The following is a 46601-nucleotide window of genomic DNA, read 5'->3' as shown; positions in this document are numbered from 1 at the left end:
ATGGTAGTTAGGGGCTGTCCCCTTGTGAGAGTAGGACGTTGCCGGGCATACAAATAAAAAACACCTTAAAGGTGTTTTTTTGTTTTATTTAGGTTTTCGTAAAAGAACACCCGAAGGATGTACAAGAAATAGGTAGTAGTAAAAGGAATGTTTAAGAAGTAAGAGGGTGTTGAGGAACAAGGAGATCGAGGAAACAAAGGAGCGAGGCTCGGAATGTGCGATGCACATGAGAACAGAGCGAGAGCAGTAGACGAAGAGATCCGCCGTTTATCGGCGCCCGAAAATAGCGTGCCGATGGTAGTTAGGGGCGCCCCTTGTGAGAGTAGGACGTTGCCGGGCAAATTAAAGAAAAAACCGCTAAGGTGTTTTTTATTTTTATCTAGGTATTAATAAAAAGAACATTCAAAGGATGTACATGAACCATTATGAATACACTAATCGAACTCTTGGTTGATCAATTTTGCTTAAGGTCAATTCCAGAAAAAGCTTAGAAGTGGCGGCAATATTAATAAGATAATCGAAAACAATATTAGAAATAGTGATATTTTATTTGGAAGCTTTTCACGGCCCTTTCCTTTATACCAGCCACTAAATTGTAATTTATTACGATATAGAACAAAGAGAAGAATCAAAACAGCAATAGAACCTATCCAAGCAAAGCGTTCTATAACTGGACCAAAAGATAAATATGAATTTAAAAGTATGTGGCTTGAAAAGGTACCAATGATAGCAAAGATAAGGATAATTCTAATTAACTCTAGTATAAACCTCACAAACGACCTCCAAAACTATTAATTTGTAATTGAATAAACGAACACTTCTTTTCCCCATTTATGAATGGTTTTCTCAACGATCATACCTATTCGTTCGCATACACGTGTAGAGGGAAGGTTGTTAATATCCGGTAATGATATTATTTTGTTTAGCTCAAGTTCTTTAAATCCATATTCTTTACATGCTCGTGCAGCTTCAGTAGCAAAGCCATTGCCCCAGGCATGTCTTGCAAACAAGTAACCAATCTCCATTTCAATCTTTCCATCGACTTCTTGGGGGACAATGCCGCATTGTCCAAGAAAGTTCCCAGCTTTTCGATCTTCAACGATCCACAGTCCTACACCATAATTTGAATAATTTTTAAGAGTCCAATCAATCCATTCTAAAGTTGCATTCTCATCCTTTGTGGAAGGATAATATTTCATCGCAATTGGATCAGAGAAAATTTCCTGTAGCAAAGGGACATCATTACGGTTCATTTCTCGTAAAATTAGACGATCCGTTGTTAAAATGACTTCATTCATTTAGCACACTCCTAACTATCTATTTATTAAAGAAACTTTCCCTTACATATATGTTTCGGCATAGAATCCGACAACTATTGAGGGTTTTCCGACAACTCCGAGTGGAATCCGACAACTATTTGGGATTTAAAGGGTATTTGTACGCTATATCAACAACATTCAGAGACAAATAAACAACTCTGAGCGGATATCAACACATCCATCTAATATCAACAACTTCAACCTTCCCCCAAGTTAAAGTAATCCGACACCCCATGTTGATTCATACTACATAAATAATCCTAAATTATGTAAATAAATTATCTAGTTTGAGTCTATTCTAAAAAGGCTAACATATCTAGATAGAGAGTTTATCTATTTGGAGGTGCTCATATGCTGGAAAATAGTGTTATGATGGTTGTCATTATTTTAGCAATTAATATTGTATATGTCTCTTTTTTTACGATTCGGATGATCTTGACGTTAAAGGGTCGGAGGTATGCAGCAGCTTTTATTAGTATGATTGAGGTTGTTATTTATGTGATTGGATTAGGGTTGGTACTAGATAATTTAAATCAGATTCAAAATTTAGTCGCATATGCGGTTGGATATGGAATTGGTGTGATTGTAGGGATGAAGATTGAAGAGAAGCTGGCTCTTGGCTATATTACAGTGAATGTGATTACAAAAGAGTATGATCGTGATTTGCCGAAGCAGTTAAGAGAAAAAGGCTATGGTGTAACGAGCTGGGCAGCAAATGGGTTAGAAGGAGATCGGATGGCACTGCAAATTTTGACACCTCGCAAATATGAGTTAAAATTGTATCAAACGATTAAGGAGCTTGATGAAAAAGCATTTATCATTGCCTATGAACCGAAAACGATTTATGGGGGCTTCTGGGTGAAGTCTGTGAAGAAAGGGAAGTTATTTTCATGAGTAAGAAGAAAGTGTTTATTGTTGAAGAGAATGAAACGATTGGTGAGTGCCTCGATCGCATTGAACAAGCAGGATATCGTCCTGTACGGAGAATGGAAAAGCCGATCTTTCAAGAGATTAAAAGTGGGAAAACTACTGGATATGAACCTGTTCATCAGCAAATTCAGTTTGAAGCGGTTCTTAAAACAGAGTAAAACACGAACATTAATTGTCTGACTTTTTCAATCGTTCGATGTTTTCGTTGACACCACCTTAAGCCAGTTGTTAAGATAAATGTGACAGAAATTCTAACGAAATATCCCTCGTATAATAATGGGAATACGGCCCATAAGTTTCTACCCGATTACCGTAAATGATCGGACTATGAGGGAAAGTGAACATGGACTGGCGAATGATAAAAGGTCTTTATTGACTTCTTTATAAAGACGTTTAGATGCCTGTGCAGATTGCTTTCTCTCTAAGACGAGAACATCTGTGCGGGTATTTTTATTTTTACTAATCAATGAAAGAGTATCTTAATAAAAACTGGCTCAATTGGAGGAGAAGGATGAAAGCAGAAGTTGCTGTAATTATGGGAAGCAAGTCTGATTGGGAAACAATGAAGCATACGTGTGAAGTACTAGATGAACTAGAAGTAATATATGAGAAGAAAGTTGTTTCCGCACATCGCACTCCGGATTTAATGTTTGAATATACCGAAGCTGCTAGAGAGCGTGGAATAAAAGTTATTGTAGCAGGAGCTGGTGGGGCTGCTCACCTGCCTGGAATGGTGGCAGCGAAGACGACGTTGCCTGTGATTGGTGTTCCTGTCCAATCAAAAGCATTAAACGGAATGGATTCGTTGCTATCAATCGTACAAATGCCAGGAGGAGTTCCAGTAGCGACAGTTGCGATCGGTAAGGCTGGTGCTACAAATGCAGGACTATTAGCAGCACAAATTCTTGGTACAGAAAATAAAGAGATTGTGAGACAACTAGAAGTCCGCAGGGAAAGAACCAAAATTGACGCAATAGAAAGTAGTGATGAACTTGTCTAATAACGTAATCATGCCTGGTCAAACAATTGGGATCATCGGAGGCGGACAGCTTGGCAAGATGATGGCATTAGAAGCGAAGGCTCAAGGCTTTCGAATTGCGGTACTCGATCCAACTGAGGACTCACCTTGTGGGCAAATGGCAGATATTGAAATCGTTGCTGCGTTTGACGATATGGCTGCGATTAAACAATTAGCAGAAGTGAGTGATGTCATCACATATGAATTTGAAAACATAAGTGCAGAAGCACTGCAATGGCTATGTGACCATGCCTATGTGCCACAAGGAAAAGAGATGCTAGCAATTACTCAAGATCGAATTAAAGAGAAACGTGCAATTACACAAACAGGTGCAATCGTTGCACCATATCGTGAAATTTATAATGATAGAGACTTACTTGAAAGTTTAAAAGCAATTGAAATGCCTGCTGTACTAAAAACAGCTCGTGGAGGATATGATGGCAAAGGTCAGCATGTCATTCGCCAAACGACTGATATTCAAGAGGCTGCGAAACTACTTAAGAATGGACCATGTGTTCTTGAGCAATTCATTTCTTTTGAAAAAGAAATCTCTGTCATCATCTTTAGAAGCCCAGCTGGAGAAGTTGAAGTATTGCCAATTGCAGAGAATATTCACGAGCATAATATTCTTCACAAAACGATTGTTCCAGCTCGCATTACAGATGAAGCAGAACAAAAGGCGATTGCAGCAGCAAAGCATCTTGCAGAAGAACTACAACTCGTTGGTACGCTTGCTGTTGAAATGTTTCTAGCAAAGGGAGAAAAGATTTATATCAATGAATTGGCACCTCGACCTCATAATTCAGGTCACTTCTCAATTGAAGCATGTGTCACCTCTCAATTCGAACAACATATAAGAGCGGTGTGTAACTGGCCTTTAGGAGAAACGGAACTATTAAAACCAGCTGTTATGGTCAATATATTAGGAGAGCATCAAGAAGCCTTGCTTCAGAGATTGCCGAGCCTACGAGATTGGAAAATTCATTTATATGGCAAGAAGGAACCAAAGTTTAGAAGAAAGATGGGACATGTCACTTTATTAAGAAATTCCGTCGATCAGGCGTTAGAAGAAATAAACGACAGTCAGATTTGGGCACAACAAATAGCAGAAGAAATCGGAGGAGCAGCAAAATGATCGAACGTTATACACGCCCGGAAATGGGAGCCATTTGGACAGAACAAAATCGTTTTCAAGCATGGTTAGAGGTTGAAATATTAGCGTGTGAAGCATGGGCTGAGCTTGGAGATATTCCAAAAGAGGATGTTAAAAAGATTAGAGAAAATGCTTCATTTGACATAAAGCGTATTCAAGAAATTGAAGAAGAAACACGCCATGATGTAGTAGCTTTCACACGTGCAGTATCTGAAACATTAGGTGAAGAAAGAAAATGGGTACACTACGGGTTAACGTCAACAGATGTTGTTGATACAGCGTTATCTTACTTAATCAAACAAGCGAATGACATCTTACGTAAAGATCTTGAGAACTTCATTGAGATCCTTCGTCACAAAGCAATTGAACATAAAAACACAGTTATGATGGGACGTACACATGGGGTTCATGCTGAGCCAACAACATTTGGTTTGAAGTTAGCCTTATGGTATGAGGAAATGAAACGTAACCTTGAGCGTTTTAATGATGCTGCTGAAGGAATTGAATTTGGGAAGATTTCGGGAGCGGTAGGAACATATGCGAATATCGAACCATTTGTAGAATCCTATGTATGTGAAAAATTAGGCATCAAACCTGCGCCGATTTCAACACAAACATTGCAACGTGACCGCCATGCACATTATATGGGAACGATTGCACTAATAGCTTCATCCATTGAAAAGTTCGCAACAGAAATTCGTGGATTACAAAAAAGTGAAACACGTGAAGTCGAAGAATTTTTTGCTAAAGGACAAAAAGGATCGTCAGCTATGCCACATAAACGCAACCCGATCGGTTCTGAGAATATGACTGGATTAGCAAGAGTGATTCGAGGATATATGATGACCTCTTATGAGAATGTGTCGTTATGGCATGAGCGTGATATTTCTCATTCATCTGCGGAGCGCATCATCATTCCAGATGCAACGATTGCATTGAATTACATGTTAAACCGTTTTGGCAACATCGTGAAAAACTTAACGGTATTCCCAGACAATATGAAACGCAATATGGATCGAACGTTAGGCCTAATTTATTCACAACGTGTCCTTCTAGCACTAATTGATAAAGGGCTACCACGTGAAGAAGCGTATGATACGGTTCAACCACGAGCAATGGAAGCGTGGGAAAAGCAAGTTCCATTCCGCAGCTTAATTGAAGCAGACGATAAAATTACATCGCTGTTATCGGCGGATGAAATCAACGAGTGCTTCGATTATAACTATCACATTAAGCACGTTAGTACGATCTTTGATCGCTTAGGCTTATAAATGATTGAAGGCAGCTAGTGTAACAGTTGCCTTTCTTATAGATACTTTTATGAATACAGTCTTTAGCAGTGTGAATAAGGCGTTGACTCCCGGTCCGCCCGAGGAAGCGTCCGCCTGAAGGGATAATAGAAGATTATCTCCTAGATTGAAAATTGCTAATATTCACAACGGGGAGTTGGAAGGTACATGCAAAAGGGTGAACTGCTTTACGAAGGAAAAGCGAAACAAATCTTTGCAACGGACAAAGAGAATGTCGTTTGGATTCAATATAAAGATTCAGCAACAGCATTCAACGGGGAGAAGAAAGCAACGATTGAAGGAAAAGGTCGCTTAAATAATGAGATTACGAGTTTGCTGTTTTTAAAACTAGCACAGCGCGGGATCGACTCGCACTTCATAGAAAAGCTGTCTGAAACAGAGCAACTCGTAAAAAAAGTGAACATCATCCCGTTGGAAACCGTTGTTCGAAATGATGCGGCAGGGAGCTTTTCAAAACGCCTTGGCGTCGAAGAAGGAAAAACATTACCTCGACCAATTGTAGAGTTTTACTTAAAAGATGACGCCTTGGGTGATCCGATATTAACGGATGAACATATAGCCGTTTTAGATTTAGCTACGAAAGAGGAAGTAGCGATTTTGAAGGAAAAAGCGTTACAAGTGAACGATGTGTTGTCTCAATATTTCAAAGAGTTAGGTATTCGCTTAGTGGATTTCAAATTAGAGTTTGGAAAAGATGCGTCAGGAGCGATTCTGTTAGCAGATGAAATCTCACCAGATACGTGCAGGTTATGGGATTTAGAAACAAAGCAGCGCTTAGATAAGGATGTTTTTCGTAGAGACCTTGGCAGTTTAACTGATGCTTACGAAATGATTTTAACGAAAATTGGGGGAAATTCAGCATGTACAAAGTAAAAGTATTCGTCACATTAAGAGAAAGTGTTTTAGATCCTCAAGGAACGGTTGTAAAAAGCTCCCTTCATACAATGGGGTATGAAGCAGTTGAAGATGTTAGAATCGGAAAATATTTAGAGCTAACTGTCGAAAAGTCAGAACGTGACATTGAAGACGTAGTAAAGGAAATGTGTGAGCGTTTGCTAGCAAATGTTGTGATTGAAGATTACCGCTTTGAAATTGAGGAGGCTGTTGCTCAGTGAAATTCGCAGTCATAGTGTTCCCTGGCTCCAATTGTGATATTGATATGTATCATGCGATCAAAGCTGCATTAGGTGAAGAAGCTGAGTATGTATGGCATGATGCAGACAACCTAGATGAGTATGATGGTATTTTACTTCCAGGTGGATTTTCGTATGGGGATTACCTTCGCTCTGGTGCAATTGCCCGTTTTAGCAATGTGATGAAGGAAGTTGTGAAGGCAGCCCAAGCAGGAAAGCCAATCCTGGGTGTTTGCAATGGGTTCCAGGTGTTGCTTGAAGCTGGGTTATTACCAGGAGCAATGCGTCGAAATGAAAGCTTGAAATTCATTTGCCGTCCAGTTGAATTGAAGGTTGAAAACAACGAAACGATGTTCACAAGTCAGTATAAGAATGCTGAAGTCATTACAATTCCAATCGCACATGGAGAAGGAAATTATTATTGCGATGAGGAAACATTGCAGCAATTAAAAGAAAACAAGCAAATTGTTTTCACTTACAATGGGGTAAATCCGAACGGAAGCTTGAGTGATATTGCAGGAATTATCAATGATAAAGGCAACGTATTAGGAATGATGCCGCATCCTGAGAGAGCTGTTGAAGAACTATTAGGTGGCGCGGATGGTTTAAAACTTTTTCAATCGATCGTAAAACAATGGAGGGAAGCACATGTCGTTACAGCTTGAACCAAATCCACAACAACTAAAAGATCAAAGAGTCTATGCAGAAATGGGATTATCAGATGAAGAATTTGCGATGATTGAAAAGATTCTTGGACGTCTGCCAAACTACACAGAAATCGGTTTGTTTTCTGTTATGTGGTCAGAGCATTGTAGCTATAAAAATTCAAAACCAGTGCTTCGTAAATTCCCTACGAAGGGTGATCATGTCCTGCAAGGTCCGGGAGAGGGAGCTGGAATCGTCGATATCGGGGATGAGCAGGCGGTCGTATTTAAGATTGAGAGCCACAACCATCCTTCAGCGATTGAGCCATATCAAGGTGCAGCAACAGGAGTAGGGGGCATCATACGTGACGTCTTTTCAATGGGAGCAAGACCAATTGCGCTATTAAACTCATTAAGATTCGGAGAATTAGAGTCTCCTAGAGTTAAATATTTGTTTAAAGAAGTTGTTGCTGGAATCGCAGGCTATGGAAATTGCATTGGGATTCCGACGGTCGGTGGTGAAGTCCAGTTCGACGCTTCTTATGAAGGCAATCCACTTGTGAATGCGATGTGCGTAGGGTTGATTGATCATAAGGATATTAAAAAGGGGCAAGCCCATGGACTCGACAATACAGTGATGTATGTAGGTGCAAAAACAGGTCGTGACGGAATTCATGGTGCAACATTTGCTTCAGAGGAGTTAACGGATGAATCTGAACAAAATCGCCCAGCAGTTCAAGTTGGCGATCCGTTCATGGAAAAGTTACTTCTAGAAGCATGTCTAGAGCTTGTACAATCTGATGCACTTGTTGGTATACAAGACATGGGAGCAGCAGGGTTAACAAGTTCATCCGCAGAAATGGCAAGCAAGGCTGGCATGGGGATTGAGATGAATCTTGATTTTGTACCACAGCGCGAAACAGGAATGACGGCATATGAAATGATGCTTTCAGAATCACAAGAGCGTATGTTGATTGTTGTTAAAAAAGGAAGAGAGCAAGAAATCATCGATCTTTTCTCTAAATATCAATTAGAAGCAGTAACGGTTGGTAGAGTAACCGATGATAAAATGCTTCGCTTGATTCATAAAGGGGAAGTTGTTGCAAACGTACCAACAGATGCGTTGGCAGAGGAAGCGCCAGTTTATCATAAGCCTTCTAAAGAGCCTGCATACTATCGTGAATACCAAGCAATGGACAATGATATTCCTGCTGTTGAAGATTATAAAGAAACGCTTATGACTTTATTGCAACAGCCCACGATTGCGAGCAAAGAATGGGTATACGATCAATACGATTACATGGTTCGAACGAATACAGTCGTAGCACCAGGATCAGATGCAGCGGTTGTGCGCATACGTGACACGAAGAAGGCACTTGCAATGACAACGGATTGCAACGCTCGCTATATGTATTTAGATCCAGAGGTAGGCGGTCAAATCGCAGTGGCAGAAGCAGCGCGTAACGTTGTATGTTCAGGAGCAAGGCCTCTTGCAATTACAGATAACTTAAACTTTGGAAACCCTGAGAAACCAGAGATCTTCTGGCAAATTGATAAGGCTGCAGACGGTATTAGTGCAGCATGTACTGTTTTAAGTACACCAGTTATAGGTGGAAACGTGTCTCTATATAATGAAACGAACGGAACAGCGATTTATCCGACGCCAGTCATTGGGATGGTCGGTCTTGTAGATGATGTGCAACATATTACGACACAAAACTTTAAAGAGAGCGGAGACCTAATCTATGTATTAGGTGATACGAAGCCAGAGTTTGGTGGAAGTGAATTGCAAAAGGTAACGTATGGCAAGATCTTTGGTAAAGCACCTCACATCGACCTTAATCTAGAGAAAAAATATCAAGATCAAGTGCTAAGTGCGATCACAAAGGGACTTGTTCAATCCGCTCATGATGTATCAGAAGGTGGATTAGCAGTGGCAGTAGCAGAAAGCTTATTTGGAAAAACAGGACTTGGGGCTTCCATTGAAGTATCTGAAGACATTGTTACCGCATTATTTAGTGAATCACAATCTCGCTTTGTACTATCGGTAAATGCAGAAAATAAAGAGGTGTTTGAAGCATTAACAGATGCTGTATACATTGGAAAAGTAACAGATGATTCAACACTTACAATCACATCTAAGAATGAGCTTGTTCTCTCAGAAAAAACAGAGGTGCTAAAACAAGCTTGGAAAGGAGCCATCCCATGCTTGCTGAAATAAAAGGGTTGAATGAAGAATGCGGAGTTTTTGGTGTTTGGGGTCATCCAGAAGCGGCACAAATTACGTACTACGGGCTTCATAGCTTACAACACCGAGGTCAAGAGGGTACAGGGATTGTCGTTACAGATGGTGAGAAGCTAAAAGGTGTTAAAGGGGAAGGGCTTGTAACCGAGGTTTTCTCATCTGAAGCCATTCAAGAGCTAGAAGGGAAATCAGCGATCGGGCATGTACGTTATGCAACAGCTGGTGGAGGCGGTTATGAAAATGTACAACCGCTTTTATTCCATTCACAAAGCGGAAGCCTTGCTCTTTGCCACAATGGGAACCTTACAAACGCAACACCTTTAAAGGCGCAGCTAGAAGCTCAAGGAAGTATCTTTCAAACGAGCTCTGATACAGAAGTTTTGGCTCATTTAATTAAGCGTGGAGGGTTCTCTTCATATAAGGATCGTGTGAAGAATGCATTATCAAGCTTAAAAGGAGCTTATGCATTCCTCATTATGACTGAAACGGAAATGATGGTTGCGCTCGATCCAAATGGCATGCGTCCGTTGTCATTAGGAAAGCTTGGAGATGCATATGTTGTTGCGTCAGAAACATGTGCGTTCGATATTGTTGGTGCAGAATTCATTCGTGACGTCTTGCCAGGTGAGCTTCTTATTATTGATGACGAAGGCTTTCGTTCCGAAATTTTTTCTAGATCGTCGAATATATCAATGTGTATGATGGAGTACATTTATTTCTCCAGACCAGATAGCAATATTAGTGGCATTAATGTTCATACAGCAAGGAAGAGTCTTGGGAAACAGCTAGCTATTGAAGTGCCAATTGAAGCGGATGTCGTCACAGGTGTTCCTGATTCAAGTATTTCCGTTGCAATTGGTTATGCAGAGGCTACAGGCATTCCGTACGAGATGGGATTAATTAAAAATAAGTATGTTGGTCGTACTTTTATTCAGCCATCACAATCGTTGCGTGAGCAAGGTGTGAAAATGAAGCTTTCACCAGTTCGAGGAGTTGTCGAAGGGAAACGCGTCATTATGGTAGATGACTCAATTGTGCGTGGAACAACAAGTAAACGGATTGTATCCATGTTGAAAGATGCTGGAGCTACGGAAGTACATGTGCTCATTAGCTCACCGCCAATTATGAACCCATGCTATTACGGAATTGATACATCTACAAGAGAAGAGCTCATTGCTGGCCGTCATTCCGTTGAGGAGATACGTCAAATCATTGGAGCAGATACCCTTCATTATTTATCCGTTGAAGGTACGGTTCAGGCAGTAGGTAGAAAAGATGGTCAGTGCCTAGCATGCTTCACAGGGAATTATCCGACTGAAATTTATCCAAGCACGATTGAATCATTTGAGAAAGTATAAAAGAGACATAAACTATTGCTGTTTTTCTAACGATAGCAGAAAGTATATCTATTTTGTGCGTATTAGGTCCTGAATTGAGTGTAAGGCGAAGATTCCCGAGGGGAAAGCGTGGGAAGTGAATAGCGATAGCGAAGATGAGGTTCACACACTGCCCTCGGAAAGTCAGCCTAAAAGGAATAGATTATCTTTTATTAAGAAGACGTGAATAAGGTGGGAACATTATGACGAATGCGTATAAGCAGGCTGGAGTCGATATCGAAGCAGGATATGAAGCTGTAACTAGAATGAAAAAGCATGTACAAAAAACGCTTCGAAAAGAAGTGATGGGCGGCATCGGTGGATTTGGTGGGATGTTTGATCTATCCCAAATGAACTTAAAAGAGCCTGTTTTAATTTCAGGAACGGATGGTGTCGGTACGAAGCTTATGCTTGCATTTATGATGAATCGTCATGACACAATTGGCATTGATGCGGTTGCAATGTGTGTCAATGATATTGTCGTTCAAGGTGCAGAGCCTTTATACTTCCTAGATTACATTGCATGCGGAAAGGCAGAGCCGGAAAAAATCGAAGCCATTGTAAAGGGAATTGCTGAAGGATGCACACAAGCAGGCTGCGCATTAGTTGGTGGTGAAACGGCAGAAATGCCTGGCATGTATGATATTGAAGAGTATGACCTTGCTGGTTTTTCTGTAGGGGCATGCGAAAAGTCTGAATTGATTACAGGTGAGAGCATCGCTACAGGAGATGTCCTCATTGGGTTAGGTTCTAACGGTATTCATAGCAACGGATATTCACTTGTGCGAAAGATTTTCTTCGAGAAAGCAAAAATGGAGTTAAATGAATATGTCGAAGAGTTAGGAACGACTTTAGGAGAAGAATTGTTGCGTCCGACTAGAATTTACGTGAAGTCCATCCTAGCTGTGAAAGACAACTATGAGTTAAAGGGGCTTGCACATATTACGGGTGGAGGTTTTGTCGAAAATATTCCCCGCATGCTGCCTGAAGGCTTAGGGGCAGAGATCAATGAAGATGCACTTACGATTCCACCGATCTTTAGCTTAATGGAAAGAGTTGGCGAGCTAAAGCGAGAAGAGATGTACAATGTTTTTAATATGGGTACAGGAATGGTCGTTGCAGTTAATGAATCGGATGCACATGAAGTCGTCCGCAGCTTTCAAGAATTAGGAGAGAAGGCTTCAATCATTGGACGTGTGAAAAAGGGCGAAGGCGTTACGATTTTGTAAAAAGTAGTGGAGGAAGATGATGAAGAAAATAGCCGTTTTTGCTTCGGGTAGTGGAACGAATTTTCAAGCAATCATTGATGCGGTAGATTCCAAGGTCATTCCAGCATCAATTGAACTTCTTGTGTGTGACAAACCGAAAGCAGCTTGTATCGAACGTGCTGCTAAGCACCAAATTCCGGTATTCGCTTTTAGTGCAAAGCAATTCGAAAATAAAGAAGCTTATGAATTAGAAATCATCAAATGGCTATTAAAATATGAAGTGGAATTTATCGTTTTGGCTGGATATATGAGATTAATAGGTCATAAGCTGTTGCGAGAGTTTGAAGGGCGAATTGTCAACATCCATCCTTCGCTTCTGCCAGCATACCCTGGAAAAGATGCGATCGGTCAAGCACTTGAAGCCGGTGTTCCTGAGACAGGTGTAACGATCCATTATGTCGATGAGGGGATGGACACTGGGCCAATTATCGCACAGCAAGCGATTCAAATTAGTGAAGTAGAAACGAGAGAATCACTGCAACATAAAATCCATCAAGTTGAGCATCAATTATATCCAAGTGTACTTCGTAAGTTAATGAATCAACCATTTAGTGGAGGAATACGCATATGACGAAACGAGCATTGATTAGTGTATCAGATAAGACGGGTGTAGCAGAATTTGCGAAAAGCCTGCATGAACTAGGATTTCAATTGCTTTCAACAGGTGGGACGAAGAAAGCGTTGGAGGCAAATGGTCTTCCTGTTACAAGTGTAAGCGAGGTTACAGGTTTTCCGGAAATTCTCGAAGGTAGAGTGAAAACGTTAAACCCAATGATTCACGGAGGATTATTGGCGAAGTTTACAGATTCTACTCACAAAGGGCAGCTAGAAGAGCACGGAATCATGCCAATTGAGGTTGTTTGTGTGAATCTTTATCCATTTCAACAAACGATTGCGAAACAAGATGTTACCGTTAATGATGCCATTGAGAACATTGATATTGGTGGACCAGCAATGTTAAGAGCATCTGCTAAAAACCATGATCATGTGACGGTAGTTGTCGATCCTGCTGACTATGCAACAGTTCTTGCGCAGTTAGGTGGTGTCGGTCATGTATGTGAAAAAACAAGAAGGAAGCTTGCTGCAAAAGTATTTCGTCATACAGCAGCCTATGATGCAGTTATTGCTGAGTATATGACTGATTTAGCAGAAGAACAGTCACCAGAATCATACACGGTTACGTATGAATTGAAGCAAAGCCTTCGTTACGGAGAGAACCCGCATCAAAAGGCTGCCTTTTATCGAAAACCTCTTGGTTCTGCTTTTTCGATTGCAAATGCAGTGCAATTGCAAGGGAAAGAGCTTTCTTTTAATAACATTAATGATGCGGAAGCTGCAATGCAAATCATAAAAGAATTTGAAGAGCCTGCAGCAGTTGCTGTGAAACATACGAACCCTTGTGGAGTTGGTGTAGGAACTTCTATTTATCAAGCATTTAATAAAGCGTTTGAAGCGGATCCGATCTCGATCTTTGGCGGAATCATCGTCTTAAATCGTGAGGTTGATGATAAAACTGCAAGTAAGCTGCATGAAATCTTCTTAGAAATCATCATTGCTCCTTCTTTTTCAGAAGAGGCGCTTGAGATTCTTTCTTCAAAGAAGAATTTGCGGTTATTAACCGTTCCGTTTGAGCAGGAGAAAGGGAAAGAGAAGAAGTTGACGTCTGTAGAAGGCGGCCTTCTTGTTCAAGACTTCGATGGGTATGGATTAGAAGATGCAACAGTGACTGTTCCGACGAAACGTGAACCGACTGAAGAAGAGTGGAAAGCATTGAAGCTCGGCTGGAAAGTAGTAAAGCATGTGAAGTCCAATGCGATTGTTGTTTGCAATGATAATATGACCTTAGGTGTCGGTGCAGGGCAAATGAATCGTGTCGGTGCAGCGAACATTGCATTAAATCAAGCAGGAGAAAAAGCCAATGGCTCGGCACTTGCATCAGATGCATTCTTCCCGATGGACGATACGGTTGAAGCTGCAGCCAAAGCAGGTGTCACCGCCATTATTCAACCTGGTGGCTCAATCCGCGATGAAGAATCAATTAAAAAAGCGGATGAATATGGCATTGCTATGGTCTTTACAGGTGTACGTCACTTTAAGCATTAATGGATACAAAGGAGGGTTTTAAAAATGAATGTACTTGTCATAGGTAAAGGCGGACGCGAACACGCGATCAGTTATAAGCTGAAGGAGAGCGCCATGGTAGAAACGGTTTTTGTTGCACCAGGAAATGCCGGTATGGAAGATGTTGCGACATTGGTTTCGATAAACGAAAACGAACAAGAACAATTGATCCAATTTGTGAAGGACAACAATGTTGGTCTTGTAGTAATTGGTCCGGAAGTTCCTTTATTAGCCGGGTTGGCGAATGCATTTAAAGCCGCAGAGATTCCAGTGTTTGGCCCAGAAAAGGCAGCAGCTGAAATTGAAGGCAGCAAATCCTTTGCTAAGCATTTAATGAAAAAGTACAGCATTCCTACAGCGGCATATGAAGTATTTTCTGATGCTGAACAAGCTAAACAATACATTGAAGCAAACGGAGCACCGATTGTGGTCAAAGCGGATGGTTTAGCAGCTGGAAAAGGTGTAATCGTTGCAATGACAATGGAGGAAGCGACAGCTGCTGTTGATGAGATGCTTATTCATGCAAAGTTTGGTGAAGCATCTTCCACAGTTGTAATCGAAGAGTTTTTAGATGGAGAAGAATTCTCTTTAATGGCACTAGTGAACGGGGAAATGGTCATTCCATTAGAGATTGCTCAGGACCATAAGCGCGCGTTTGACGGCGACAAGGGGCCGAATACTGGAGGTATGGGTGCGTATTCCCCTGTACCACATATTGGCCAAGAAGTGGTTGCAGAAGCAATTAAGACTATTTTAGAGCCAACAGCAAAAGCACTTATTCAAGAAAATCGCCATTTCTGTGGTGTGTTATATGCGGGATTAATAAATACAGACAATGGACCAAAAGTAATTGAATTTAATGCACGATTTGGGGATCCAGAAACACAAGTAGTATTACCTCGAATGAAATCTGATTTAGCAAAAGTACTCTTAGAAGTGATAAACGGTAATAAGCCAGAGATTGTATGGGATGAAAACGCAATGCTAGGTGTAGTTGTAGCGGCGAAAGGTTACCCAGATCAATATAAAAAAGATGGTGTGTTAACAGGCTTAGAGCAAGTGAGTGGACATGTTTTTCATGCCGGTACAAAGAAGAATGAGGCTGGGGATTTTGTCACAGACGGTGGCCGTGTTCTGTTAGCTGCTGCAAAAGGGACAACGTTAAAGGAAGCACAGGACGAGGTTTATAGCCAATTAGAAAAATTAACTTCAAATGATGTTTTTTATCGCAACGATATTGGATACCGTGCGCTGCATTTATCAACGCATCAATAATAATAGAAGTAATAATAGGGCAACACATACGTGTAGACAAAGTCTTTTAGACTTTGTCTACATTGGCGTTATTCTTTGAAATGAGATGCGATTTTATCCATCATTTCATTTGTTTCTGGCATTTGGTCATTAGCCATTTCTTTTCCTTTGTTGAATAAGTCTACAATTGGACAGTACCTTACAATCCCTTCTCCTACCTTCATCGCCCCAAGCATTGCCATAACAAGATAAGAGTCTCTCCAAGGGAACTTAACTAGCTTAGCAGTGCTCCAAGCAAGGATGGTAAAGCCGCATGTAATGCGAATCAAAGCACTCATAATTCCGATATTTTGCTTTACTTTCAAAATAGTCACCTTCTTCACAAAAAAGTAATAATTATCTGTAATTCTTTAGTGCGTTAAAAAGTCAAATGTGTTATGATTAGTTGTAATTCACAAAAAATAAAGTGGAAACTCTTGTTCGTTTTAAATAGATGAAACTTAAGAACAAAACTGATGATAAGGAGGGAGTTCATTGTTAGAACAGAGATACCGTTGGAAGAATAAGCACTTGCGTGAGCATGTGGCTGTCATTGATGGAAAGTTAGCTCCAACGATTGTTTTAAAGAATGCAACGTATTTACATACAATCCTTCGTAAATGGATTCATGCGAATATTTGGATATATGGAGATCGCATTGTTTATGTTGGCGATAGTTTGCCATCGAATATACATGAATGTGAAATAGTTGATTGCTCCGGGCAAAAGCTTGTTCCAGGGTATATTGAGCCCCATGCTCATCCTTATCAACTTTATAATCCCCAATCCTTTGCGAATTATGCAGCTCAATTCGGTACAACAACCCTTATTAATGACAATATGGTGTTTGCCTTGCAGTTAGAAAAAAAGAAAGCGTTTTCACTCTTGAAGGATATGCGTAATCTGCCAACAACGATGTATTGGTGGTGTCGCTTTGATGCACAAACGGAGCTGCAAAATGAAGAAACGATCTTTTCACATAGTAATATTAAATCATGGCTAGAACATGATGCTGTATTGCAAGGTGGAGAATTGACAGGTTGGCCGAAGCTTTTATCTGGCGACGACATGATGCTTCATTGGATTCAAGAAGCAAAAAGAATGAGGAAAAAGATAGAAGGGCATTTTCCAGGTGCTTCAGAAAAAACATTGGCAAAATTAATGTTGCTTGGAGCAGATTGTGACCACGAAGCGATGACTGGAAAAGAGGTCTACAATCGCCTGCTGCAAGGATATATGGTTTCCTTGCGCTATTCTTCAATTCGTCCAGACTTGCCTCTACTATTAGATGAAATCCATGAATTGGGCATTGAACATTATGATCAATTTATCTTTACGACAGATGGATCTTCCTCGAACTTTTATGAGCAAGGAATCATGGACATGATGATTCGGATTGCAATTGATAAGAACGTACCAATTGTTGATGCGTATAATATGGCAACAATCAATGTTGCAAAGCACTATAATATTCAACATTTGCACGGGCAGATCGCAACTGGCCGAGTGGCAAATATTAATTTCTTACATGAGGAAAGCAATCCAACTCCACATTCAGTGATTGCTAAAGGGAAATGGATTAAACGCGAAGGTGTCACGAAGTGCATTGAAGGAAAAATTGAATGGTGTGAGCATGGATTTGAACCATTAACGATTGATTGGGATTTAACAATGGATGACATGCAGTTCTCGATGCCTTTTGGAATAAAAATGGAGAACGCAGTTGTTACAAAGCCTTATTCGATAACAATTGATGTTTCGAATGACGAGTTGGATCCAATGCATGATGAGTGCTATTTCATGCTTATCGACCGCAATGGTCGATGGAGAATCAACACGCTATTAAAAGGATTTGCTAGACAATTGGATGGCTTTGTAAGCTCTTTTTCAAATACAGGGGATATTATTCTAATCGGAAAGAATAAGGAAGACATGATGATTGCTTTTAACCGTATGCGAGAGATTGGTGGAGGTATCGTTATTTGTGAGCAAGGAAAGATTGTGCAGGAGATTCCATTGACTTTAAAAGGGGTTATGTCTGATAAACGAGTGGAGGATCTAATGCTTGAAGAAAAAGCTCTACTTCAATATTTAAGAGACAAGGGATACCGTTTTGAGGATCCAATTTATACATTATTATTGTTTTCTTCTACTCATTTACCTTATATTCGCACAACTCAAAGGGGCTTGTATGATGTAATGAATAAAACTGTACTTTTTCCTACAATCATGCGTTAAAATAGAAGAAAATAGTCATTATGATTGTCAATTTGTCCGTGGAAAAAAAGTATAGAGGTGGACGTAGTGAAGAAACTTCTTATTAGCGTATTGTTTTTATTAATTTTCATAATTGGTTGTTCCAATGAGAACGAAACGACTGAAAACAATGATTTACCGGATGATCAAGTGAACCAGAATGAAGACATAAAAAAGGAACAACTCCCATATGCTTTTCCACTAACAGGTATGGGAACAATTGAGGAATCGTTGGATAGATCTTTTGCTGTAATGGTCAATAACCACCCACAGGCGAGACCTCAATCAGGCCTCCATGAAGCCGATCTAGTCTATGAAGTATTGGCTGAAGGTGAAGTCACTCGCTTCTTAGCGATTTACCAGAGTAAAAAACCGGATGAGATAGGACCTATAAGAAGTGCGAGAGACTACTATATCGAGCTTGCAAAAGGATACGATAGTATTTATATTACGCACGGGAATTCCCCCGATGCCAAAGCATTAATGGATGCAGGCTATGTAGATCATCTGAATGGACTTTATTATGACGGAACGCTCTTTAAGCGAGTAAATTTTAGAAAAGCACCTCATAACTCATATATTTCTTATGAAAATATTGTTAAAGGTGCTGAACAAAATCAATATGAACTATCACGTGCTCCTAATGCATTGTCCTTTACAGATGAAGTTGCTGAAGGTGGAAGCAATGCGGAAGAGGTAGCTATACAGTACTTCGAATCACCATTATTTAATAGTGAATTCCACTATGTGAGTGAAACGAAACAATACAAACGGTCTTCGAATGGAGATCAGACCTCTGACTATGAATCAGGAGATCCTGTTTTAGTTGATAATTTATTCATTGTTGAAACTGAACATAAAGTAATTGATAATGAAGGTAGAAGATCAATTGATCTCCAATCAGGTGGAGAAGGCTACCTTGTACAACAAGGGAAGCTGAAGAAAGTACAATGGGAGAATGTAGATGGGAGAATCTTGCCCTATTTAAATGGGGAGCCTTATCCATTCTTACGTGGAACAACTTGGATTAGCATCATACCGACCAACCCTGGACTAGGAAATGCAGTACAATATAAATAATTTTGCTCGTATAAAATGAAAAGGGGAAATTAAACCAATGCAAATTAATAAACTTAAAGGAAAAGAGTTAGACCAATTGTTCAATGCAGTTCTCTCTCTTAATGATCTAGAAGAGTGCTATCGATTCTTTGATGATTTATGCACAGTGAATGAAATCCAATCATTAGCTCAACGTCTCGAAGTAGCAAGAATGCTGCGTGAAGGAAAAACGTATCATAAAATTGAAACAGAAACTGGTGCAAGTACTGCGACAATATCAAGAGTGAAGCGTTGTTTGAATTATGGAAACGATGCATATGAAATGGCGTTGGATCGTATTAAAGAAGATAAAGGTGAAGAATAATATAATAAACGGTTCTAGAGATAAAATATCTGGGCTGAGCAGATAGACAAAGTCGATTTCCGACTTTGTCTATCTATTTTTTGAGGCGTTTTTTATAATGTTCAGTAAAAATGAAGGTCCATGATGGTTCATGAGGGGGCTTTTAATGCCGAGCATACAAGTGTGTGTCAACAGTCTCGGAGCTAGAAGTAAATCCTTCTAGGTCTTTTTTTTGCTGTGGAAACTGGAGATTTTAATTGTAGTCTTATGACTTCAGTGAAGGGTGTGGACATCGCTTTAAATCAAGTGGAGGCAAATGCTATAATGATGTAATGGTAAGAGGTGAATGGGAGGATAAAAGATGTATAATATTCACGAGTGGAAGCATGTGTTTAAACTCGATCCAAATAAATATATTTCAGACGAGCATTTAGAGAAAGTATGCGAGTCTGGTACAGACGCGATTATTATAGGTGGAACGGATGGGGTTACCCTAGAAGGTGTGTTGGATTTAATGACGAGGGTCCGTCGTTATACAGTACCATGTGTACTGGAAATCTCAACAATTGAATCAGTTACACCTGGTTTTGACCTTTATTTCATCCCGTCAGTGTTAAATAGCCCCGATAAAAAATGGGTGACAGGTTTGCATCATGAAGCAGTAAAGGAATACGGTGAGATCATGAATTGGGACGAGATTTTCGTTCAAGGATACTGTATTCTAAATGAAGATTGTAAAGCAGCTAAGCTCACTAATGCTGATACAAATTTAACGACTGATGATGTGAGAGCGTATGCAGTGATGGCAGAAAAGATGCTGTCTCTCCCAATTTTCTACCTTGAATATAGCGGGAAATATGGAGATGTACACCTCGTTGGTGAAGTGAAAGAAGCGTTAGAGAATACAGTGCTGTTTTATGGTGGTGGCATCCATTCGGTTGAACAGGCAAAGGAAATGGCAGAGGTGGCAGACGTCATTGTCATCGGCAACGTAATATATGAGAATCTAAAAGAAGCATTAAAAACGGTTGAGATTTTTGAAAGAAAAAGAAGCCGTTGATTAATAAAGAAGAATTGACTATGATTAAAATAAGAACATGCGTTTGGCGGTGAGTGAGACATGCAATATTTAACGGATAAATTATTAAATGGATTAAATAAAGAACAAAAAGAAGCAGTAAAAGCAACGGATGGCCCACTTTTAATCATGGCTGGTGCAGGAAGTGGAAAAACAAGAGTACTTACACATCGTATCGCCTATTTAATGGTGGAAAAGCGTGTTAGCCCATACAATATCTTGGCGATTACCTTCACAAATAAAGCTGCCCGTGAGATGAGAGAGCGTATAACAAGAATGATGGGTGGGGCGGCTGAAAGTATCTGGATTTCTACGTTCCACTCCATGTGTGTCCGCATTTTGCGGAGAGATATTGATCGAATTGGCTATAACCGTAATTTTACGATTTTAGACTCAACAGATCAGCAGTCGGTCATAAAAAATATATTAAAAGAAAAAAATCTTGATCCGAAAAAATTTGATCCGAGAGCTCTGTTAGGGATGATTAGTTCTGCAAAAAATGAGCTAATTGAGCCGGAAAAATACGAGCAATTAGCGGGTGACTATTTTCAGCAAGTGGCTAGTGATGTTTATAAGGAATATCAAAAACGGCTACGTAAAAACCAAGCGTTGGATTTTGATGACTTAATTATGATCACAATCCAATTGTTTCAAAAAGTACCGGAAGTTTTAGAATACTATCAAAAAAAGTTTCAATACATTCACGTGGATGAATACCAGGATACGAACCGTGCGCAATACATGCTTGTTAAGCTTCTAGCAGACCGTTTAAAGAATATTTGCGTGGTTGGAGATTCGGATCAGTCGATTTACAAATGGAGAGGTGCGGATATTGGCAATATCCTTTCATTTGAAAAAGACTATACTAATGCCAGAGTGATATTGCTTGAACAAAACTATCGTTCAACGAAAACGATTTTAGAAGCAGCAAATGATGTGATTGCCAACAACTCGAATCGTAAAAAGAAAAATCTATGGACTGACAATGATGCAGGGCAAAAAATTCATTATTACCGTGCAGATCGCGAACAAACAGAAGCTCAATTTGTCGTGAGTAAAATGAAAGAATTGAAACAGCAAGGAAATCGAAAGTATGCTGATTTTGCGATACTTTATCGAACAAATGCACAGTCCCGTGTAATGGAGGAAGTATTGTTAAAATCGAATATTGAATACTCCATTGTCGGGGGAATTAAGTTCTATGATCGAAAAGAGATTAAAGACTTGCTTGCATATTTAAGACTTGTCGCAAATCCAGATGATGACATTAGCTTACAAAGGGTAATCAATGTTCCAAAACGTGGCATTGGATCTGGTTCTGTTGATAAAATTGCAAATTTCGCAGCCATGCATGATCTTACAATGATGCAGGCACTGGATTCTGCTGAATTAATCGGCTTAAGCCCGAAAATTACAAAAGGTGTAATTGAATTCCGAGATTTAATTAAAAACTATACCATGATGCAAGAATATCTATCTGTTACAGAGCTTGTGGAAGAGATTTTAGATAAATCAGGCTACCGCGAGATGTTGAAGGCAGAAAAATCGATCGAATCACAAAGTCGATTAGAAAATATCGATGAGTTTTTATCTGTAACTCAAAACTTTGAGGATGCTTCTGAGGATAAGTCACTGGTCGCATTTTTAACCGACTTGGCACTAGTCGCTGACATTGATAAGCTTGAGGAAGATGAAGAACAGAAGGATGCTGTTGTGTTAATGACGCTTCACTCTGCAAAAGGACTTGAATTTCCGGTTGTCTTCTTAATTGGAATGGAGGAGGGAGTATTTCCTCATAGTCGCTCTTTATTAGAAGAAGCCGAAATGGAAGAGGAGCGCCGTTTAGCGTACGTAGGAATTACTCGTGCGGAAGAACAACTCTTTATTACGAATGCGCAAATGCGTACTTTATTTGGTCGTACGAATATGAATCTTCCATCGAGATTTATAAAGGAAATTCCGTCCCATTTAGTTGAAGGCTTGGCTGATGAAACAACAACGGCTAGCAGATTATCTTCTCCATCTCCTCGTCAACCTATGCGACAAGCAGTCGTTCGGCCGAAGGCTACAACAAGTGGCGCTGATGGGGTCTCTTGGCAGGTAGGTGACAAGGCAGTTCATGGAAAATGGGGTGTTGGAACGGTTGTCAGTGTGAAGGGTGAAGCGGACAATACAGAGCTAGATATCGCATTCCCTAAGCCGGTAGGTATTAAAAGATTATTAGCGAAGTTTGCACCTATTCAAAAAGGATGACCCATTTGAAGGTGGAAAGGATGACGTTTGTGGAAGAAGTAGCAAAGAAAGTGAAAGAACTTCATAATCTTTTAAATCAATATGGATATGAATACTATGTACTTGATCAGCCATCAGTTCCTGATGCGGAATATGATCGTCTATTAAGAGACCTGTTTGAATTAGAGCAACAATACCCTGAGTATAAAACAGCAGATTCGCCAACACAGCGTGTAGGCGGAGACATACTTGATATGTTTGAAAAAATCCAACATACTTCTCCAATGTTAAGTTTGGGAAATGCTTTTAATGAACAGGACTTAAGAGACTTTGATCGTCGAGTACGCCAAGCAGTTGGCGATTCAATTTCATATGTATGTGAACTGAAAATAGATGGATTAGCTGTATCGCTACGATATGAAAATGGACTTTTATCAATAGGGGCTACTCGTGGAGATGGAACGGTTGGAGAAAATATTACAGCGAACTTAAAAACAGTTCGTTCCGTCCCATTAAAGCTCCCTGAAGAAGTTTCAATCGAAGTGCGCGGGGAAGCGTTCATGCCAAGAAAATCCTTTATGGCATTAAATGAATTGAAGGAAGAAAAAGGGGAGGAGCCATTTGCTAATCCAAGAAATGCAGCAGCAGGTTCACTTCGTCAGCTAGATCCAAAAATTGCAGCTACAAGGAATTTAGATGTATTTATATATTCAATGGCAAACCCAAGTGGACTAGGCATCACTGCGCATAGTGAGGGACTAGATTATCTTGAAAAGCTCAATTTTAAAACAAATAAAGAACGTGAAAAATGTGCAAACATAGAAGAAGTTATAGCGTATATTGAGAAATGGACAGGAACGCGCCCGAATCTTCCATATGACATCGATGGTATTGTCATTAAAGTTGATTCATTTGATCAACAAGAAGAGATGGGTTACACTGCGAAAAGCCCAAGGTGGGCGATCGCCTATAAATTCCCTGCTGAAGAAGTTGTGACGTTATTAAAGGATATTGAATTAAGTATTGGCAGAACAGGTGTTGTAACACCAACAGCTATCTTAGAGCCTGTTCGTGTCGCTGGTACGACTGTACAACGTGCGTCACTGCATAATGAAGATTTAATTCGTGAGAAAGATATTAAGCTGAATGATCATGTGGTGATTAAAAAAGCAGGCGATATTATCCCGGAGGTCGTCAATGTTTTAGTTGAAAGGCGTACTGGTGAAGAAATTGACTTTGTTATGCCGACGCATTGTCCTGAATGTGAAAGTGAATTGGTACGTTTGGAGGAGGAAGTGGCTCTTCGTTGTATCAATCCGAAATGCCCAGCTCAAATTCGTGAAGGATTGATTCATTTCGTTTCAAGAAATGCAATGAACATTGACGGTCTAGGTGAAAAGGTTATAAGCCAATTATTTACTGAGCGATTAATTGAAGATGTAGCAGATCTATATAAGCTTACATACGATCAATTGATTCAATTGGAGCGCATGGGGGAAAAATCTGTTCAAAATCTTTTAAAAGCAATAGAACAATCAAAAAGCAACTCTCTAGAGAAGCTCCTATTTGGGTTAGGGATTCGTCATGTCGGAGCAAAGGCAGCTAAAACGTTAGCACAAGAATTTGAATCAATCGAGAGGCTTTCAATGGCAACTCGAGATGAACTAACAGCAATTAATGAAATCGGAGAAAAAATGGCAGATTCAGTTGCGACCTTCTTTGAACAAGACGAAGCAAAAGAATTGATTGCAGAATTTATCGAGCTTGGGGTAAATATGCAATATACAGGTCCCAAAAAGGTAGTTGCGAGTGAAGTTGATTCAGTTTTTGCAAATAAGACGATTGTACTAACTGGCAAGCTCACAGTCCTTTCTAGAAATGAAGCAAAAGAGAAGATCGAAGCACTTGGTGGAAAGGTTTCTGGAAGTGTGAGCAAAAAAACAGACTTAGTCATTGCCGGGGAAGATGCGGGTTCAAAGCTGGCAAAGGCAGAAGAACTCGGTATCACAGTTTGGAATGAAGTACAGCTTGTAGAAGAATTATCAAAATAAGGAGTGGATAGCATTGAAAAAAGCGATACTCCTGTCCGTTATATTCCTGTTGATCCTTAGTGGATGTGTGCCGAATTTTAACAAACAGGAAGAGATTGTTCAGGAGAGTGAAGATTCATCAGAAACGGTAATCATTCCGAACTTTAAAATATCGGATAACTATTATAAAACGCTACTTCCATTTGAGCCTAGTGAAGCGAGAGGATTGGTTGTCAATAATGCAAATAATCGCTATGACCTTCATGAATTCGAAACCGGCTTAATGAGGATGGCACAAAATCAATTTAATACAGACGATTACTTCTTTCAGGAAGGAAAGTTTTTAAATCGAAACACAGTTCGATCTTGGCTTAACCGTAAGTATACAGAAGCACAACTGGAAGAACGAGACATGACAGAGGATCAGAATTTAGGATTAAATCCAGTAGATGACGGTCAAGGAGATATCGAAGAGCGGAACGAAAACAATCCACTCTATTTGGCACATATTTTAGAGCATAATTATCATGTAAAAACAGACGATAATACGGTTCGACTAGGTGGAGTGGTGATTGGTCTTGCAATGAATTCCATACACTATTATCAAAAAGAAGCATATGGAGCAAACTATGAGGTGAACATTTCTCGTGCTGAATTAGAGGAAGAAGGAAGAAAGATGGCAGAAGTTATCCTAAGTCGTTTGCGTGAAATGGACGAGTTAAGAGAAGTGCCAATAACGATTGCTTTATTCGAGCAAAAAAGCAAATCTTCTGTTGTTCCTGGGAACTTTTTCAGTTATGCTCATGCTGCAAATGGAAGCAATAATTTAGGGAATTGGCAATCAGTAGATGAGAAATATGTTTTGTTCCCTTCATCTGAAGCTGAGAGCAATCATAGAGATGATGCAACAGCATTTAAAAACTTTAAGCATGATGTTGAAACATATTTTCCAAACTTTAACGGAGTCATTGGTACTGGCTTCTATAATGGCGATCAACTCCAGGAAATCTCCATTAATATCCCGATCCAATTTTATGGAAAAGCTGAGGCTGTTGGATTCACTCAATATACGGCGAGTCTGCTTATGAATTATTTTCCAGATTATATTGCGGTAGAAGTGAGTATAACATCAGTAAATGGACCTGAATCACTGATTGTTCGAAAATCTGGAGAGCACGAGCCGTTCGTTCATATCTATCATTAATAAAAATGATAAGTAGATTTCATTGAAGTTTTTTCAATAATCATGTTAGAATAAACGATGATAATAGTATAGAACAGCTTCCTTTTTTGATAAGTACAAATTGTATGAAAATTCAATTATACTTATAAAAATAAGGGTTTGCTAAATGAATACACAGGAGGCGTATAATATGGTACAACCGTACAAACATGAGCCGTTTATGGATTTCTCAATTGAGAAAAATAGTGAAGACTACAAAAAAGGATTAGAAACAGTTAAAGGTTACCTTGGACAAGACTATGGTTTAGTTATCAATGGTGAGCGCGTAACAACTGATGATAAAATTGTATCATATAACCCAGCTAACAAAGAGGAAGTAATTGGTCGTGTATCAAAAGCTGACCGTGACTTAGCAGAAAAAGCAATGCAAAGTGCTGTAGAAGCATTTAAAACATGGAAAAAAGTAAAGCCTGAAACTCGTGCAGATGTATTATTCAAAGCAGCTGCGATCATCCGTCGCCGCAAATATGAGTTCTCTGCATTATTAACAAAAGAAGCAGGTAAGCCTTGGAGAGAAGCAGATGCAGATACTGCTGAAGCAATCGACTTCCTTGAGTTCTATGCACGTCAAATGCTAGCAATCAAAGATGGTATGCCAGTAAACAGCCGTCCTAACGAGTACAACCGTTATGATTACATCCCATTAGGTGTTGGAATCATCATTTCTCCATGGAACTTCCCATTTGCAATCATGGCTGGTACAACTGTAGCAGCAATTGTAACTGGTAATACAGTTCTATTAAAGCCAGCTTCAACAACTCCAATTGTTGCAGCGAAATTTGTTGAAGTAATGGAAGAAGCAGGTTTACCTAAAGGCGTATTAAACTTTGTTCCTGGTAGCGGAGCTGAAGTTGGCGATTACTTGGTAGACCATAAAGATACACGCTTCATCTCATTTACAGGTTCTCGTGATGTAGGACTACGTATTTATGAGCGCGCTTCTAAGTTAAATGAAGGACAGATTTGGTTAAAACGTGTAATCGCTGAAATGGGCGGTAAAGATACAATCGTTGTTGATAAAGAAGCAGATTTAGAGTTAGCTGCACAATCAATCGTAGCTTCAGCGTTCGGTTTCTCAGGTCAAAAATGTTCTGCATGTTCACGTGCAGTAATCGTAGAAGACGTTTACGATCAAGTATTAAACCGTGCAGTTGAATTAACAAACGAATTAACAATCGGTGATCCAGAAGATTACAGCAACTACATGGCAACTGTAATTGATCAAAGCGCGTTCAATAAAATTATGAGCTACATCGAAATTGGTAAAAATGAAGGTAAATTAATGACTGGTGGAGAAGGAGACGACTCTAAAGGTTACTTCATTAAACCAACAATCTTTGCTGATGTTGCTCCTGAAGCAAGAATCATGAAAGAAGAAATCTTCGGACCAGTTGTTGCATTCACAAAAGCAAAAGATTTTGATCATGCAATTGATATTGCGAACGACACAGAGTATGGATTAACAGGTGCTGTTATTACAAACAACCGCGAGCACATCCAAAAAGCGCGTGAAGATTTCCATGTTGGAAACCTATACTTCAACCGCGGATGTACTGGTGCAATCGTTGGATACCAACCATTTGGCGGATTCAACATGTCTGGTACAGACTCAAAAGCTGGTGGCCCAGACTACCTATTGCTTCATATGCAAGCTAAAACAACATCAGAAATGTACTAAGATAAAAATGAAACAGCCCAGGAACAATCATTCCGGGCTGTTTTTTTGTTATGCGGATGTAAATGGACTTGTTTCAAGATTCGATCATGAAGACAGCTTCTTGCAAGATAAAATCAGATTTGTGCTAGATAAAATTAAACTTATGCTAGATTAAACTCGATTCTTGCTAGATAAAATAAAATACTTGCTAGATAAAACAAACTTTGCACAAAATCTTATCACTACAAACAATAAACTCTCTTACATAAGCCTTTCTCTTTCTGCCACCATTCTCTGTACTATAACAATTTAAAAATTTTCAAACTTTTATAAAAAATATGTTCACTTTCTGGAAAATCTGTTATATAATACATTACATGTAAATTATAATTGTTTTATAACAAAAGGGAGGAATACGAAAATGTCTACTGAAAGAGTGAAGCAGTTAATTCAAAGCTGGAGTATGGATTCACGCTGGGATGGTATTGAGCGCCCATACACTGCGGAAGAGGTTATCCAATTACGAGGATCGATTGATATTGAGCATACACTAGCACGTAGAGGTGCAGAGAAGCTTTGGAAATTAGTGAATGAAGAGAATTTTGTCAATGCATTAGGTGCATTAACTGGTAATCAAGCAGTTCAGCAAGTAAAAGCAGGCTTAAAGGCCATATACTTAAGCGGCTGGCAAGTAGCAGCTGACGCAAATCTTTCAGGACATATGTATCCAGATCAAAGTTTATATCCAGCAAACAGCGTTCCTAGTGTTGTTAAGAGAATCAATCAGGCACTTCAACGTGCAGATCAAATTCATTTCATGGAAGGTGATGAGTCAACAGATTGGTTTGCTCCTATTGTAGCGGATGCGGAAGCGGGATTTGGCGGACAGTTAAATGTGTTTGAATTAATGAAAGGAATGATTGAGTCGGGTGCTGCAGGTGTACACTTTGAGGACCAGCTTTCGTCAGAAAAGAAATGTGGTCACTTAGGTGGTAAAGTTCTTTTGCCAACGCAAACAGCTGTAAAGAATTTAATTTCAGCGCGTCTTGCTGCGGATGTGCTTGGTGTACCAACATTGATCATTGCAAGAACGGATGCCAATGCAGCTGATCTGATTACAAGTGATATTGATCCTTATGATGCTCAATTTATTACTGGGGAAAGAACTGCTGAAGGATTTTACCGTACAAAAGACGGCTTAGACCAAGCCATTGCACGCGGTTTAGCTTATGCACCTTATGCGGATCTTGTCTGGTGTGAAACATCAGAGCCAAACTTAGAAGAAGCTCGTCTATTTGCAGAGGCAATCCATGAAAAATACCCTGGAAAATTATTAGCATACAATTGCTCTCCTTCTTTTAACTGGAAGAAGAAGTTAGATGATGAAACGATTGCAAAGTTCCAAATTGAGTTAGGGAAAATGGGTTATAAGTTCCAATTCGTTACACTTGCAGGGTTCCATTCCCTTAACCATAGTATGTTTGAGCTAGCTCGTGGCTATAAGGACCGCGGAATGGCTGCTTACTCCGAACTGCAAGAAGCGGAGTTTGCAAGTGAGAAGGACGGCTATACAGCAACACGTCACCAACGCGAAGTAGGTACTGGTTACTTTGATCAAGTATCGATGACAATTACTGGTGGCCAATCGTCAACAACAGCTTTAAAGGGTTCAACAGAGGAAGAACAATTTACTTCTTCTAAGTAATACTAGTAACACTCACCTTGTTTGACAATTGCAAGACATTCTCCTATTTATACCTCTCTTCGTCATAGAAGAGAGGATTTTTTTTGCCATTTATACGATAATAAGGGTATGTGTATGAATTCACTTTTTCGGGAAAAAAACATACATAATAAAGAGAACTTCTTAATCAAAGAGTTGATTAGTGGAAGGTGATGAACATGTCAGAAAAAGTAAACGATTATCTGCAGGTAGGAATGTATGGAGATAAGCAGACAAAGCCTGATGAACGAAGAAGGTTTCTAGGTTCACTTCGCGAGCGAGCAATCATTGCGCTCAAACAGCCCCAAGTGAGAAAAAATTCAATTCTGCTCCCTGTTGAGGAAGCGATGAAAAAGCATCCTAAGGCAAAGTTATTATTAAACGGACATATTACGTACTCGTATTTATCAAAATACATCCAATTAGCGAATAAGTATGGGATTGAATATACGATGGTAACGAACAAGGACTATAATTCAGAAGTTGGGTTGCTTCTTGCTTACGACCACGCAATCGACAAAGAAGAGATTTATGTGAAAGACGTTGAAATTTCAAAGCCAATTAAAAAAACGAAAAAAGGGTTTTTAGCAAAATTGAAAAAGGTATTTAACTAATTTACCAAAGAGAATCACATTATAAACATGGTGATTCTCTTTTCATGAGCAGATAATGGAAACTAAAATCGATGAAGTAATAGCACTTCCTTTATGAAGTAAATAAGGTTTTCTTAGATGAAGGTGCGATCGATTTCTGTACATGGTAAAATAACAAATGTATGCACAGACAGTTATTGCTTTAGTGCGTGAAAGTTTGATATGATCAACTGTATATGGATAGAAAGTAGGGGTACAAGAAATGGCAAATATCTCAATTGAACAAGTAAAGCATGTTGCAAATCTTGCAAGATTAGCAATTTCAGATACCGAGGCAGAAGGATTTAAAAAACAATTAGAAGCAATGATTGATTTTGCAGAACAATTAAATGAACTTAATACAGATAATGTGAAGCCTACTTCTCATGTATTGGAAATCACAAATGTGATGCGTGAAGATGAAGCAGTAGAGGGTCTAACACAAGTAGATGTGCTAAAAAATGCACCAGATCAACAAGACGGATATTTTAAAGTTCCGGCAATTATTGAATAGAGGAGGCGCTTTTCATGCATTTATTCGAACATAAAATGTCAGAATTGCACGGTTTATTACATAAAAGAGAATTGAAGGTTTCAGATTTAATTGAAAGCTCTTTTAATAGAATTAATGAAGTCGATGAAAGTGTACAAGCTTTCTTAACTTTAGATGAAGAAAGAGCAATGGCAAAAGCGAAGGAACTTGACGAGCTATTAACCAAGGGGGATAGCGCAGGAGCGCTGTTTGGCATGCCGATCGGAATTAAGGACAATATTGTTACTAAAGGTTTGCGCACAACAAGTGCAAGTAAAATTCTTGAGAACTTTGATCCAATCTATGATGCAACGGTTATGCATAAGTTAAATCGAGAGCAAGCAATCTCAGTTGGGAAATTGAATATGGACGAGTTTGCGATGGGATCTTCAAATGAAAACTCGGGCTACAAGTCTGTCCGCAATCCATGGGATTTAAATCGCGTACCTGGAGGTTCTTCAGGTGGGTCAGCAGCATCGGTTGCAGCTCGTGAAGTTTTATTTTCATTAGGTTCGGATACGGGTGGCTCAATCCGTCAACCAGCTTCATACTGTGGAGTTGTTGGTTTAAAACCTACATATGGTCGAGTATCTCGCTTTGGTTTAATCGCGTTTGCATCCTCGTTAGATCAAATTGGACCAATTACAAAAACTGTGGAAGACAACGCTTACTTACTAAATGTCATCTCTGGGTTTGATTCAATGGACTCAACTTCAGCAAATGTAGCAGTACCGGATTATACAAAAGCGTTGAATAAGGATATTAAAGGCCTGAAAATTGCTGTACCTAAAGAGTATTTAGGTGAAGGTGTCGATGAAGAGGTATGCAAATCAATTCGTGCTTCTTTAGATGTGTTAGAAAAATTAGGAGCAACTTGGGAAGAGGTTTCACTGCCGCATTCTAAATATGCGCTAGCGACCTACTATTTATTATCATCTTCAGAAGCATCAGCGAACTTAGCTCGATTTGATGGAGTTCGCTACGGCTATCGTACAGATGATTGTCAAAACTTGATGGATGTGTATAAGAAATCACGTGCGGAAGGGTTTGGCGATGAAGTAAAGCGCCGTATTATGCTAGGAACATTTGCGCTTAGCTCTGGTTACTACGATGCGTATTATAAGAAAGCTCAAAAAGTACGTACGCTAATCAAACAAGACTTCGAGAAAATCTTTGAATCATATGATGTCATCGTTGGACCAACAACACCAACACAGGCATTTAAGCTTGGTGAAAATTTAGATGATCCAATGACGATGTATGCAAATGATATCTTAACGATTCCTGTTAACCTCGCGGGTGTGCCTGCTATTTCATTACCATGTGGTTTTTCATCAGAAGGAATGCCGTTAGGTTTGCAAATTATCGGAAAGCATTTTGATGAGAACAAGGTCTATCAAACAGCACATGCTTTTGAACAAGCAACAAATTTCCACGAACAAAAGCCAGGACTGTAAGGGGGAAACACAATGAGTTTCGAAACTGTAATTGGATTAGAAGTCCACGTTGAGTTGAAAACAAATTCTAAAATATTCTCGGCAAGTCCGAATCATTTCGGAGCAGAGCCGAATACAAATACAACCGTTATTGACCTTGGTTATCCAGGTGTTTTGCCGGTACTAAATAAAAAGGCAGTAGAGTTCGGCATGAAAGCTTCACTTGCTCTGAACTGTGAAATTGCTGATGTGACAAAGTTTGATCGTAAAAACTACTTCTATCCTGACAATCCGAAAGCGTACCAAATCTCTCAATTTGATAAGCCGATTGGGGAAAACGGATGGATCGAGATTGAAGTAGACGGATACAAAAAGAAAATTGGAATCACGCGCATTCACCTTGAAGAAGATGCTGGAAAGCTAACACATGGCGATGGCTATTCTTTAGTCGATTACAATCGTCAAGGTACACCTTTAATCGAAATCGTTTCAGAGCCTGATATTCGCACACCAAACGAAGCTTATGCTTATTTAGAAAAATTGAAGTCGATCATTCAATATACGGGCGTCTCTGATTGCAAAATGGAAGAAGGTTCCCTCCGTTGCGATGCTAATATTTCTTTAAGACCAGTCGGTCAGGAAGAGTTCGGGACAAAAACTGAACTGAAGAACTTAAACTCATTTAACTTTGTTCGTAAAGGGCTTGAGTATGAAGAAATTCGTCAAGCGGGAGTGTTACGAGCTGGTGGAGAAATTCAGCAAGAAACACGTCGATTTGATGAATCCACTGGTAAAACACTGTTAATGCGTGTTAAGGAAGGTTCGGATGACTACCGTTATTTCCCAGAGCCGGATTTAGTTGATATTATTATTGATGAAGAGTGGAAAGCTCGAGTGAAATCAGAGATTCCAGAATTGCCTGATGCACGTAAACAACGTTACACGAACGATTATGGCTTGCCGGCATATGATGCAGCAGTATTAACTGTTACGAAAGAAATGGCGGACTTTTTTGAGGAAACCGTAAAGGAAGGCTCTGACCCTAAGCAAGCTTCGAACTGGATTATGGGTGAAGTTTCAGCCTATTTAAATGCTGCACAAAAAGAACTGCAAGATACAGCTTTAACACCAAGTGGCTTAGCAGGCATGATCAAGCTTATTGAAAATGGGACCATTTCTTCGAAGATTGCGAAGACAGTGTTCAAAGAATTAATTGAGAACGGTGGAAGCGCAGAAGCGATTGTCAAAGAAAAAGGCTTAGTGCAGATTTCTGACGAAGGCGCATTGTTGAAAATTGTTTCAGAAGTGTTGGATTCAAACCCACAATCAATTGAAGATTTTAAAAATGGGAAACAAAAAGCAGTTGGCTTCCTTGTTGGTCAAATGATGAAGGCAACGAAGGGACAAGCAAATCCACAATTAGTAAATAAGCTGCTAATGCAGGAAATACAAAAACGTTAAAAAGTTGGTGGACATGTTCCACCAACTTTTTTGGAAATAAAATGGTATTGGACGAGCTTCGACAGATTATTTCCCGGGAAAGAGCATGTAATCTTATATTTAGACAGCTTTTAACATGGAAAAATAAGCTATAATAGGAGAAACTAAACTAATAATAGGGTGATTACATTTCATGGACATATTAATGATTGATCAACTTGAGAAGCATGAGGGAAATAATATCGTTTTTTCACCATTTTCTTTAAGTGTTTCTTCCGGTGAGGTAGTAGGAATTCACGGGAATATGGATATAAGATCAAATCTTATTAAAATGCTTGTAGGTGACAGTTCCATTAGGACGGGTTCACTTACCATTGATGGCGTTCGAATAAATGAATCGAGATGGGATTATTTGCAGAAGCTCTCTCTTTTTGCATTTGATGATGGTGTTTATGACAAGTTAAAGCTAAAGGATTTTGCCGCTTTCTATACTAAGTTATTTGGCGCAAAGCTAGACGTTAATGAGCTTTTACATATGCTTCAGCTTGAACATTTAAAATCTGTAAGGTTGAGTGGACTTTCCTTGTCAGAATTAAGAAGAGTTCAATTTTTGCGGACTGCTCTAAAAGATGCACTTCTTTATGTGTTTGATGAACCGGATCAAAATGTGGACTTGGAAACGAAGAGAGTGTTTTTAAAGCTTGTGCAATTGCTTAAAGGGAATGGGAAAGCTGTTGTCATTCTTACAAGTAATATGGAGAGTGCTTTATCAGTAACATCAAATGTATATAGGCTAGATCGTGAAGGAATTCATGTGCTTGATATTCAAGAAGAGGAAGAATTGGATACAGTTGAAGAGGAAGAAGTGATTGTTCAACCTGTTCGCTTTGAAAAAATTCCTACGAAGGTGAACGATAAGTTGATCTTATTTGATCCACCTGAAATTGATTACATTGAAAGCAGTGAAGGTCAAACGAATATATTTATTAAAGGTGAACAGTATCAAGGAATGTTTACGTTAAATGAATTAGAAAAACGATTAATTCCATATGGGTTTTATCGTTGTCATCGATCATATATTGTTAACTTGCAAAAAGTAAGAGAAGTAGTTACCTGGACAAGAAATAGTTATACACTTGTGTTAAATGATCAGCAGAAATCATCTATTCCATTATCTAAAGCAAAAATGGCCGAATTAAAATCAATGATTGGGCTAAAATAAGCTCCATTCATCCGCTAATAACTCCATTAATGAATCATTCTGCTCCTTTCATCGTAATTATAATGCCTCCTTACAGTTTATTTACTATGATTAAGTCAACAAATGAAACGTAGGAGGATGAAGATGGAAAATGTAATTGAAGTTCGTTCATTAGCAAAATTGTTTTCAAATCAACGTGCATTAGAGGATGTTTCGTTTCACGTAAAGAAGGGTGAAACATTCGGGTTTTTAGGACCGAGTGGATCTGGAAAAACAACAACAATAAAAATTTTAACAGCGCAACTATCACATACTGATGGTGAAGCGTATGTTTTTGGAGCACCAACTAAGGAATTACAAAAGCCTTCCTATAGAAAGCGCATAGGCATTATAACAGATAATAGTGGTTTATATGAAAGATTAACGGTTGAAGATAACTTGAAGCTATATTGTGATCTTTACGATGTTCCGCACAAACGAATTGATGAAGTATTAGAAATGGTCAATATGAAGGGTGATCGTAAGAAAGTTATTTCAAAACTTTCAAGAGGAATGCTGCAGAGGATCACACTAGCGAGAGCGTTTCTCCATAGACCAGAGCTACTATTCCTAGATGAGCCCACATCAGCGCTTGATCCTGTAAACACTAGGCATATTTATGCGGGATTAGAAGAATTGAAGCGAAACGGTACGACAATATTCTTGACGACTCATGATATGAATGAAGCGGAGATACTTTGTGATCGTGTTGCCTTTTTAAACAACGGCAAAATTCAATTAATTGGACCTCCTAGCGAGCTAAGAAAACAATATGCGGATGGGACATTTACAGTCGAACTCATTGATGGAACTGTAGAAACATTAAAAAATGGCGAAGCTGATGCAGATAGAATGTTCCAATTAATGAAGGGAAACAAAGTGGTTTCAGTGAATTCAAATGAACCGACATTAGGCGATATCTTTGTCGAAGTAACAGGGAGGAAGTTATCATGAATTTTTCAATGAGAAGAACAATGGCGATTTTCCAAAAGGACTATAAAGATCTTTCAAAAAATATGTTTATTTTATTCTCAATTGCAACACCGATCATACTGTCTGCAGCGTATAAGTGGATGGGAGTGATAGGTTTAGAGACTCACTTTTTACTATTTAATGTTACGTTTACATTAGTTGCAACGTTTATTCAGGGATGTTTAATTGCCGAAGAAAAAGAAAAGAACACATTGCGTGGCTTGATGCTGTCTCCAGCGAGCACATCTGAAATATTGGTCGGCAAAAGTATACTAAGTTTTGTCTCAACATTAGCAATTTTATTATTAGTTGGTTTTATGAATGACTATTCTTCAGCCAATATCGGCCTAGTCATTATCGCTCTTGTTATCTCAACTATATTTTATCTAGGACTTGGAACATTCTTAGGGTTGTATACAAAGTCTGTCATGGAAGCTTCCGTAATGGTTATGCCAATCTTTATACTTTTTTCATTCGGATCAATGGTACTTGGGTTAGTTGATCAGTATCCAATCTTAAAAGTTGTCGAATACTTTCCAAACAGCCAACTTATTGATTTAGCTGTTGTAGTTGAAGCTGGTGGGGCGCTTGGAGACGTTTGGAGTCATTTGGTCATCATTTCTATATGGGCCTTTGCGACAATGGCACTTGCGTATATGACATTCCGCAAACGAATGATGGATTAATTGAAGCTCATTTATTTGTAAAAAGAATGAAATCGACATAAAATAAAGCTATGATTTGAGAAGGAGTGTGTCGATTTGGAACTAATTCAATGGTTTGAAAAGGGTCTAACAAAAGATCAATACATCGAACATATGAATGTAAACAAAGAGGAAATGCTAGCGATATATGATAAATTCACTTTATCAGAAGAGAATCAAAAGCGCCTAGCTTCCCTTAAAGGAACAGGGATGAAAGTCATCGTTCTTACAGAGGATTGGTGCGGAGATGCAATGCTAAATAATCCAATTCTATTAAAAATTGCAGAAGAAACCGATATGGACATCCGATTCGTTTTAAGAGATTCGAATTTAGAATTAATGGACCAATACTTGACGAACGGAACAGCAAGAGCGATTCCAATCTTTATCTTCTTAAACGACCAAAGTAAAGAAGTCGCAGTATGGGGACCAAGAGCACAAGAACTACAACAGTTTGTCATGGAAGAGAGAGCGAAGCTCCCTGCCCAAGATGATCCAGCATTCAAAGAGGCACAGATTGCCTTATACAAAGGGATCGGACAAAAGTATACAGAGCATGAAGTGTTTTGGCATGCTGTTGCAGATAGCATTATTGATAAAATTACAAAGTAAAAAAGATCCGAGGCTACTCGGATCTTTTTTTTATAGTGTGAGAGTTACCCATATTAGCTTATTGGTTCAAGTAATAATAGGGGTCGGATTATCACCGAAAGTTGTCGGAACTCACTCAGAGTTGCCGGAAAACCCTTAATAGTTGCCGGAATCCACTCGGAGTTGTCGGAAAACCCTCAATAGTTGTCGGAATCCGCTCAGAGTTGTCGGAAAACCCTCAATAGTTGCCGGAATCCACTCAGAGTTGTCGGAAAACCCTCAATAGTTGTCGGAATCCACTCGGAGTTGTCGGAAAACCCTTAATAGTTGTCGGAATCCGCTCAAAGTTGTCGGAAAACCCTCAATAGTTGTCGGAATCCGCTCGGAGTTGTCGGAAAACCCTCAATAGTTGTCGGAATCCACTCAAAGTTGTCGGAAAACCTAAGGAAGTTGAATAAGCTCCAACTCAGTCATCTAAATCTTATTTCCCTGTTAGTACATTTGTAAGTGGTGGTACAATTTGTTTTTTACGAGACACGACGCCTTTTAATAGAGCAGAATTGTTTTCTAAAGTTACTCCGTATGCTTCTTCAACTGCTTTTACTTGGTTTCCGAATGCAAGAGCAACAGAGTCATTGTTTAAAATATCTGTTAATACAAAGACGAACAAGTCAAGTCCTTTACTTTCAATCGCTTGAGACATCCCTGCTTCAAGTTCAGATTGTCTGTTTAAAACATCTTGAAGGTCAACGGCGTTTACTTGTGCGATTTCCACTTTGTAGTCGCCCATTTGGAATTCTTTTGCATCAAGAGTTAGCAGTTGCCCAATTGTTTTTTCACTCAGGTCAGCTCCTGCTTTTAACATGTTAAGGCCATATTCCTCTGCGTTCACGCCAGCAATCGCTTCAAGTTCTTTTGCAGCAGCAATGTCTTCTTCTGTGCATGTAGGAGATTTGAATAGCAGTGAGTCAGAAATGATTGCTGAAAGCATAAGACCAGCCATTTGTGCGCTTACTTCTATATTTTTTTCTTTGTATAATTTATTTAAGATCGTTGCTGTACAACCAACTGGTTCAGCACGGTAGTATAATGGATCACTTGTTTCAAAATTTGCAATACGGTGGTGGTCAATGACTTCGTTTACTTTAACATCACGAATGTCATCAGCGCTCTGCTGAAATTCATTGTGATCAACTAAGATCACTTCGCTTACTTCTTTCGATACTTCCTCAACAAGACGTGGCTCGTCCACTTGGAAGAAATCAAGTGCATATTTCGTTTCTGCATTGACTTCACCAAGTCTGATCGCTTCTGCTTCCAATCCTAATTCCTTTTTTAAGTTTGCATATACAATGGCTGAACTGATTGAATCAGTATCAGGATTCTTGTGTCCAAAAACGAATACTTTTGACATAACTTCTACTCCTTAAAAATCAGTGTAAGGCTCTTTGCCTAAACGTTATTTTATCATAGAATGAGCCTTATGAAAAAACATGTTGTTGTTTTTGAAAGGTATAGCTTACAAGTCTATGTTTCTTCTTGAAGCCAGTTGCTACATATAAATAGATGGCTCCTTTATTCTCTGCATCAACGCAAAGCGAGTTTTCAGAGATGGTGTCATAAGAAAAGAGTCTATTAATGGCTGTGCTAAGCAATGCTTTCCCAAGACCTTGCTTGCGAAACGCAGGGTCAACAGCAATAAATTCGATACTTCCATCTCCATGTACTGGATCAGCTTCATAGTATACATATCCTTTTAGCTGCTGATTGTCATGAATAAATAAGAGCTTTTGGTTTTCATTTAATCGGTTGATTATTTGCTCGCCACTATAGTACGCGTTTGGGAAAGCAGCATGATGAAGCTTAAAGAAGTCCTCCTTAAATGCTTCATCATAAGAAGTAACTACAGTTGATTCTTCTTCTTTAAATTCTTCTCTTGAAAGAGTTAGTACTTGATGTTCGCCTGTTTCTTCTGCTTTAAGTCCATGTAGGAAATGCCGTGCGGAATTATTTTCTACATTTACAAAAAAGATAAGTTCTTGTAACGCTTGGTGTTCCTTTATGATGGCGTCATAAATTTTGAGCGCAAGATTTTTATCTTCATTAGGAGCGATGAATGGGCCCCATACTTCAGCAGTGTGACCATCCTCATAAATATCTAACCCAAGAGCTCCGACGATATTGTTATCATGTAATGCGATGAAAAATGAAGTTGGATCAGAGAAATCCTCTTTAATCGTAGAGTAAATTTCTTCAGCATCTTCTCCACAAAAGCCAATATGGTGTTCATGTAAGGAATTAAGTTTCTCTAAGAATACTGCTAATTGTTTTGCATCCTGGTAAGGTTGAATAGAATATGTCAACGTAAGTACCTCCTATGCACTTTTGGGTGGAACTCGATCATCTTTTAATTTTGGATCAGTGATTTTTGGTTCAATTCCCAATAAGTGATTTCTAATGTTTGAGCGATGTAAATAAATAAGCAATAGTAGAAAAAGGATAAAAATGATTTCATGCCCACTCCCTGGTAGAAAGAAAGAATAGACAAATAAGGATAGACCAACTGATAATGAACCATAGTAGACGTATTTGGTAATCATGATGATTAGGACAAAGGCGATATAAGCAATAAGAAACATCCAAATGTTTGCAACAAGCAGTGCTCCAGCTGTTGTTGCAATTGCTTTCCCACCGCGAAAGCCTGCAAAGACTGGAAAGCAATGACCTAAGACAGCAGTTAAGCCGAGAAATAGCGGGTTAATATCTAGCTGAAATAAGAGCGGCAAGAAGGCAGCGATGGCCCCTTTTCCTACATCAATAAGCAATACAGCAACTCCAGCGCGTTTTCCTAGTACACGCAAACTATTTGTAGCACCAGGGTTATTACTCCCATGCTCACGAATATCAATCTTAAAAAATGCTTTTCCAATCATTAATGCAGTCGGAATCGATCCAATAAAATAAGCGAGTAGATACCATAGCAAGTAAGATTCCTCCTTAATTGAAATCATTTATATTCATTATATTCTGATTTGGAATTTAATTGGGGATAAAATAAAAAAAAGTATAATGTTTTTTGTAGGGGTTTCTTCATTCCGTTTCGTCTATTATGGTGAGCGCGATCGAGAGGGGGGAGAGAGATTAGCGATCAAATTTTAATTAATAGAATCAAAAAGGGCAATGAGCATGCTTTCCGTTTACTCGTTGAAAAATATCATCAAGAGCTTTTTCGTACCATTTATGCAGTCCTACGAAATGAAAAGGATGCTGAAGATGCAACGCAGGAAGTGTTTATTAAAATCTATTCCTCTCTCTCCCAGTACGAGGATCAAGGTTTTAAAACTTGGATGAAGCGCATTGCTGTTAATCATGCCATTGATATAAAACGTAAAAATATTCGAAGAAAAGAGGACTATGTGGAAAATGTGGAGTGGAATTCTTCTCACTCTGCATCAATAGAAGTGCAAATTCTAGATCGTGAGCAAAAAACATTCGTTTTAAAAAGGTTAGCAGAACTACCTGACAATTACCGAAAAGTTATATATGATTTTTATATACATGAAAAGTCATATCAACAAATGGCAGAAGAACAAGGAGTTCAGGTGAAAACAATCGAAACGAAATTGTATCGAGCAAGGATATGGATGAGGAAGCATTGGAAGGAGGATGATTTTTCTTGAAACATTATTCTCAAGAAGAATGGCTAAAGTATGTAAAAAACGAGATTGAAGAAGAAAACAGAGAATACTTTGAGGATCATCTTTATACATGTGACCAATGTTTAACCTTATATTTACAAGCTGTTGAAGACAGTGAAAGTGGATTACCAGATTTAACTGAGAAACCATCTTTTACTGACGAAATCATGGCGAAAATTGCTGAAACAGATCATTCAATACCAAACAAAAAGAAAATATACAATAAGTCATTGGCACATTATGCGATCGCTGCTGGCTTAACCATCGTAATGATGTCAACAGGTGTGTTTCAATTTTTAACAGAGCAAACAATTGGATTCCAAGAACGTCATACCCAAAATACAGAACGCTCGTTCACAGATCATCTTGTGGACAAAACAGTTGCTTGGATAAATGGATCAGATAGATTACAGGAAGGAGATGAACAACGATAATGAAAAATCCGATCATTGCCTTTATTTTAGGATTTTTGCCAGGAGTAGGCATGCTCTACTTAGGAAAAATCGTTCGCGGATTATTTTATATGCTAGGAGAAGCATTTTTTGTAGCGATAACATTGTTTTTTGTCGTAATGGGAACTGATACCCCACTCATTATCTTTACATTTTTCAGTGGGATTATCTTATATATTGTCAGTTTGATTGATACAGGGGTGACAGCTTCTACCTTGTTAAAAAAGCCATCTCAACATGATTCAAATGAAGAGGAGCATGATTTAAACTATGAGCGGTTTAGAACAATTCTCCTTTCCTTTATACCAGGTGTTGGGCATTTCCACCTCGGCTTGATGAATCGGGGACTCACCTTTATGGCTTCATTTTTAGGTGCGAGCATCATGATTTTATTTATCGCATTCTCAATCAGAATGGAATTTACTGTGTTTTTACTTATTCTTCCTGTCATATGGGTGTATAATTTCTTTGATAGCATTACACAGTTAAATAAGTTGCAACGTGGAGAAGAATTAGTTGACCGAACGATCTTTGAGGATTTTGAGTCAGATAAAGAAAGTGGGAAGAAAAGCAAAGCTGTGGCAACGATGCTTGCCGTTTTCCCAGGGGCAGGGCATCTATATCTTGGGCTGCAAATGCGAGGCATCCAGCTCATGGCAGCGTTTCTATTCTCGATCTATATCCTTGATGTGCTGCGACTAGGAATTTTTCTTTTCTTGATTCCAATCATTTGGTTTTATAGTTTCTTTGACGGCTTGCAAAAGGCTGCGAGGATGGAGGAAGAAGAGGTCGAGGATGTTCCAATCATCTCCTCGCTTATGAATTATCAAAACTGGATCGGATGGGGTTTAGTGGTTGTAGGATTCTATTATTTAACAATTAATATTCTTCTTCCAACGCTCTCACCGTATATAGCAGAATACTTAAACTACAATCAGTTAACCTATATTTTCGAACGCTATTTGCAAACCGGAGTCGTTTGTATCATCTTAATTTTTGGAGGAATCAAGCTTTTAGCAGGTTCCAAAAAATCAAAAGCAAATTAGTATAAACCTTGGAAAGGGATGCGGTCTAGCTGTGTTCCTTTCCTTATGCTCAGAGCAAAGAATTGCTAAAATAATCAACATTATGTATGATGTAAAAAGATGGGATGGTTATGGAAAATTTTAAAGTAAGTAGGATGATTAATTATGAAAAGAGCTAGAATCATTTATAACCCAACGTCAGGGCGTGAGTTGTTTAAAAAGCATCTAGCAGAAGTATTGCAGAAGTTGGAGGCAGCAGGCTATGAGGCTTCTTGTCATGCTACAACAGGTGAAGGTGATGCAACGAAGGCGGCACGAATCGCTGTTGAGCGCAAATATGATTTAGTCATTGCCGCTGGTGGAGATGGAACGATTAATGAAGTAGTGAATGGACTAGCAGAACAAGACTTTCGTCCAAAGCTAGGAATTATCCCGATGGGAACAACAAATGATTTTGCTAGAGCCCTTCACATCCCACGTGATGTAGAAGAAGCTACAGATATAATTGTAAATGGCGATACAATTCCAGTCGATATCGGTCGCATCAATGATCGTTACTTTGTGAATATTGCAGGCGGCGGAAAAATCACTGAACTTACATATGAAGTACCGAGCAAGCTAAAAACGATGATTGGCCAGCTCGCATACTACCTAAAAGGGGTAGAGATGCTGCCTTCAATTCGTGCGACGAATGTGAAGATTGAATATGATGGAAAAGTATTTGAAGGAGAAACAATGATGTTTCTCGTTAGCTTAACAAATTCGGTTGGTGGCTTTGAGAAGCTTGCTCCAGGATCATCAATAAATGACGGGCTATTCTCCTTGCTTATTTTAAAGAAAACGAACTTAGCCGACTTTATTCGAGTCATTTCACTCGCTTTACGTGGTGAGCATATTCACGATTCAAAGGTAATTTATACACAAGCAAACCGAATCAAGGTATATTCGGATGAAAAGGTACAATTAAACTTAGATGGAGAGTTCGGTGGCTTGCTTCCAGCGGAATTCGTCAATCTATATCGCCATTTTGAAGTGATGGTACCAATTGATAAAATAAGAGAAGAAGACATACCAAAATAATAGAATAGAAACCGTTCCTTGTATAAGTGAGGAGCGGTTTTTTGTACAATGATAAGAAAGAATAAAATTTTGACATGAAATTATGAAGTATAGTTTTCTTAAAGTTCTACGAACTTATTCAGTGTCTAGCTCCAGGCGCCATCGGCTCGAGGTCATAAGCCAAAGCCCGCAAGATACAGGATTTCTTTTGGTCTTCGTCTTATGCTTGTCGCCGATAGACGGGTGCCTTGCGCTTTCCTTAATTTCGTAATTCCCATTAAACTATGGTACAATCTTGCTAGCAATTAGGGAAATAGAAAAGGACGATAAATCATGAAAAAAACGATTCCAGTAAAGAAAAATGATTATATAGATGTGACATTTGAAGATTTAACACATGATGGAGCAGGGGTAGCAAAGGTTGAAGGCTATCCGATTTTTGTCCCAAACGCGATTCCAGGAGAAAAAGCAGAGATTAAAGTGATCAAAGCGAATAATGGATACGGATTTGGGCGTTTAATCGAGTTATACGAGAAAAGTCCAGATCGAGTGGAAATTAGAAAGGAAGACGAAAATAAATATGGTGGCTGTCAATTACAGCATTTAAGCTACGATGCACAGTTGCAATTCAAGGAAAAACAAGTGCGTGAAGTCATGAGTCGGATCGGAAAGCTTGAAGATGTAGAAGTTCACCCGATTCTAGGGATGACAGAACCAACTCATTATCGCAATAAAACACAGGTACCTGTCGGAGAGAAAGATGGGAAGTTAATCGCTGGGTTCTTCAAGCCACGAAGTCATGAAATTGTTGAAACAAATGATAGCATCATCCAGAATAAAGTGATTAATGAAGCTGTTCAAGTAGTCAAAGAAATTGTAAGTGAGCTTAAGGTTCCTGCCTACAATGAAAAAACGCATAAAGGTGTGCTCAGGCACATTATGGCCCGCTATGGGAAGCAAACAGGAGAGTTAATGATTGTTCTTGTCACACGCACAAGCACAATTCCATTTGTCGAGAAGATTGTGAAAGAAATTGTTGCTCGTATGCCTCAAGTGCAATCAATCATCCACAACATTAACTCGAAGAAAACAAATGTCATCTTAGGTGATACAACGAATGTATTATGGGGAAATGAGGTCATCTATGATTACATCGGTGACGTGAAATTTGCGATCTCTGCAAAATCATTCTATCAAATAAACCCTGACCAAACGAAAGTGCTCTATGATAAAGCACTAGAATACGCAGGGCTAACAGGAGAAGAAAAGGTCATCGATGCATACTGTGGCATCGGCACCATCTCCTTATTCTTAGCACAAAAAGCCAAAAGTGTGTTTGGCGTCGAAATCGTCCCAGAAGCAATCGAAGACGCAAAAAGAAACGCACAGCTTAACAACATCGAAAACGCCGCCTTCGCCGTTGGCAAGGCAGAAGAAATCATCCCAGCATGGTACAAAGAAGGCAACGAAGCAGACGTCCTAGTCGTCGACCCACCAAGAAAAGGCTGCGACGAAGCCCTGCTCCAAACCATCATCGAAATGAAACCAAAACGCGTCGTCTACGTCTCCTGCAACCCAGCAACACTCGCACGAGACCTACGAATACTAGTAGACGGCGGCTACAAAACAGAAAAGATTCAACCTGTTGATATGTTTCCACATACGACTCATGTGGAGTGTGTGGCGGTGATGGAGTTGAATATGTAACCCCATAATAATCTCCTGTGCCACAAAATAAACAGATAGCATAATCAAAAAAGTTCTGATATGCCTGTGGAAAATGTGTGGGTAAAAGCAGGAAGAAAAGAAAAAATAAAGAGGGTGGGAACAGGAATCCCATCCTTTTTTTCTGATTTAAGACAAGAGGGAAAAACATGATAGAACCTTGCCCTATAAATGCTTGAATAGAAGTGTGAGAGGGTACTTACGAACCCCAAAAGCCTAAAAAAGAGCGAGAAAAAGCAGGAGAAAAAAGCAGGGAATAGCACGACATTATTTTGATTAAAAAATATTTGTGGCAGAAAAAAGTGAGAAATAAATCGGGAAATTGACTGAGTTGTGGAGTACTTTATTTTAATTAGGAGAAATTAGGAGGCGCAGGAATAAGAGGTGAGAAGGTCTTAAGAAGTACGTATTTTTTTACTGAACAGGAAGACTAACAAATAAGATGAATCGGTGCTTGAGGTTGACCTTTCCTAAAATAAGGAAGGTTTTTTGTTATAATTGAATATTCAGGGTAAACGTAGATGCATCAAAATAGAAATAGATACAATAGAAAATTCAAACTAACCTTCCTTCAAATAGTGTTAAAAAGTTTAAATCATACTGCAGATTGTGATAATAGAGTTCAAATAATGAAAAGAAATTTATCTGAGTTCTGAATGATTAATAGCTATATTTCAAATAAAGTTATTATTACTCGTAATGATAAACAAATATAAAAAAGCATATTAGATAAACATCGATAAAGAATGATGAGGGGAATAAAAAATGAATCGGTATAATTGTCCTTGTTGTGGTTATCCAACACTAGAAGAGAGACGAGGTTGGGAAATTTGTTGTTTATGTTATTGGGAAGATGATGGACAAGATGACCCCCACGCAGATAAAGTTTGGGGCGGTCCGAATCAAGACTATTCACTTACAGAGGCTCGGGAGAACTTTAAAAAATACTACATTATGTATAGAGATAAACAAAGAATCCTAGAACAAACGGATAAAGAAATTCAAATAAAGAAAGGTTTAATTAATGAATTTGAAAAACTTAGAACCGCAAATAATGAAACTGTTCAACAAATATGGCAGGAAGTCGACTCCTTAGAAAAGGCACTAAATGATATTGTTCACGAGAGTACAGAACGGTATAGCAATAATATAGAGAAAAATCAAGAAATAATAAACCTAATAAATTCTGATAACTCCGATACAATAGTAAGTGGTTTGCTTTCCTTAGCATTAAATGCAGATGATGGAGAATTCATACAAGACCTGATGGTCCAATATAGTCAGCACAAGAACGAAAATGTAAGGGGAATAGCAATTCTTTGTTTTGGTCATATTGCTAGAATACATAAAGCGGTTAACAAGGAACTGATTATTCCACTTATTAATGATGCATTGAATGATGAAAGTAAATTTGTTAGAGGACATACTCATTTAGCTTTAGATGATATAAAAATGTTTTGTAAGTAATCACGCTTTAGAGATTATCTCTGAAGCGTTCTTTATTGGAGGATGTGCGTGACGATTAAACACATTTTAGTTATAACCATTATCGAAATTGAGTATATCTGCTTGTTTATCATTATAAGCGGTACCTATAATCTTATTAATTTCTTCCTCTAATGGTGGGATAATTAACGCCTCTGAACACTCTTTAGATACTCATT

General features: G+C 38.9%; 43 protein-coding genes and 1 riboswitch. Of the genes, 37 read left to right on the top strand and 6 right to left on the bottom strand.

Features of this window, described 5'->3' with window-relative positions:
- Window positions 1-470: 470 nt before the first annotated feature.
- Window positions 471-773: a hypothetical protein gene (locus AC6F34_RS12130; protein ID WP_500772429.1), complete on the bottom strand. Its 303-nt coding sequence runs from the start codon at window positions 771-773 to the stop codon at window positions 471-473.
- Window positions 774-791: 18 nt separating this feature from the next.
- Window positions 792-1298, bottom strand: coding sequence for a GNAT family N-acetyltransferase (locus AC6F34_RS12125; RefSeq protein WP_500772427.1), 507 nt, complete (start codon window positions 1296-1298; stop codon window positions 792-794).
- Window positions 1299-1670: 372 nt separating this feature from the next.
- Between AC6F34_RS12125 and AC6F34_RS12120 the strand changes: the two genes are divergently transcribed.
- From AC6F34_RS12120 to purD, 14 genes are all read left to right on the top strand, one after another.
- Complete coding sequence (locus tag AC6F34_RS12120) at window positions 1671-2213, top strand: DUF2179 domain-containing protein (protein ID WP_500772425.1); 543 nt, start codon at window positions 1671-1673, stop codon at window positions 2211-2213.
- A complete protein-coding gene (locus AC6F34_RS12115) occupies window positions 2210-2407 on the top strand; it encodes an NETI motif-containing protein (RefSeq protein WP_500772423.1) in 198 nt (65 codons plus the stop codon). Before AC6F34_RS12120 ends, AC6F34_RS12115 begins: the two co-directional genes overlap by 4 nt.
- 88 nt (window positions 2408-2495) lie before the next feature.
- Window positions 2496-2597, top strand: a riboswitch (purine riboswitch).
- A gap of 163 nt (window positions 2598-2760) precedes the next feature.
- Window positions 2761-3249 carry a 5-(carboxyamino)imidazole ribonucleotide mutase gene (gene purE / locus AC6F34_RS12110; protein WP_500772421.1) on the top strand — a complete coding sequence of 163 codons (489 nt, stop codon included), beginning with the start codon at window positions 2761-2763 and terminating at the stop codon, window positions 3247-3249.
- On the top strand, window positions 3236-4402 hold the full coding sequence (gene purK / locus AC6F34_RS12105; RefSeq protein WP_500772419.1) for a 5-(carboxyamino)imidazole ribonucleotide synthase: 1167 nt from the start codon (window positions 3236-3238) through the stop codon (window positions 4400-4402). The genes purE and purK overlap by 14 nt, the downstream gene beginning before the upstream one ends.
- On the top strand, window positions 4399-5691 hold the full coding sequence (gene purB / locus AC6F34_RS12100) for an adenylosuccinate lyase (RefSeq protein ID WP_500772417.1): 1293 nt from the start codon (window positions 4399-4401) through the stop codon (window positions 5689-5691). Before purK ends, purB begins: the two co-directional genes overlap by 4 nt.
- Before the next feature lie 186 nt (window positions 5692-5877).
- Window positions 5878-6603, top strand: a complete 726-nt coding sequence (gene purC / locus AC6F34_RS12095) for a phosphoribosylaminoimidazolesuccinocarboxamide synthase (protein WP_500772415.1) — start codon at window positions 5878-5880, stop codon at window positions 6601-6603.
- On the top strand, window positions 6591-6845 hold the full coding sequence (gene purS / locus AC6F34_RS12090; RefSeq protein ID WP_500772413.1) for a phosphoribosylformylglycinamidine synthase subunit PurS: 255 nt from the start codon (window positions 6591-6593) through the stop codon (window positions 6843-6845). Before purC ends, purS begins: the two co-directional genes overlap by 13 nt.
- Window positions 6842-7528, top strand: a complete 687-nt coding sequence (gene purQ / locus AC6F34_RS12085) for a phosphoribosylformylglycinamidine synthase subunit PurQ (protein WP_500772411.1) — start codon at window positions 6842-6844, stop codon at window positions 7526-7528. Before purS ends, purQ begins: the two co-directional genes overlap by 4 nt.
- Window positions 7512-9728: a phosphoribosylformylglycinamidine synthase subunit PurL gene (gene purL / locus AC6F34_RS12080; protein WP_500772409.1), complete on the top strand. Its 2217-nt coding sequence runs from the start codon at window positions 7512-7514 to the stop codon at window positions 9726-9728. The genes purQ and purL overlap by 17 nt, the downstream gene beginning before the upstream one ends.
- On the top strand, window positions 9713-11110 hold the full coding sequence (gene purF, locus AC6F34_RS12075) for an amidophosphoribosyltransferase (RefSeq protein WP_500772407.1): 1398 nt from the start codon (window positions 9713-9715) through the stop codon (window positions 11108-11110). The genes purL and purF overlap by 16 nt, the downstream gene beginning before the upstream one ends.
- A gap of 221 nt (window positions 11111-11331) precedes the next feature.
- The gene (gene purM, locus AC6F34_RS12070; RefSeq protein ID WP_500772405.1) at window positions 11332-12357 is read left to right on the top strand and encodes a phosphoribosylformylglycinamidine cyclo-ligase; all 1026 of its coding nucleotides are present in this window, start codon (window positions 11332-11334) and stop codon (window positions 12355-12357) included.
- A 19-nt stretch (window positions 12358-12376) separates the two neighbouring features.
- A complete protein-coding gene (purN, locus tag AC6F34_RS12065; protein ID WP_500772403.1) occupies window positions 12377-12967 on the top strand; it encodes a phosphoribosylglycinamide formyltransferase in 591 nt (196 codons plus the stop codon).
- Window positions 12964-14499 (top strand): bifunctional phosphoribosylaminoimidazolecarboxamide formyltransferase/IMP cyclohydrolase, encoded by a 1536-nt coding sequence (gene purH, locus AC6F34_RS12060; protein WP_500772401.1) that lies wholly within the window; start codon window positions 12964-12966, stop codon window positions 14497-14499. The genes purN and purH overlap by 4 nt, the downstream gene beginning before the upstream one ends.
- A 24-nt stretch (window positions 14500-14523) precedes the next feature.
- Window positions 14524-15792 (top strand): phosphoribosylamine--glycine ligase, encoded by a 1269-nt coding sequence (gene purD / locus AC6F34_RS12055; protein WP_500772399.1) that lies wholly within the window; start codon window positions 14524-14526, stop codon window positions 15790-15792.
- A gap of 68 nt (window positions 15793-15860) precedes the next feature.
- Here the strand turns inward: purD and AC6F34_RS12050 are convergent, their stop codons facing one another.
- A complete protein-coding gene (locus AC6F34_RS12050; RefSeq protein WP_500772397.1) occupies window positions 15861-16136 on the bottom strand; it encodes a YgaP family membrane protein in 276 nt (91 codons plus the stop codon).
- A 169-nt stretch (window positions 16137-16305) separates the two neighbouring features.
- Between AC6F34_RS12050 and AC6F34_RS12045 the strand changes: the two genes are divergently transcribed.
- The 17 genes from AC6F34_RS12045 to AC6F34_RS11965 all read left to right on the top strand — a co-directional run bounded on the left by AC6F34_RS12045 (window position 16306) and on the right by AC6F34_RS11965 (window position 36999).
- Entirely contained in the window at window positions 16306-18048 is a 1743-nt protein-coding gene (locus AC6F34_RS12045; protein WP_500772395.1) for an adenine deaminase C-terminal domain-containing protein, read from the top strand.
- 66 nt (window positions 18049-18114) lie between these two features.
- Entirely contained in the window at window positions 18115-19146 is a 1032-nt protein-coding gene (locus AC6F34_RS12040) for a DUF3048 domain-containing protein (RefSeq protein WP_500772393.1), read from the top strand.
- A gap of 37 nt (window positions 19147-19183) precedes the next feature.
- Window positions 19184-19489: a YerC/YecD family TrpR-related protein gene (locus AC6F34_RS12035; RefSeq protein WP_500772391.1), complete on the top strand. Its 306-nt coding sequence runs from the start codon at window positions 19184-19186 to the stop codon at window positions 19487-19489.
- 340 nt (window positions 19490-19829) lie between these two features.
- The gene (gene pcrB, locus AC6F34_RS12030; RefSeq protein WP_500772389.1) at window positions 19830-20528 is read left to right on the top strand and encodes a heptaprenylglyceryl phosphate synthase; all 699 of its coding nucleotides are present in this window, start codon (window positions 19830-19832) and stop codon (window positions 20526-20528) included.
- A 60-nt stretch (window positions 20529-20588) separates the two neighbouring features.
- Window positions 20589-22799 (top strand): DNA helicase PcrA, encoded by a 2211-nt coding sequence (pcrA, locus tag AC6F34_RS12025; protein WP_500772387.1) that lies wholly within the window; start codon window positions 20589-20591, stop codon window positions 22797-22799.
- Between the two features lie 20 nt (window positions 22800-22819).
- On the top strand, window positions 22820-24829 hold the full coding sequence (gene ligA / locus AC6F34_RS12020) for an NAD-dependent DNA ligase LigA (protein ID WP_500772385.1): 2010 nt from the start codon (window positions 22820-22822) through the stop codon (window positions 24827-24829).
- A gap of 13 nt (window positions 24830-24842) precedes the next feature.
- Entirely contained in the window at window positions 24843-26012 is a 1170-nt protein-coding gene (locus AC6F34_RS12015; protein WP_500772383.1) for a CamS family sex pheromone protein, read from the top strand.
- 169 nt (window positions 26013-26181) lie between these two features.
- Complete coding sequence (gene pruA / locus AC6F34_RS12010; RefSeq protein ID WP_500772381.1) at window positions 26182-27729, top strand: L-glutamate gamma-semialdehyde dehydrogenase; 1548 nt, start codon at window positions 26182-26184, stop codon at window positions 27727-27729.
- Between the two features lie 400 nt (window positions 27730-28129).
- Window positions 28130-29413, top strand: a complete 1284-nt coding sequence (aceA, locus tag AC6F34_RS12005) for an isocitrate lyase (protein ID WP_500772379.1) — start codon at window positions 28130-28132, stop codon at window positions 29411-29413.
- 197 nt (window positions 29414-29610) lie between these two features.
- Complete coding sequence (locus AC6F34_RS12000) at window positions 29611-30045, top strand: YueI family protein (RefSeq protein ID WP_500772378.1); 435 nt, start codon at window positions 29611-29613, stop codon at window positions 30043-30045.
- A gap of 241 nt (window positions 30046-30286) precedes the next feature.
- On the top strand, window positions 30287-30577 hold the full coding sequence (gene gatC / locus AC6F34_RS11995; protein WP_500772376.1) for an Asp-tRNA(Asn)/Glu-tRNA(Gln) amidotransferase subunit GatC: 291 nt from the start codon (window positions 30287-30289) through the stop codon (window positions 30575-30577).
- Between the two features lie 14 nt (window positions 30578-30591).
- The gene (gatA, locus tag AC6F34_RS11990; protein WP_500772374.1) at window positions 30592-32052 is read left to right on the top strand and encodes an Asp-tRNA(Asn)/Glu-tRNA(Gln) amidotransferase subunit GatA; all 1461 of its coding nucleotides are present in this window, start codon (window positions 30592-30594) and stop codon (window positions 32050-32052) included.
- A gap of 12 nt (window positions 32053-32064) precedes the next feature.
- Window positions 32065-33492 carry an Asp-tRNA(Asn)/Glu-tRNA(Gln) amidotransferase subunit GatB gene (gatB, locus tag AC6F34_RS11985; RefSeq protein ID WP_500772372.1) on the top strand — a complete coding sequence of 476 codons (1428 nt, stop codon included), beginning with the start codon at window positions 32065-32067 and terminating at the stop codon, window positions 33490-33492.
- A 172-nt stretch (window positions 33493-33664) separates the two neighbouring features.
- Window positions 33665-34693, top strand: a complete 1029-nt coding sequence (locus tag AC6F34_RS11980; protein WP_500772370.1) for a LytTR family transcriptional regulator DNA-binding domain-containing protein — start codon at window positions 33665-33667, stop codon at window positions 34691-34693.
- A gap of 123 nt (window positions 34694-34816) precedes the next feature.
- Window positions 34817-35665, top strand: coding sequence for an ABC transporter ATP-binding protein (locus AC6F34_RS11975; protein WP_500772368.1), 849 nt, complete (start codon window positions 34817-34819; stop codon window positions 35663-35665).
- Window positions 35662-36369, top strand: a complete 708-nt coding sequence (locus AC6F34_RS11970) for an ABC transporter permease (protein WP_500772366.1) — start codon at window positions 35662-35664, stop codon at window positions 36367-36369. The genes AC6F34_RS11975 and AC6F34_RS11970 overlap by 4 nt, the downstream gene beginning before the upstream one ends.
- Window positions 36370-36444: 75 nt before the next feature.
- The gene (locus AC6F34_RS11965) at window positions 36445-36999 is read left to right on the top strand and encodes a thioredoxin family protein (protein ID WP_500772364.1); all 555 of its coding nucleotides are present in this window, start codon (window positions 36445-36447) and stop codon (window positions 36997-36999) included.
- Window positions 37000-37459: 460 nt separating this feature from the next.
- Here AC6F34_RS11965 and AC6F34_RS11960 read toward each other — a convergent pair whose 3' ends face one another.
- The 3 genes from AC6F34_RS11960 to plsY all read right to left on the bottom strand — a co-directional run bounded on the left by AC6F34_RS11960 (window position 37460) and on the right by plsY (window position 39962).
- Complete coding sequence (locus AC6F34_RS11960; protein WP_500772362.1) at window positions 37460-38392, bottom strand: manganese-dependent inorganic pyrophosphatase; 933 nt, start codon at window positions 38390-38392, stop codon at window positions 37460-37462.
- A 67-nt stretch (window positions 38393-38459) separates the two neighbouring features.
- Window positions 38460-39341, bottom strand: a complete 882-nt coding sequence (locus AC6F34_RS11955) for a GNAT family N-acetyltransferase (RefSeq protein WP_500772360.1) — start codon at window positions 39339-39341, stop codon at window positions 38460-38462.
- 12 nt (window positions 39342-39353) lie between these two features.
- On the bottom strand, window positions 39354-39962 hold the full coding sequence (plsY, locus tag AC6F34_RS11950; protein ID WP_500772358.1) for a glycerol-3-phosphate 1-O-acyltransferase PlsY: 609 nt from the start codon (window positions 39960-39962) through the stop codon (window positions 39354-39356).
- 156 nt (window positions 39963-40118) lie between these two features.
- Between plsY and AC6F34_RS11945 the strand changes: the two genes are divergently transcribed.
- From AC6F34_RS11945 to AC6F34_RS11920, 6 genes are all read left to right on the top strand, one after another.
- Entirely contained in the window at window positions 40119-40658 is a 540-nt protein-coding gene (locus tag AC6F34_RS11945; protein WP_500772457.1) for an RNA polymerase sigma factor, read from the top strand.
- On the top strand, window positions 40655-41110 hold the full coding sequence (locus AC6F34_RS11940) for an anti-sigma factor family protein (protein WP_500772356.1): 456 nt from the start codon (window positions 40655-40657) through the stop codon (window positions 41108-41110). The genes AC6F34_RS11945 and AC6F34_RS11940 overlap by 4 nt, the downstream gene beginning before the upstream one ends.
- Entirely contained in the window at window positions 41107-42174 is a 1068-nt protein-coding gene (locus tag AC6F34_RS11935) for a hypothetical protein (RefSeq protein ID WP_500772455.1), read from the top strand. The genes AC6F34_RS11940 and AC6F34_RS11935 overlap by 4 nt, the downstream gene beginning before the upstream one ends.
- Window positions 42175-42318: 144 nt before the next feature.
- Window positions 42319-43233: a diacylglycerol kinase gene (locus AC6F34_RS11930; protein ID WP_500772354.1), complete on the top strand. Its 915-nt coding sequence runs from the start codon at window positions 42319-42321 to the stop codon at window positions 43231-43233.
- A 312-nt stretch (window positions 43234-43545) separates the two neighbouring features.
- Complete coding sequence (rlmD, locus tag AC6F34_RS11925; RefSeq protein WP_500772352.1) at window positions 43546-44919, top strand: 23S rRNA (uracil(1939)-C(5))-methyltransferase RlmD; 1374 nt, start codon at window positions 43546-43548, stop codon at window positions 44917-44919.
- Between the two features lie 783 nt (window positions 44920-45702).
- Window positions 45703-46404, top strand: a complete 702-nt coding sequence (locus tag AC6F34_RS11920) for a CPCC family cysteine-rich protein (protein ID WP_500772350.1) — start codon at window positions 45703-45705, stop codon at window positions 46402-46404.
- Window positions 46405-46601 lie beyond the last annotated feature (197 nt).

The sequence above is a fragment of the Niallia sp. CD-39 genome (genome assembly GCF_059874745.1).
Note: the sequence above shows the minus strand (reverse complement) of the source record. Positions and strands in the feature narration are given on the sequence as shown.

Excerpts from the sequence above, each read along its gene's own strand:
- AC6F34_RS12125 (WP_500772427.1), bottom strand. The coding sequence starts at position 1,298 with ATGAATGAAGTCATTTTAACAACGGATCGTCTAATTTTACGAGAAATG.
- AC6F34_RS12120 (WP_500772425.1), top strand. The coding sequence starts at position 1,671 with ATGCTGGAAAATAGTGTTATGATGGTTGTCATTATTTTAGCAATTAAT.
- AC6F34_RS12115 (WP_500772423.1), top strand. The coding sequence starts at position 2,210 with ATGAGTAAGAAGAAAGTGTTTATTGTTGAAGAGAATGAAACGATTGGT.
- purE (WP_500772421.1), top strand. The coding sequence starts at position 2,761 with ATGAAAGCAGAAGTTGCTGTAATTATGGGAAGCAAGTCTGATTGGGAA.
- purK (WP_500772419.1), top strand. The coding sequence starts at position 3,236 with ATGAACTTGTCTAATAACGTAATCATGCCTGGTCAAACAATTGGGATC.
- purB (WP_500772417.1), top strand. The coding sequence starts at position 4,399 with ATGATCGAACGTTATACACGCCCGGAAATGGGAGCCATTTGGACAGAA.
- purC (WP_500772415.1), top strand. The coding sequence starts at position 5,878 with ATGCAAAAGGGTGAACTGCTTTACGAAGGAAAAGCGAAACAAATCTTT.
- purS (WP_500772413.1), top strand. The coding sequence starts at position 6,591 with ATGTACAAAGTAAAAGTATTCGTCACATTAAGAGAAAGTGTTTTAGAT.
- purL (WP_500772409.1), top strand. The coding sequence starts at position 7,512 with ATGTCGTTACAGCTTGAACCAAATCCACAACAACTAAAAGATCAAAGA.
- purF (WP_500772407.1), top strand. The coding sequence starts at position 9,713 with ATGCTTGCTGAAATAAAAGGGTTGAATGAAGAATGCGGAGTTTTTGGT.
- purM (WP_500772405.1), top strand. The coding sequence starts at position 11,332 with ATGACGAATGCGTATAAGCAGGCTGGAGTCGATATCGAAGCAGGATAT.
- purN (WP_500772403.1), top strand. The coding sequence starts at position 12,377 with ATGAAGAAAATAGCCGTTTTTGCTTCGGGTAGTGGAACGAATTTTCAA.
- purH (WP_500772401.1), top strand. The coding sequence starts at position 12,964 with ATGACGAAACGAGCATTGATTAGTGTATCAGATAAGACGGGTGTAGCA.
- purD (WP_500772399.1), top strand. The coding sequence starts at position 14,524 with ATGAATGTACTTGTCATAGGTAAAGGCGGACGCGAACACGCGATCAGT.
- AC6F34_RS12035 (WP_500772391.1), top strand. The coding sequence starts at position 19,184 with ATGCAAATTAATAAACTTAAAGGAAAAGAGTTAGACCAATTGTTCAAT.
- pcrB (WP_500772389.1), top strand. The coding sequence starts at position 19,830 with ATGTATAATATTCACGAGTGGAAGCATGTGTTTAAACTCGATCCAAAT.
- pcrA (WP_500772387.1), top strand. The coding sequence starts at position 20,589 with ATGCAATATTTAACGGATAAATTATTAAATGGATTAAATAAAGAACAA.
- ligA (WP_500772385.1), top strand. The coding sequence starts at position 22,820 with ATGACGTTTGTGGAAGAAGTAGCAAAGAAAGTGAAAGAACTTCATAAT.
- pruA (WP_500772381.1), top strand. The coding sequence starts at position 26,182 with ATGGTACAACCGTACAAACATGAGCCGTTTATGGATTTCTCAATTGAG.
- aceA (WP_500772379.1), top strand. The coding sequence starts at position 28,130 with ATGTCTACTGAAAGAGTGAAGCAGTTAATTCAAAGCTGGAGTATGGAT.
- AC6F34_RS12000 (WP_500772378.1), top strand. The coding sequence starts at position 29,611 with ATGTCAGAAAAAGTAAACGATTATCTGCAGGTAGGAATGTATGGAGAT.
- gatC (WP_500772376.1), top strand. The coding sequence starts at position 30,287 with ATGGCAAATATCTCAATTGAACAAGTAAAGCATGTTGCAAATCTTGCA.
- gatA (WP_500772374.1), top strand. The coding sequence starts at position 30,592 with ATGCATTTATTCGAACATAAAATGTCAGAATTGCACGGTTTATTACAT.
- gatB (WP_500772372.1), top strand. The coding sequence starts at position 32,065 with ATGAGTTTCGAAACTGTAATTGGATTAGAAGTCCACGTTGAGTTGAAA.
- AC6F34_RS11980 (WP_500772370.1), top strand. The coding sequence starts at position 33,665 with ATGGACATATTAATGATTGATCAACTTGAGAAGCATGAGGGAAATAAT.
- AC6F34_RS11975 (WP_500772368.1), top strand. The coding sequence starts at position 34,817 with ATGGAAAATGTAATTGAAGTTCGTTCATTAGCAAAATTGTTTTCAAAT.
- AC6F34_RS11970 (WP_500772366.1), top strand. The coding sequence starts at position 35,662 with ATGAATTTTTCAATGAGAAGAACAATGGCGATTTTCCAAAAGGACTAT.
- AC6F34_RS11960 (WP_500772362.1), bottom strand. The coding sequence starts at position 38,392 with ATGTCAAAAGTATTCGTTTTTGGACACAAGAATCCTGATACTGATTCA.
- AC6F34_RS11930 (WP_500772354.1), top strand. The coding sequence starts at position 42,319 with ATGAAAAGAGCTAGAATCATTTATAACCCAACGTCAGGGCGTGAGTTG.
- rlmD (WP_500772352.1), top strand. The coding sequence starts at position 43,546 with ATGAAAAAAACGATTCCAGTAAAGAAAAATGATTATATAGATGTGACA.
- AC6F34_RS11920 (WP_500772350.1), top strand. The coding sequence starts at position 45,703 with ATGAATCGGTATAATTGTCCTTGTTGTGGTTATCCAACACTAGAAGAG.